We start from the raw sequence: 57671 nt of genomic DNA, 5'->3' as shown, positions 1-57671 counted from the left end.
TGATACTCCTTTGACATTAGGAAATTATGTTCCATGGACAGACTTATATCGAGTACTTGGATATATATATGCTCTTTTGTCCATAATTACAATATTGGTATCTTCCATAGTGTTTTCAGATGATAATTCTAAAAATATCAATCAGATTCTGTTAGTTACAAAATATGGAAGAAACAAAATGATATTTGCTAAATTGATTGCGACAAGTATTATTACAGTGAGTTTATTTATTATTTTTCAATTGGTCAACATAGGTGTTTTCTCTACAATGTATGATATGAGCGGATGGAATTCAGACATACAAACAAATTTGTCGTTGGGATTATTTGACTTCCCTTTGCAATATAACCATATTCAAATATACTTTTTAATTCTTGTCATGCAATTAGTTGGTATTGGATTTGTTGAGAGTGTAACATTGTTAATATCAGCTCTTATGCATTCATCTATGTCAGTATTAGCTGTTTCATTAGGGGTATATATATTACCATTATTGCTGGTGCAAATGATAAAAACAGGGGTAGGTAACAAAATTTTGTATTTGTTTCCAATAAATAATTTGAATGTACAAAATATATTAGGTATTCTATATTCAAAAGATGCTTTTTTCTTCCATTCCTTCTTCATTAATATAGGATTTATATTTATTTTTCAGCTCTTAATACGAGTAGGGATGCAACTATATTGCTTTATTTATATTAAACATTGGAAGTTTTAATGATTTTTTCAATGAAAATGCAATTGAAGAAAAAATATGATATCATGTGAGTAACAAATCGGGATTGACCGAGTTCTTTGAGTGAGATACACTTCTTGGACGAAGGGAAGGAAGAAGAAAAAAGTACTTTAGAGGTATTATGGAATGAGTAATAAATTGGTTAAGCACCAAGAACCAAAAGAAATATTAACTGGAAATCAAAAGAAAATTTTGTTTTGGATTTGTTTCATTATTTTAAGTATAGCTTTCATTACAGTCTGGATAAATATACTTTTGACATCTAAAGCATTTAATACACAAATGGAAGAGATGGTACTGGGAGAAGATTACTATATGGAGGATATTGTGATTACAGGTAAAAGGGCTGAAGCTGCTTCGGCTGATACGATATCTCGGAATTATTTCTTCTACTACAACAATGGAAAAGTGAATGATTATCACAAGCGAATGCAAGTACCGGGATTTGTATATTCGGAATATAATGTAGGAGATTCCATAGCTGCATATACCACAGACCATGTTAGTTATTCTTATTACAAGTATGGGATTCTTCCGGATACAGAGTATACAAACAATGAATTAATGAAAGTGGCTGGCGTATTGCTTGGAATTGGAATATTTTTATTGGCTTTGTTTGGGGTATTAAGTAAGAAAATGAATTACAAGAAGTAACCAACTTCCCGTTTATTGGGAAGTCGCAGAGAACGAAAAATCGGTATTTGTGGGGTGGTGAATATGAAAAAGAAAATTTTAAAAGCAGTTTTAGGTATTCTTATTTGTTGGGGGATTTTTGTTGCTATTGAGGGATTTCGTTTGATTGGAAGCACTGACCCAGGAAAATGTCCGCTTATAACACTTGGAAGCACACAAACTGCGGATGAAATTGCTGATTATGGAAGTTTAGGATTTTCACAAACATATCATCTGACAAACGGCGATGCATTTGTATATGGTGAATTTCGAGTTTGGGGAATCAGAATTGCAAGATGGGAGAGTTAAATTCTAGTTTGTTGAATTTAAAAATGAAATAAAGTTCCAGTAATCATAGAGTGTATGGATTCAATTCCATATGCTCTTTTTCTTTACTTAATTTCATGAAAAATGTAAAAATCTAATGTTACGAGTTGCATTAAAGAAAACTCGTAAGAAAAAAGTAAAAAAATTTGCTTTTGACCACTGTAAAACATGCTCTGAGCGTTTCGTTATATGAAGGGATAATTTTTCTTTCATATTTCAAAGAAAAGAGGATAAAGAAATGTCAGAAAAAAGATGTTATACAGTTCAAGAGTTACAGGAAATCTTAGGAGTCAGCAGACCTACTATTTATAACCTTTTAAAGAAAAAGGAATTCCGGTGGATCCAGTTGGATGGCGGAAAGTATCGCATCTCTAAGAAGAGTTTCGATGACTGGCTCGATAACTTGGAACAGTAAAAAACAGGGTGTTGATCAGGCAGATTTTGTCTGCAATCGACATCCTAAATTTTTATCTGGATTTGAGATATGATATAAGAAAAAACACTAACACTAAAAAAGACAGGAAGTGAAGAATAAATGGCAACAGCAATTATGAAACAAAAAGAAGTTCCGGAAACGGACGATGTTGAAGAAATCATTTCGAAGATATCAGAAGAAAGTCCTTATAAACGGCGTCCAACACAAAAGAGGACCTGGATGACCGTGCCGGAAATGGGAAAGCTACTGGGATTAAAAAAGACAGATCGATACTGGCTGGTGCATAAAAATGTTTTTGAATCAAAAGAGATTGCCGGAAAGATACGAATCAATATTGCCAGCTTTGAAAAATGGTACGCCAATCAGATTAAATACTATAAAGTTACCGGAGAAGAACCGGGGAAAGAATTGAAATCCTGGTCCTATTCTGTTAAGGAAGTCGAGGATCTGTTGGGTGTTGATGAATATCTTGTTTATGATTTACTCAAGAAAAATCAAATGGAAGCTGTTATTGTCGATTACTGGAAACGTATACCAAAAGAATCTTTTCAGAATTGGTATAAAAGCCAGTCCCGGTATCGGACAAAGGAAGACAGAGAAAAGGACGCTCTTCTGGAAGATGCAACTATTACGATGCCAGAGATGGCACAGCTGCTAGGAACAACCAGAAGCTCAGTATATACAATTCTTGATAATCCGAAGTATAGTCATTTTTTTGAATTCATTGTGATTGCAGAAAAGAAAAGGATCACAAAAGAGAGTTTTCAAAAATTCCTGAAAGGTCAGGATCGGTATAAGCTGGATCCATCGAATGATTATGAAGAACTTGCACAGGAACAAAATATTGCCCTGGCTAATTTCCGGCGGAAGAAATTATCACAAACCGGAATACGAGGAAGCAATGGAAATATAAAGTATCTTACTTTTGATGAAGCCTCCTATCTGGCAAAGGTCAGCAGAAGCATGATCAACAAGTGGGCAGATAAAGGAAAGTTCACAGTAATAAAAGTTGGCAGTCGAGTTAGGATACTTCGGGATGAATTTGAGGACTGGATGGAACAAAGAGATTTGGAAAGGAGCATGCAATAATATGGCATCAATAAGAGAACGAAACGGAAAATTTAATGTAATCTATTCTTATACGAATGAAAAAGGTGAGAGGAAACAGAAATGGGAAACCTATGAAACGAAAGCCGAAGCAAAGAGAAGAAAAAAAGAAATTGAATATAAAAAAGAGATGGGATCATTTGTCGTTCGTAAATGCAAAACACTGGATGAGCTTATTACAGAGTATGTTGCACTTTATGGAAAAGAAAACTGGGCGCTTTCTACATATGAAGGAAATGTCTCTCTTATCAATAACTATATTCTTCCAATTATTGGTGATACGAAACTTTCAGAGATCAATACCCGATTCATCGAAAGATATTATCAGAGTCTTTTGAAGAGACGTGCAGTTATCAATCCATTAAATAAAACCAGTCGAAATGAATTTGTATCGTCCAGTACGGTCAGGGATGTTAATAAGCTGCTCAGGAACTGTTTCGAACAGGCAGTGAAATGGGAGTTGATGGAGAAGAATCCTTGCACCCATGCGACTGTACCAAAACATAAATCACAAAAAAGAGACATCTGGACAGCGGATACATTGATGTATGCGCTCAGTGTCTGTGAAGATGAACGATTAAAGCTCGCAATTAATCTATCTTTCTCATGTTCTCTGCGACTTGGTGAGCTGCTTGGTCTTACCTGGGATTGTGTAGATATTTCTCATGAGGCAATTGAAGAAAACCGTGCATATGTCTTCATCAACAAAGAATCACAGCGTATAAGAAAAGAATCTTTAAATGCATTGGATGGAAAAGATGTGTTGTTGGTATTTTCGACAAATCATAAGAAGAATTCTACGGTCCGTATTCTGAAAACACCGAAGACAGAAAGCAGTGTGCGTAAAATATTCTTACCGAAGAGTGTTGCTAATATGCTGGTAGACTGGAAAGCTGAGCAAGATGAAATGAAAGAAATTCTTGGTGATGAATATATGGACTATAACCTGGTTATGGCAAGTACCTTTGGGCTTCCTCTCGGAGATGGAGCAATCCGTGGTCCTTTAAAGAAACTGATCGAGGATTATAATCTCCCACCGGTTGTATTTCACAGTTTCCGTCATAGCAGTGTTACTTATAAGCTGAAATTGAATGGTGGAGACATCAAAGCGGTACAGGGTGATTCCGGTCATGCTCAGGTCAATATGGTTACGGATGTGTACTCTCATATCCTGGATGATGACCGAAGGAAAAATGCAGAGCTTTTTGAAGAAGCATTTTATGAGAAGAAGAATCTGGATCCACAGATGCATGTACAGCAGGAAAATAATAATGCAACTGTTGCTGATGAAGTCGATCCTGAACTTTTGGCAAAAGTGTTGGCAAATCCAGAGATGCGGGCATTACTCAATTCGCTGGCGAAGACAATGAAGTAATGAAAAATAGTGAAAAAATAGTGTAATTTTAGTGGAAAAACAATTCATAAAACGATATAATATATGGATGAAATGGAGGTGGATCATGTGATTAAGGTTACGTTAACAAATGAAATTTTAAAAAAAATATCGGAAATAGACGAAAAGCGTTTTTCTCTTAGTACGATAGAAATGCCACCTGTTATAAAAAACAGACTTAGAAAAAACTCTAAGAAAAAAAGTTCCTATGCTTCTAATAAGATTGAAGGAAATCCATTAACTGAAAAACAGGCAAATGAGGCTATTGATAGTGATCCTCACAAACATTTTTTAAAGCCAGAACAGGAAGTTCGTAATTACTTTTTGGCTTTAAATTTTTTAGAAGAAAAACTGAAAAAGAAAGAAGCTTTTTCAAAAGAAATGATTTTAGAAGTGCAGGCAATGGTTGAAAAAGGTGCGTCAAAAGAAAAGATAGGCTTAAGAGGCCCTATGCCACCTGGAATGTTATTCGCAGTATATGATTCCGAAACAGGCGCAGCGGAATATATTCCACCAGAGTATATTGATATTCCAGACTTGTTGGATGAACTTGTTGAATATGTAAATACTACAGATGATCATCCGCTGATTATTGCTGCTGTAGTTCATTATCAATTGGTTACCATTCATCCTTTTGAAGATGGAAATGGAAGAACCGCCAGATTAATGTCAGGCTATATTCTTGATTATTATGGATATGGTTTTAATGGAATAGGTTCTCTGGAAGAATATTTTGCCTATGATCCAGATGAGTATTATGCATCACTGCAAATGGGGTTACCGGCGTTATATTATTCAGGAAGAGAAAACCCTCCTCATCCGGAAATTTGGATCAATTATTTTTTGCGGATGATGGAATTGTATTCTAAAAAGGTATATGAATTATCAAAAACATCCGAAAACGACGAGTTAGATGGAAGTCTATCTTATTTAAATGCAAAAGAAAAAGAATTCTTAGCATTTCTGTTAAAAAAGCGATTATATGAGTTTACACCAATTGAAGTCAGCAAAATGCTAGGTGTAACTAACAAAACGATTATTAATCGATGTGCAAAGCTGGTAAATAATGGTTTGTTAATTCCAATCATTGTAAAGACAAGAGTCCGATCTTATCGGTTAAGTGATTTTTCAAAGACAAATGCGAAAAAGATTTTGAAAAAAATATCGTAATAAAATATAAAATTTGCCAGTCAAAAACGCATGGACAAACCGTCTCGTATGCGTTATATTATTTATAGACAAGAAAATATCTTGTGCTTTCGATAGGAAGTTTAATTGAATACTGTTTACCATGATCGAACGTACGAAGCATGGTGGTCATATAACAGATGTCGATGGTAATATCAAGGCATTCCCCAATTATTAGCTGGAGCAAACAATCAGCTAACTTTCAGAGCTTTACAGAGCTTGACAGAGGGGGTATTCAGAATAACTCAAATTGAATCGGAAACAGTTTTTAATAGTGTCCCATATGGGTTTACCTTACCTCAGATTGACAGAGAGTGACAATAGGTTGGAGCTCTCCTAAGCGAGGGGTCGGAGGTTCAAATCCTCTTATGGACGGGCTTCAAAGCGTTCGAAAATGTTAGCTGGATTAGCTGACAACGAACGCTTTTCTTATTTTCTAATCACGTTCGTGACATGAAATTCCATTCAAAATGCTCCATTTCCAGCTAACACAATCCGATTTTTGTTAGCTGACAGCTAATCAAAATCACTGGTTTGCAAACATGGTCTTTCAAGAGTCCAGTTAACATTTGGGTTCCGCTCTGTTGTCACCCCTTATTTGGGGATGTAAATCAGAGAAAAGGCGGGAAAAGAAACAATCTCTCTGAAATCTGCAAACATTAATTAGCTGAAACAGTATACAATTCTATTAGCTACCATAAAAGGCACTAATGTCAGTGTGGAGGATGTAATCACACCAAGAGAAATCAAGTACAAATTTAATCTTATGCTTGAAGATCGCACAATCGAGGTATAGGCATATAATCTGGAAACGGTATTGGCTGAAAAACTGGAAACTGTTATTAGCCGAAACGTTACAAATACACGAATGAGAGATTTTTATGATATTTATATTTTACAAAAGTTGCATGGAGAACAACTCAAAAAGCAAGTTTTATGGAATGCACTTGTGGCAACTGCAAGAAAACGTGGAACATTGGAGCAGATAAACTCTGGGGATAGAAGAGAAATATTTGATGAAATAGAAATAAGTTCTGTTATGGAAAATTTATGGAAAACATATCAAAAAAATTATTCTTACGCTGCTGATATTTCATGGCATACAATTATGAAATCAATTTGTACATTATATGGAAGTATGTTAAAATGAAAGGAATTAAGTTAAAAGGGGAATAAGAAATATCCTTACAAGCGTATTCGGAATTTCTATAAAATATGAAGCAGTGAATCATCAGGATTCTTTGCCTGTTTATATTGCAAGGAGTTATGATTTTCACACAGCATATATTGGAAACAGACGCTGTATAATGCTTACTCCGACAGAAGAACTTGCCACACTTCCGGCATTGAAAAAGCAAAAGCATATTTGACGACTCCTTTCAGAGGATAACAGCGCTGACGATAGTTCCATTGTTTTATCTTTTGGAGATACAAACGATGAGAGAATTGAAGAAGCAGTACTCTGATATTAAATATATATAGTTAATAAAGAGAGGTGCATATGCTATGCCAGGTATACTCGTGGTTGAAGATGATGAAAATTTAAATCGTGGAATTACATTCTCACTGAAAAAATCCGGATATGAGGTTTTTTCAGCAGAATCAATGAAAAAAGCGAAAAGAATTGCAAGTGATAATAATGTGGATGTTACCATTTGTGATGTGAATCTTCCGGATGGGAATGGACTGGAATTTGTAAGGTGGATGAGATGCAATTATAATACATATATTATTTGTCTTACAGCACTAGATCAGGAGATGGATCAGGTCATGGGATATGAAGCAGGGGCAGATGATTATATTACAAAGCCGTTTAGTCTTTCGGTACTTCTTTTGAAAATAGAAGCACATTTCCGCCGCAGACAGGAGAAAACGGAAGCCGGAAAGATGATTTCGGGAGATATCGTATTTATTGCAGGAGAAATGAAAGTCCTGATAAAGAGTCGTGAAATCAGTCTGACAAAAACGGAGTTGAAAATGCTGACTTTTTTTCTTCAGAATCCGAAACAGATTCTTTCAAAAACACAAATATTGGAAAATGTGTTTGATCTGGAAGGGGATTTTGTGGATGAAAATACAATCGCTGTCAATATCAGAAGACTCCGTGAGAAAATCGAAGACAATCCGGCTGCACCGGTCTATATAAAGAATATCAGAGGTCTTGGGTATATATGGAATCAGGAGGTAAGGCAGTGACAAAGAGATATCGCAAGAAGATTACAGTAGTGCTCTCCTTGGTATTACCTGTCATATTATTGTTTGCAATATTAAATTGCTTTACCACGTATGTGTTTTATGAAGATTATAAATATAAAATGAATCTTATGACAGAAATTGCAGCAAAGGAAAAATTTTCCGGGCTGGATGCTGTTTCGGAATTGCTTAAGGATAAGGATATTGAAACCAACGAACAGGGAAGGCGATTATTGGAGCAATATGGATACTGGGGAAATAAAGGGAATGTGTTTTATTCGCAATTCCGGCATCAGGTTATGGTGACCGGTGCTGTAAGCACTGTGATATGCGTGCTTCTTTTGATTATTTTATTTTATTGGAAGAAGACAGAAGATGCGTGTCATCAGAAAATTTTAGACCAGTTAGAAGAAATTCTGATCAGATTCCGTGAAAATAAATTTGATGATTTACTGAAAACGGAAAATCTCGCTGAACTGGAAAAATTGAATGACCAGCTTGAAGCAATCGGACATCATATTCAGTTGCTAAAGGAAGAAGCACGGGAAGAAAAAGAGAGCACGAAAGAAATGGTTTCTGATATCTCTCACCAGTTAAAGACACCGGTTGCAGCTTTGGATACATGTTTTAGTGTGCTGATGCAGAATGACTTAAGTGCCACAGAACAGGAGGAGTTTCGTATTCGTTGTCGGAGTGCTCTGGATGGACTGGAGACATTATTGCAGTCGCTTCTTGAAATATCCAAGATGGAAACCGGACTGATTCAGATTAATAAGAAAAAACTTCCGCTTATGGATACTGTCATATCTGCTGTGAACCGTACTTATCCAAAAGCGGATGAGAAAGAAATTGAATTCGTTTTTGACTATGCAAAAGAGCTGGAAACATGCATGGTTGTGCAGGATAAAAGGTGGCTTGGTGAAGCTTTTATCAACGTTCTGGATAATGCGGTCAAGTACAGTCCGGGTGGTTCAAAAATATTTATCCGGTTACAAAAAAGAAACGATCTTGTAAGAATGGAAATTGAGGATCAGGGAATCGGTATTCCGCAGAATGAGTATCACAAAATTTTTCAACGATTTTACAGAGGAGGTTCCAGGGAGGTCAGGGAAGAGAGTGGCACGGGAATCGGACTTTTTTTATCGAGAGAAATTATCGAAAAACACGGAGGTATGATCACGGTAATCTCCGGCAAAAAGAAAAAAGGAAGCACGTTTGTGATTCAATTACCATATGTTGGTTAAATTTTAATTGGGCAGAAATCTTACAATTCTGTAAGATTTCTGCCCAATTTTTGAAAGTGAAATGAAAGATTATATTGCTACAATCAGCATGTAGGTTGAAAAATGATATATAAACAGGCAAAGAAAGTGTGCTGAAAAGGTACGCTTTACAGAATTGAAAAGGAGGCAACACATGAGTGTGATATTAGAAACCAGGCAGCTTTGTAAGTTTTATGGTGCAGGTGAGAATCAGGTCAAAGCGGTAAATCAGGTGGACATTCAGATTGAGCAGGGAGAATTTGTCGCAATTGTTGGAAAGTCAGGTTCCGGTAAAAGTACATTACTTCATATGCTTGGAGGGCTTGATACCCCGACAAAAGGCAGAGTTACTTTAGCGGGGAAAGATTTATACAGGATGAAGGAAGATGCCCTTGCTGTTTTCCGCAGAAGAAAAATCGGATTTGTTTTTCAGGCATTTAATCTGGTTTCATCTGTTAATGTCTGGGAAAATATTGTACTGCCACTGGGGCTGGATGGAAGAAAAGTGGATGAAGCGTATGTAAATGATATTATTGCAACTCTGGGGATTGAAAACCGGATTTATAATCTGCCAAATCAGTTATCCGGAGGACAGCAGCAGAGAGTAGCAATTGCAAGAGCACTGGTGAATCGTCCGGAAATTATATTTGCGGATGAGCCGACAGGCAATCTTGATTCTAAGACCAGTGATGAGGTAATCGCTCTGCTTAAGATGACAGCAAAAAAATATGGACAGACAATTGTAATGATTACCCATGATGACGAAATTGCACAGGTCGCTGACCGTATTCTGGTGATTGAGGACGGACAGGTGGTGGATTTCAGATGAAGACAATAAGCAGGATTGCATATAGCAATGACAAAAGGAACAGGACAAGAAGTATACTGATCATGATGGCAATCTGTCTGGCCACGATGCTGCTTGTTATCATCAGTACTGTGGGAAATGGGGTAATTCATTTACAGAAAAGTCAGGCGGCAGGATCATATGGAAGCAATTATGGTCTGTTTGTTTCCGCAGACGGATCGCAGTTAAAAGAAGTAAACCGCCGTGCGGAAATAGATGCTACAGGCACTATGTGCACCGAAGGTATCATAAAAGGCAATGAAAAAGGCGGGTTTGTCTGCATGGATGAGACTGCAAGAAAAATGCTTCCTTATAATAAAGAATATGAGTTGAAGGAAGGAAAGTATCCGGAAAAAATGCAGGAAATTGCCGCAGGAAGAGCATTTTTTCGTGCAATGGGGTATGGTGATGTAAAGATCGGAGATACGGTTACACTGGATTACCGCGCAGGGATGCAGTCAGAATATAAGCCGGAAGAATTTGTTGTTAGCGGAATCCTATATGATCGGGATGAGTATACCATCGAGGCATCTTATGTTGCTTTCGGGTCACAGGAGTTTTATGATGAGCACGTCGCAGAGAATGACAGGCAGTATAATATTTATTTTACTTTAAATGATTCTGCAAATGTATCTATGAATAATATTGATTCGGTTATAAAGCAGATTGCAGCAGCTTGTGGGATCGAAGAAAAAAACGTTATAGTCAATGATCTCTATTTGCAATGGGTCTTGCAGCCGAGTTATGAAACGATTGCGGTATGCGGGGTTTTGATTCTTGCAATTGTACTTTTCTCTGTTGTGGTCATTTATAATATTTTTCAGGTCGGTATTGCCAACAAGATACAGGAGTATGGAAAAATCAAGGCTCTGGGAGCGACAAAAAAGCAGATGAAACAACTGATCTTTAGAGAGGGCATTTTTTTGACAATTTTTTCAATACCGGTTGGATTGCTTTTTGGCTTTCTGATTGCAAAATGCGGTTTTAACTGGCTGGTAGAACAGGGGAATCTTGTATCAACCGGAACTGACTCTATGGGAGTTCAAAATCAGCAGGTGCCTCTGTTTTCCCTGCCTGTTATGCTTCTCTGTATTTTCGTATCATTTCTTACCGTTGCTTTGGCACTGCGTAAACCAATGAAAATTGTTTCACGGATTTCACCTATCGAGGCAACACGGTATTTAGAAAATGCAGAAACACAAAAAAAAGGAAAACGAAATGGCAGAAAAAATGTTACCGTGTTTTCTATGGCAATGGCAAATATAACGGGTAATCCAAAAAGAACCATTGGTACCATCCTCACACTGGGGCTTTCCTGCGCATTGTTTGTGATTATCTCTAATTATGTGGGAAATATTGACACGGAGCATGAAGCACGTCGTTACATAAATCATGGACAATTTGAACTGCAGCTTGACTATTCTGATGAGTATGATGAAAAATATCCGGAGAATAATCTGGATACGATTCTGACGGATAATCCATTGAATGATTCGCTGATTGAAGAAATCAAAAGCATTCCAGGAGTGACAGATGTCATGACGAGAGAGATTGTCTCTGTAAATCTGAACGGAACAAGATTTCCGGCTGATATCGTGAGTAAAAATGATTTTGATTTTATGCGCCAGGACGGGGATATTGGCTCTATGGACTATGATCAGGCGGTAAAGAATGGTGATATTTTCTTTGGCTGGTCAACGTGGATGGAACAAGATGGATATGCTCCGGGTGAATCCATTGCATTTGACTTTGAGAATGGAAGTGGAACCTATACCTATCAGGGAAAGATTGCAGGATCCTTTGCAAGTGCGGACACTTATCTTGTCATTCCGGAAGGTGTATACCGTTCCATGAATCCGAGAGGAACAGCCTATGGCTATCTGTGGGTGGACTGTGATAAAAAAGATGTGGCATCTGTAGAACAAAGTCTGAATACTTTGATTTCTAATACTTCGCATATAAAAATGGATACCTATCATGCGCAGTTACAATATGCAGAAGTCGCAGCCCGCATGATGAAGCTTGGCTGTTATCTGTTTATGGCGGTTGTAGGACTCATCGGTTTTATGAATATGGCAAACACCATGATTATGAATATTACGACAAAAAAGCAGGAATATGGTGTATTACAGGCTGTGGGTATGACAAATAAACAATTAAATTTATGTCTGCAGTTACAGGGACTGATTTTTACGGTTGGCACCATATGCGTAGCTTTGATCATTGGTCTGCCGCTCGGCTATGCACTTTTTTCCTATGCAAAACATAATGGAATATTTGGAATGAATGTCTATCATGTTCCGATTACACCAATTCTTGCTATGATTTTGCTGGTCGGTCTTTTGCAGATTGTGCTTTCCTGCGTTTTAAGCAGTAATCTGAAAAAGGAAACGCTGGTAGAAAGAATAAGGTATCAGGGATAGCAAGTATTGCTGGGATATCCTCAGTATCATAACAGGAATTAAAAGCACTTGGTTTCAAAAAGTTTTGTACTTTTGACAAAATGCAACCGATTTTTCATCAATTATAATAAATTTGATTAAGCAGCCTGTGTGTAATGAAGCATACAGGCTGCTTGCATTTTATAACTCTAATGAATCTTCTGTATCTACCCATATCTGTAAATTGCCCTCAAGATATAATCTCGCATATTCAAGTGGTTCATCGACTGCAAGTGAAGTCAATGCACAGTCTGATCCGGGTGTGGTTTTTAAAGCCTTTTCGGCTTCCCAGCAGTCAATGCGAAGCATATAGCCAACATTTGTATAAATGTCAATGCTGTTTCGTTGTGGATTGTATTCTGCAAATATTGTTCTCATCGTATCCCATCTCCTTATCATTTAATCAATCATTAGTAGCAAAAATTAAGAAGCATTTCAATCAGTCCACCATGTCACTTTTATTTTATGTTATACTGTTTTATATAATTTTTTTGCCCTTATCAGAGTTCATAAACACTGATGGGACGATATAACACAAGGGAAAAAATAAGGGAAAGCTCACCTGCGACAAATCCAGTGTTTTCAATGGTTTGCGGAGAATTTAATAACAAAATATAACAGTTATTAAATCTCTTAAAACAGGTGAAATCTCAATCGGAAGTTGTGAAGGTGCATTATGGACAAATATTTAAAAGAAACAAAAATGTTAGATTATTCCAACGAAAACATACAGCAGTTAATTCGGGAAAGAAGATGGAAAAATATAAATGAATTTGAACGCTTAAAATCGATTTATGATTTTGTTAGGGATGAAATATTGTTTGGATATAATATTGATGATAATGTTCCTGCATCAAAGGTTTTGGCAGATGGTTATGGACAATGTAATACAAAAGGAACATTGTTTATGGCAATACTAAGGGCATGCAATATTCCTTGCAGGGTACATGGATTCACCATTGATAAAAAATTACAAAAGGGAGCAATGACAGGGGTTGTCTATAAAAATGCACCACAAAATGTATTTCATAGTTGGGTTGAAGTTTACTTTGAGGATAGATGGTATGAGTTAGAGGCGTTTATTCTTGATAAAAAGTATTTACAAAAATTACAGAAAAAAATAGTGATTGTAAAGGTGCATTTTGTGGTTACGGTGTAGCCGTAAAAGACTTCAAAAATCCAATTATAGATTTTGATAGAAATAATACATATATTCAGAGTGAAGGAATTAATCAAGATTTTGGAGTCTATGATTCGCCTGATGACTTGCTAAAAGTACACCATCAAGAAATGTCTGCGATAAAAGCATTTTTATATAAACACTTTGGCAGGCATTTAATGAACCGAAACGTCAAAAAAATTAGAAATTGCTAAATTTCAGTTTAAGAAGTTTATGGGGAGAAAGTTTATGGGGCCTGTTTCCAAGACACGTCAATTTGAATTGTTTATTTTCATAAAATGTGTTACAATCGAGTTAGTCGAAACTAATTATATTGCAAAAAAGGTAAATGTATGAGTGAAAGAATAAAACCTACTATCAGTGGCAGTGCTGAGACAATGCTCCAGAGCTTTTATGCCAGAGCCCAATATTCCAAAAGTAAACATAATAAATTCTATGATGCAAAGGCGGTAGAATTAGTCGACAAAATTGATTATGATTTTTCTACAGCGGCTAGGGATTCTACGATGGGGAAAGGGGTAATTGCCAGAACGGTAGTTTTTGATGAATTAGTAAAGAATTTTATAGAGAAAAATCCTGATTGTACGGTGGTTAATATTGCCTGTGGTCTGGATACGAGATTTTATCGTATGGATAATGGTAAAATCACCTGGTACAATCTGGACCTGCCAGAAACGATAGCAATTCGCAATCAGATTTTCGAGGAATCAGGACGTGTTTCTACGATAGGAATTTCTGCACTTGACCCTGCATGGTCAAAAGAAGTAAAAGTGCGGGGGAAAATGCTTTTTATCATTGAAGGATTATCAATGTATCTGACAGCAGAAGAAAACGGTAAGATATTAAAAATAATAAAGGACAACTTTGATAATGCCTGTATTCTTATGGAATGTCTGGCAAAGGCATGGATAAAGAAAGAAGGAATAGAAAAATCCATACAGCAAACAGGCTCAAAATTTGTCTTTGGTGCAGATCATTTTGAAGACCTTGGGAATATGACAACAGGGTATCATAAAATAAAAGATGATAATATTCTTCGTGGCATGGAGTTATTTTCATCTGCATACAGACTTTTGGCGTTATTACCGATTGCAAAAAAGGTTACGCAGAAGATTCTGATATTTGAAAAGGACGAACAAAGCATGTGAAAGAGTCTTTATACGTTTTTTCTTGCATTTTTCAAATAAGAAGTATTGTCGCTGATTCGTCCAAGAAGAAAATATCCCTGATAGATAGAAAGCATGCGCTGAGAAAGATTTTTTGCATGATCTGGAGACAATCCGGAGTATAACAATACTTCCTGAAAAATCTGCTCAAATTTTTTCAGTCCTTCCATAAATACAGATGCAACTGCAGGCTTGCCAAGTGCTGTTTCCATGCCCATCACCGCATACGGGCAGCCTGCAAATGTTTGTCCATTTGTCCTTTCAGATAAAAAATCAAAGATTTCTTCAATAAAACTTTCCCAGTCATTTCCCTGAGAACTATTTTGAAATTGTTCCAGCAAGATTTGTTGATAGTATTCCGTTACCGCTGTTGCCAGGTCATCCTTGCTTTTGAAATAAAAATAAAAAGATCCTTTTGGAAGGTCTGTTTGTTTGAGAATTTCGCTGATTCCAGTAGCAGAATACCCATTTTTCCAAAAAAATTCAGCAGCACACTCGATCAGGCGTTGTCTGGATTCTTCACCCTTTTTCAATTCGCATTTCTTCCTTCAGTCTGGAAAACAGATGTGTAAGTGCAAACATAAGCGTTTCATAATGCATGTAATCTAAAGTATTCCTATCCGCAAGAATCTGAAGACTTGCCGGGAACTCGTCATCAGCCTCCCAGAAACGAATGATAATCGGCAAAAAAGGAAAAAGATTTAATTTAAAAGCAACATCTCCTTTTTCCAGTTCCCTTCCGGAAAGTGATATACAGGCATTACGCAATTCAACGGTTTTTCCGTTAAAAAAGTCAGCGGTATTCTGAAAAAATCCTCTGTTCGGTGAGAGATTTCCTGTTCGGACAGAGGAAAGGCTGTTTATATTTACAAATTCATGTGACAGATGGCAGCTATCCTTTGAATAACATAAAACATCATAAATAGTCATTGCTTCATTATGATTGGCTTCATGAACTGTTTCAAAATCATTATCTGACCACTGAACATTTCCCGTTTTTCGGTTAATACGATAGGTACGGTTGATAAAAGTGATATATAACCAGTCAGAATTGTAATCTAATGAATATTTATGTATCATTGTAGCCTGATCATATTGCAGGAAAACATGTGCTGTAGAAATTTTTGTTTTATCATAATTAGTGAGAGCTTTTGTCATATATCCCTCCAAGAATATTTTGTTGCAGTTATTTACAAAATAGACTAATCGGTCTATAAAGTCAATTCATTTTGCGTAACAAATAAAAATTAATGATCATGAAAAGTAAGTGTCTAAGACTTCCCATACCTTCTGATGGTAGATGACAAAATCCCGGCAGGTGCAAAGCTGTACTAAAATTAAATTATTGATATACATGACAACAAAAGCACTTCTTAGAGTTTTTTGATCTGAGAGGTGCTTTTTTTCGTGTTAAAAAATATATCCCAGCAGTCAACTACTGCAAAACAGTATATAACAGTTGACAACAGTATTATACTGTTATATACTGTTTACAACAGGAGGAAACATATGAAGATTATAATCAATAATACATCGATGGTACCAATTTATGAGCAGATCATGGAGCAGATCAAGGCGCAGATCATCTCCGGAGAGTTAAAAGAAAATGATATATTGCCGTCCGTGAGAACAATGGCAAAGGAACTGAAGATCAGTGCACTTACTGTGAAGAAAGCATATGACAATCTGGAAGCAGAGGGCATGACAGTCACAGTTCATGGAAAAGGAACATATGTAGCGGCTTCGAATACACAGCTGATGGAAGAAGAGCGCAGGAAAGAGGTTGAGGCGGATCTGGAAGCAGCAATTCAGAAGGGAAGGCGCTGCGGAATGAAAGAGGAAGAGATCCGTTCGTTGTTTGAACTCATCATGGAGGATGAATGATTATGTTGGAGATTAAAGGAGTAAAGAAAAGCTACGGTGAATTTCAGTTAGACTGTTCGTTAAATGTAGAAAAAGGAAGAATCACTGGTCTGGTTGGAGAGAACGGAGCCGGTAAGAGTACTTTGTTCAAGGCAGTGCTCGGACTCATTTCTTATGATGCCGGTGAGATAAAGATCCTGGGAAAAATACCGGAAGAGTTAAGTGAAAAAGAGAAAGAAGAGCTGGGAGTTGTCCTGGCAGAAACCGGATTCAGTGGATACTTGAAAGGGAAAGATGTTGAGGCAGTCCTTGCCAAATTGTATCCAAAGTTTGAAGCAGAAAAATTTCATCAGATGTGTGAAGAATATCAGATTCCGTTGGATAAATTTATAAAAGAGTACTCAACAGGAATGAAAGCAAAGCTGAATCTGATCATTGCATTGACACATCAGGCAGAATTCCTGATGCTGGATGAGCCGACAGCAGGGCTTGATGTCGGAGCGAGGGAAAGGATGCTGGATATTTTAAGAGAGTATATGGAAGAAGAACCGGAGAGAAGTATCCTGATCAGTTCACATATTTCTTCGGACTTAGAACATCTGTGTGATGACATTTATGTGATACATAAAGGAAAGATCATATTTCATGAAGCGATGGATACGATTCTTGAAAAATATGCAGTGTTGAAGGTCAGTGAGGAACAATATCAGGCAGTGGATAAAAGGTATCTTTTGAAAGAGAAAAAAGAGTTTTTTGGAGTTGCCTGTCTGACGAACGAGAAGCAGTATTATATAGAAAATTATCCGGAAATCGTAGTAGAGAGCGGATCACTCGATCAGGTGATCCTGATGTTGACAGGGGGCGAAAGATGATGAAAGGAATCAGAGGGCTTTTGGAAAAGGATTTTCGATTGTTTTTTCGACAGGGTGGTAATCTTTTTTTGGTGTTAGTGTTTGTAGCATTGTTTTTTATACTTACAGGAAAAACGGCAGCTGCTTTCATTGCAATGTATATCCCATCTGTTCTGGCAATATATTCAGGTAATACGATCAGTTATGATGAAAATGGCCATGGCTACACATATTTATTTTCTTTACCCGTAAATAAAAAAATATATGTCAGAGAAAAATATATTTTTTCCTTTATCATGACAGCATGTGGATGGTGCATTGGAATGATCTGTGCAGGAATTATGGTACTCATAAATCCTGAAGAGGTGTTTGATCTGGAAATGCTGGCAATGGAGTTGATCACATTTTTTGTGTTTCAGGCAATTGCGGGAATCATGATCGCGATCAGGATAAGGTTTGAAGGAGAGAAAGGGCGAATTGTGCTGCCAATCGCAATTTTAATTATTTTTGCGATTTGTTATACAATTAGATCTTTTGTGAAGACTAACTTGGGATTAAAAGAAAGTATTCTGCATATGATAGGGGGGATAGGGGATTTTGAAATCGGGATTGCCCTCATTGTGCTAAGTCTGCTTATATGGTTTGCTTCGTATAAGTATAGTATGAGTGCTATGAAGAAGAAAGAGTTTTAAGATAAGCGTGGTAAAAATGCTCCATTAAAAATAATGATTATATGGATGTAATAGCTACCAAAAATATTATAAAACTTTGTGAAAAAATAGGATTGTGTTTCGTAAGAGTCCCTTGTAAAATAGCGGATAAGGATGAAAAGAAAAGGAGATTCTTATGGGAACCAATGAAAAAGATATGACTGCCGGATCCCCCGGAAAACTGATCATAACTTTTGCCATACCAATGATGCTTGGAAATATTTTTCAGCAGTTTTATACAATGGCAGACACCATGATCGTCGGACAAGTGGTAGGAGTTGAAGCACTGGCGGCAGTAGGTGCCGGAGATTGGCTGGTATGGCTGGTGTTGGGGATCATGACAGGTATCACACAGGGTTTTTCTATTCTTGTATCTCAATATTATGGAGCAAGGGAAAAAGAAAATCTGAAATGCGCAGTGGCGAAAAGCTATATCATGACAGCATTACTGTCTGTGGTCGTACTCGCAGTAAGTGAAGGTACAGTTTATCATGTTCTTTTATTTTTACAGACACCGGATAATGTCATTGATCTGACAATGCTATATTTGCGGCTGATCTTTGCAGGAATCCCGATCATAGCTGCTTATAATATATTTGCAGCGATCCTTCGGGCACTTGGAAACAGCAGATCTCCGTTGATCGCAATGACAGTGGCAGCAGTGATCAATGTGGGACTGGATCTGTTATTTGTGGCGGTTTTTGGCTGGGGTATAGCCGGAGCAGCAGTGGCAACCGTTATCGCACAGGGATTTTCAGCCTTGTACTGTTTGATCGTATTACGTAAAATCCCGGATATCCGCCTGGAAAAGAAGGACTTTTACAGGCAGCCCTCTATGAGCCTGCGGCTTTTGGAACTGGGAGTTCCTCTTGCGATACAGAATGTGATCATCTCCGTGGGAGGACTTGTGGTACAGTATGTGATCAATGGATTTGGTTTTCTGTTTGTGGCGGGATTTACGGCATCGAACAAGCTGTATGGGGTTTTGGAGATGGCTGCCGTTTCATATGGATATGCTATTACAACCTATGTAGGCCAGAATCTTGGTGCAAAGAAATATCAGAGGATTCGAAAAGGTGTGCGCAGCGGCACTTATATGGCAGTGCTCACTTCGGCTTTCATTTCCGGTATGATGGTGTTGTTTGGACGTAATGTACTGTCCCTGTTTGTATCCGGTGAACCGGATCAGACCCGACAGGTATTGGATATAGCATATAAGTATTTGTTTATTATGGCTGTTTTTTTGTGGGTGCTGTATCTGCTGTATGTGTATCGTTCCGCTATCCAGGGCCTGGGTAATACTTTGATTCCGCTTGCCAGCGGCATTGCAGAATTTATAATGCGTGTCAGTGTTGCGCTGCTGCTGCCAAAAATGATCGGCGAAGATGGAATATACTATGCAGAGATCTGTGCATGGAGCAGCGCAGCTGTTTTATTATTCGTAAGTTATATGATCATTATACGGAAATATAAAGAAGTCACTGTTCATACATAATGTCATTTACTTGAGGAATCTATAATGATATATAGGCGGAAAATATCCGGGTTTTAATATGAAATGTTCAGATATTTCATATTTGACAGAAAAACTATTTATATAAAAAGAAAAGTATGATATTATAATACTTATTCGTTGCAACTATGAAAATTGAATAGTCAGAAGGGTGTACAAAGTACTTAATAAGGAATCTGGTGAAATGCCAGAACAGCCACCGCTACTGTGACAGGGACGAAAACCAAAATATCACTGGAGAGATCCGGGAAGATGGTAAGTAGGAAGAACTGGAGTCAGGAGACTTGCCTTTTTGACAGAAGAATTCTGATTCGGATGGGATACAGAAGGAATAAGCTCTGCCTGAGGTGGAGGTTTGTTTTTTGTGCTGATATGATGCTGGATCATATCAGCCTTTTTTATTTTAACCGAATAAACAGATGAAAAATGAGGAGAAATGAAAATGGGAAAAGTAATTGCAAAGCGTTTTATATTTATGATTCCGGTAGTTCTGGCGGTTACATTTATTATTTTTATGCTGAGTTTTATATCGGCAGGTGATGCGGCCAGAGTTCTGGCGGAGAAAAAATACGAGCACCCGTCACCGGAGCAGATAGAAGAAGTACGGCATGAGGAAGGACTGGATCAGCCGGTGCTGGTACAATACGGGAAATGGCTGGATCAGGCACTTCATGGCGATTTTGGAAAATCATATTCTACCAGAAAACCGGCTTTTGAGGAATTAAAAAGATATTTTCCACAGACATTTAAACTGGCAGTTACTTCGTTTTTATTGTTGATGATCGTATCAGTCCCTCTCGGAATTTTGTCGGCAATTTATGAAAACAGAGTTCTGGATAAAGTCATTCGCATTTTGTCGTCCCTCAGTGTATCTATGCCGTCTTTCTGGATCGGTCTGATGCTGCTATATATATTTGGAGTAAAGCTAAAAGTGATTTCCGTGATCGGAGGAGATGCCGGAGGCATCCCGATTCTTGCGGCATTTGCCATGGATATCAGTTTCTTTGGAATTATGACGAGATTGATCCGTACCAATATGATACAGGTGCTGAAGCAGGATTACATACGTGCCAGCAGAGCCAAGGGATTGTCATCTGTAAATGTAATTTTGCGTCATGGTCTGAAAAATATTCTGATTCCTGTGCTGACACGTCTGGTATCAATTGTGATCGGTTTTTTCTGTGGCTCAGCTGTGATAGAAAGTATTTTTTCAATTCAGGGAATCGGAAATCTGGCATTGAAATCCGTGATCTCAAAAGACACTCCGGTGCTGCAATGTTTTATCTTTATTCTGGCTGTTGGCATTGTAGTATTAAATTTTCTTGTGGATATCGCCTATTCTGCGATTGACCGGCGAATCCAGTTAAAGTAAAGGAGAGATCATAGAATGGGAAGCAGAAGAAAGCAGAAAACAGAAAAAAGCATGATCCAGAATCTGTACTGGAAACAGGTATTCCGGTCACCAAAAACAAAAATAGGATTGATGGTGGTCATAATTTTTGTATTGGCAGCTATTTTTGCACCTGTACTGGCGCCGCATGATCCACTGCTTGTGGATGTTTCGATAAAATTAAAGAATCCGTCGGCGGCATATCCTTTAGGTACTGATCAGCTGGGACGATGTATTTTATCAAGACTTCTCTGGGGCAGCCGGTATTCACTGAGCTATAGCTTTACGGTGCTTCTGATCACCGTATGTGTCGGGGTGCCGATCGGACTGTTTGCCGGATACGTAGGTGGAAAAATCGATTCGATAATTATGAGGATCATTGATGTATTTATGGCTATGCCGGTCTTTATTGTGGCACTTGCCATTGCAGGAACCGTAGGAGCCAGCGGCGCTCATCTGATCCTGTCCTTATCGGTCGTATCCTGGGCAGAATATGCAAGGCTTGCCCGTGCATTGACACTTCAGGAAAAAAATAAAAATTATATGACCGCACTAAAAGCCGGAGGCTGCGGCCACGCAAGGATCATATTCAGGCATGTATTGAGAAATATCCTGCCATCTGTGATCGCACTGGCAACAATGGAAATCGGTTCGATCATTCTGTCAATTGCCGGTTTTTCCTTTATCGGCCTTGGTGTGCAGGCACCGACACCGGAATGGGGGATCATGCTTAGTGACAGTAAAAGTTATATCCAGACTTATCCAAGACTGATGTTTTATCCGGGTATACTGATCATGATCATTGTTCTGGCATTTAATTATCTGGGGGAGGGAATACAAAATGGAACAGCCCAAAAATGATGTTCTAAAGGTAAAAAGATTACATGTGGAGTTTCAGACCTCTCACGGAATGGTTCATGCAGTAAAAGATGTTAGCCTGGAAGTAAAGCGCGGAAGGATCCATGCTCTGGTGGGAGAAAGCGGAAGCGGCAAGTCAGTTACCTCTCTGACGATCATGAATCTGCTTGCAGGAAATGGAAAGGTGATATCCGGAGATGTGACACTGAACGAAAAGAGTCTTCTGAAGTTATCAGGAAAAGAAAAACGACAGTTATACGGAGACAGGATCGGAATGATCTTTCAGGATCCGACCGCTGCTCTTGACCCGCTTTTTACAGTTGAACAACTGCTTCTGGAAGGACTGAGGAAACATCGCAGAATGAGCAAAAAACAGGCAAGGGAAGCTGCGTTGGAAAGTCTGCGGATGATGAATCTGCGTGATCCGGAAGAACTGATGAAGAAAAAACCTTACGAATTGTCTGGTGGTATGTGCCAACGTGTTATGATCGCCATTGCCATGTCCATGAAACCGGATTATCTGATTGCAGATGAGCCGACGACAGCATTGGATGTAACCGTACAGAAGCAGATCCTGGAAGAAATCTATCAGCTATCCAGGAAAGAAAATCTGGGTGTGTTATTTATTACGCATGATCTGGGTGTGGTGGCAGAGATCGCAGATGATGTTTCGATCATGAAAGACGGCGAAATAGTGGAAAACGGAACAGTTGAAGAGATCTTTTATCATCCGCAGCATTCATATACAAAAAAACTGTTGGATGCAGTTTTATAGGGGAAAAGTATGAGTACGTTACTAAAGACAGAACATTTAAAAAAATATTATGGCAAGAAAAAAATTGTGAAGGCAGTGGATGATGTAAGTCTGGAAATCCACGCAGGATCATCCATGGCCCTGATCGGTGAAAGTGGAAGTGGTAAAACTACATTCGGAAAGCTGATCGCCGGCCTGGAGAAACCTACAGATGGAAAATTCTGGTTTCAGGGACAGGAAATGCAGGATTTGTCTGAAAAGCAGTTTCGTCCATATCGCAAGAATCTTCAGATGGTCTTTCAAAGCAGCAGCGGGGTATTTGATCCCGGTTATACCATTGGAGAAAATATTCTGGAAATTTTGAAATTACATGAAAAATTGCAAGAGGGAGAGTATGAAGAACGGGTAAAAGAAGCTTTGATCCAGACGGGGCTTGATCCGGATATTCGCAACCGTTATGTTGGACAGATTTCAGGAGGTCAGTGTCAGAGAGCTAATATTGCGAGAGCATTGGTATTAAGACCGGAACTTGTGATCTGTGATGAACCGGTATCCAGTCTGGATTATTCCATACGAAAGCAGATCCTGCATCTGTTAAATGAACTGCAGGAAAAATATGAGATGACCTATTTACTGATCACTCACGATCTGTCCAATGTTCCATATCTCTGCAAAGAGGTGGCTATCATGTATCAGGGACGCGTGGTCGAGTTTATCGATCATACGGACAGCTTAAAGGAGACTGCCGTACATCCTTATACAAAAGATCTGTTTGATTCTATTCCGGTAAAAGAACCGAAAATGCGAAGAATCGGATCGCAGGAAAAGAAAATATTTTCAGATACCATTCCGGAACAGGGCTGCCCATATCAGAACCGGTGCAGAAGATGTACAAATATATGCAGAGAGCATATACCGGAATTGACAGAAATTGAAACAGGACATTTTGCGGCATGTCATATGCTGTAAAATATAAAACAAACAAAGGAGAGGAAGAAATGAAGAAAAGACGTGTAGCAAAATTGATAGCATTGAGCATGGTGGCGGCAACTTTACTGACAGGTGTCAATGTACAGGCAAAAGAGGAAAAAGTAGTTACGGCAATGACATCCATTGATCTGACGCCTGAACTTTGTGACCCTATAAAAAGTGGTCCAGACTTTCGTCTTTATGAAATGATCTATGATCCACTGGTGCGTTATGGAGAAAATGGAGAAATCAAACCGGCATTGGCAGAATCTTGGGATATCAGCGAAGATGGCACAACCTATACGTTCCATTTAAGAAAAGATGTGAAATTCTCGGACGGCACAGATTTTAATGCAGACAATGTGATGTGGAATTATAACAGATGGGTGGAACAGGATGTGATCGGTAACTTTTCAGCCAAACTGGAAAATGTTACAAAGGTAGATGATTATACTGTAGAATTTAAGTTCGCAGAACCATGCTATACACTGCTGATCGAATTCAGCTATCCAAGACCATTCCGTTTCACCTGTGAAAGTGCACTGGATGAAGACGGAGAATTTTGTCAGGAAGTGGGTACCGGAATGTGGATGATCGACAGTTATGAAAGCGGTCAGGAGGTTGTCCTGGTACCAAATCCTAATTATTACGGTGAGAAACCAAATATTGATAAAGTAGTTCTGAAACAGGTGGTAGACGGTGATGCCAGAGTGATGGCACTTCAGAGTGGAGAGGCAGATCTGAATCTTCAGGATATTCCATCCGAAAGCTTCAGTATTATCCAGGCAGATAAAAATTTATCGACAGAACAGCAGGTTTCCACACTTTCTTACTATCTGATCGAAAATTATGATACACCGGCGCTTCAGGATATAAACGTACGTCAGGCACTGAACTATGCAACAAATAAAGAAAGCATTGTAAATGATCTGCTGGATGGTTACGGCAATCCGGCAACCGGACTTATGTCTCCGACAGTTCCTTATGTAACAGAAGAAAACAGCAAGGGTTATCCATATGATCCGGATAAAGCAAAGGAACTATTAAAGGAAGCAGGATATGAGGATACAGACGGAGATGGTATTGTAGAAAAAGACGGAGAACCACTGAGCCTCAGACTGGTATTCCAGACTGAAGAATATGCTTCCTGGAAGTCACTGTGTGAATACCTGAAATCTGAATATGAGAAGGTTGGTGTGGGTATTGAACTGGTAGAAAAAGAATCTGCAGCTTACTATGATGAAATCTGGAACACCAGAGACTACGATCTGTGCATTTACCGCAGCTATGAAGACTCCTGGATGCCTCATGGTTTCCTGAAATCAATGTTCTATGCGGAAGATGGAGCAAAGGCAGTAAACTGGTACGATGAGGAACTGAACAAAGATCTCGGAGAAGTATTAAAAACACAGGACGAAGAAAAACGTACGGAATTATACGATAAGATCCTTACACGTATCAACGATCAGGCAGTAACAGTGCCGCTGTATTATCCGAACCGTGATTATATCTATAACAATACCAGACTGACCAATGTAGAGCTTGCACCGACTGCCTATGAAGGCATTAACTGGGCAACACTGGATGTAGTGGAGTAAAAAAAATGTTTGAAAAAATCGAGAATAAATGGACAGAAGATTCCGGTGATTATGATGATATGATCCAAAAACAATTGAGTAACAAAAGAACGGTATCTCACTGGACAAAAGAATTGAAAAGACTTCTTGGACCTGAGCCCCTTCGTATTTTAGAAGTGGGCTGCGGCCCGGGTTTTATGAGCATCATAGCAGCGCGTCTGGGACATGATGTAAAAGCGATCGATGGTTCATCAGGAATGGTAGAAAAAGCCAGAAGGAATATGCGACAGTATCATCAACAGGTGGAAATCTGTGAGGAAGATGGTGTAACTTTGCCATTGGAACAGGAACAAAGCTATGATGTGATACTTTCCAGAGATGCGGTGTGGACATTATATGATCCGGAAAAAGCTTTCAGACGCTGGAAGGCTGTATTAAAACCAGGTGGAAGGATCATTTATTTTGATGGGGACTATCGTACCATCGAACCCACATTAAAAAATAAGATCCATATGAAAATTGCTGATTTTCTTATTTATGTTACAGAAAGAAAAACATATGGATCTGACGTGAAGGAAAACAGCGGAATTTATGAAAAGCTGCCATTTACATCGCAGAAGCGTCCGGAAACGGACTTTCAGATATTAAAAAAGGTACGCTTTGCCAGGATCCAGATCAGAGAGAACCGCTGGCTAAACAGACCATGGACGATGGATTTCTGGAAATACGGATATCAGGGGAAAAAATTTATTGTAATAGCCACAAAGAAGGAGAAGTGACATGCAAAACGATAAGATCAAAGAGTACTGGGAAGGAGAAGCTGGCATTTACAGCGAAGGGATCAAGGCAGAACTGAAAAGTGAAACAGCAGAAAACTGGAAGAATCTGATTCTGGAGTATGCGCCGGAAAAAGAACATCTGGAAGTACTGGATGTAGGCTGCGGGCCGGGATTTTTTGAAATTATGCTGGGAAAAGAAGGACATCATGTGACCGGGATCGATATTACTGAAAATATGATCCATGAAGCAAAGGAAAATGTAAAGGCAGCAGGTTTATCCGCAGATCTGATGACTATGGACTGCCACAATCTGAATTTCCCGGATGAGACATTTGATATGGTTATCTGCAGAAATATCACATGGACGCTGGACGATCCACAGAAGGCTTACAAGGAGTGGCTGCGTGTACTGAAAAAAGGCGGACGTCTTTTGGTATCGGACGCCTGCTGGTATCTGCATCTTTATGATGAAGAAAAGAAAAAGATTTACGAGGCACATGATGCTGCTATGTGGGAAAAATATGGAAGAGGTATCCATGCTCATGAAGATGCGGAAACAGGGAAAGAGCTCAGCAGTAAGCTGTTTATGAGTGATAAAAAGCGTCCGGTATGGGATCTGGATCACATGATGGAGATCGGCTTTTCCAAAGTGTTTGCCCTGAAGGACATCAGTGATATTTCCAGAACTTCCATGGATCGTGAGCTGAATAAGCTGACACCTCAGTTTTTAGTGGGTGGAGAAAAATAAGCGGGCCGGCGTTAAATAAAACGCTGGACCCGTTCCATTGTAGTTTTTAGAATAAAGATATCCGTCAGTACATCACCGGTTTCCAGAGAATGGTTGGCGTTTTGGGTGAGAAAGAGAGGTACATCTTTCTGCGCTGCCAGTTCCCGGATGGAATTGGTTTCGGCCCAGGGATCTGCGGTGCCGTGGAAGGCGATGCTTCCGGCAAGTGGGAAGGAAAAGGTCTCTGCAAGAGGCGTGAACAGGATGCTTTTTACAGTCAGATCGTGTCGGGAAGCATAGGCTGAGGAGATGACTGTACCAATGCTTTTGGAAATAAACAGAATGCTGCCATAGGAATTCCAGTCGATGCTGCCTAAGGAGCGTTCTGTTTGTTCCAGGGCAAGGTCAAAGGCCTGTTTCATTTTTTCAGGATCTCCTTTGACATTTTCCGGGAGGGTGCCATAGGATACAGTGCGGATTTTGTAGCCGTGTTTGCTGGCAAGGCGGCTGGTATAGTACAGAAGCGGCTTGTCAGCAGTGTATCCGATGCCCGGAAAAACAACAGCTAATTTCGGGGCATTTTTATCTGCTCCGGCTGTATGAGCGGAAACTTTTGTATAGAGCATCTGCAGCTGAAGCTTTTCCTGAAGTTCCTTTAAGGTAATGGAGATCGTACAGGAATCGGATGGAAGATAATCATAATCGGTAACAATGTCGTCCTCTTCCATGGAATAAACAATGTGTGAGGAACCCATGAGTTCCATGTCTTCTTCAATATCTGAAAGTAATTCTTCGTATGATTTCATTTTAGTTCAAACCTTCTTATTCAAAAAATCTTTTATTTTTACAGATGCTTCTATTATACTGGATTCATTGAATGACAGCAAGAGCCGGCAGAGAGAAGTTAAACCTTGCTTTTATCCTGCCTGCACGATATACTAATATAATACATATCTGACTAATGGAGGGTTTTACAAATGAAAATTGCAGCAACATACGATAATGGAAACATTTTTCAGCACTTTGGAAAAACGGAGTTTTTCAAGGTATATGAGGTGGAGGATAACAAGGTTATTTCCAGTGAAGTGATCAGCTCCAATGGCACCGGACATGGTGCACTTGCAGGACTTCTTGCAGAGCAGGGAATCAGCGTTCTGATCTGTGGAGGAATCGGCGGCGGAGCACAGAGTGCACTTGCTGAGGCTGGCATTGAGTTATGTTCCGGAGCACAGGGAGATGCAGACACAGCTGTGGATGCTTATCTGAAGGGCGAGCTGGTATCCACAGGTGTGAATTGTGATCATCACCATCATGAGGATGGACATTCCTGCGGAAGCCATGAGGATGGACACTCCTGCGGCGGTCATGAAGACGGACATTCCTGCGGAGGCTGTGGCGGAGGATGTGGTTCTCAGCCATCTATCACAGGTCCTAATGTCGGAAAAACCTGCCGTACACATTACAGAGGAACCTTTAATGACGGAACACAGTTCGATTCTTCCTATGACCGTGGCGAGCCACTGGAATTCATCTGCGGAGCAGGACAGATGATCAAAGGATTTGATGCGGCAGTTGCAAACATGGAGGTTGGCCAGGTGATGGATGTTCATCTGATGCCTGAGGAAGCTTACGGTATGCCGAATCCGGATGCGATTTTTACACTTGAGATCGAACAGCTTCCGGGCGCTGAGGATCTTACTGTAGGACAGCAGGTATACCTCTCCAATCAGTATGGTCAGCCGTTCCCGGTTAAAGTTAACGCAAAAGATGAAAAAACCATTACTTTCGATGCCAATCATGAGATGGCAGGTAAAGAGCTGAATTTCAGAATTGAATTAGTAGAAGTGAAATAAGCAGGAACAGTGGGAGGTGCTGTATGGGAGCATATGGCATCTCCCTTTTTTACCTGAAGGGAGGAAGCTTTCCTGATGAGGATCTCTATGATACCATTTGGATTACTGTCCGGTTTTATGGACGGTAAAGAAATCCGGATCTCAGAGCTGGGTGAAGATGGATTTCGGTTTCGCCTGGCAGAGGAATGCCCGGAACCGGAGCAATTTCTGATCTGTTTCTACGATATGAAAAAAGCCGGGTACAGGAGAGTGGAGATCCGGAGGTTTGGGATGAGTGCAGCAGAGGAGCAATGCCTGCAGGATCAACAGCCAGTTGAAAAGAAAACCGAAAAATATTTTTACAGGGAATATTCTGTGAGAGTGGAACAGAAGGATTATGTACAGGAGGTTCGGCGGCTGGCCGGAGAGTACAACCGATATATCCGTCTGAAGCTGGAAGGAGACGATGGAGAGCTGGCGAAATCACTGACCGGTTATCCTGCGGAGCTGGATGAGATGCACTGCAGGAGTCTGGAGGAACAGAAGAAGCAGTGGTTTTTCAGAGAGGGTGAAAAGGCTTCCGATAATCCACAGGATACAATGGGTACAGAAGAAATAAGGCTTTTGGATAATGCAGAGTTTGCTCTGGAATTAAACTGCACTTCCCTGTATGAAGAATATCTGAGCCAGCCGCTGCAGGCTTTTCTGGCGTCTTACTGGCAGAAGAATTATCTCACTCACAGTTATTTTGCAGGCCGGATACCGGACAGATTTTATATTGGAAATCAGTTCTGCCATAATCTGTTTCCGACAGAAGAGCAGCTTCTTTCTATTATGGATAAAATGTATTCGGAGGGATCGGAGATCACACTGGTATTTTCTTATATCCGGGAATTTATGCTTTTGTCTGTGGGAAAGCTTCTGGAAAAGGTGGATAACTGGTGCTGTATTCATGGGGTGAATGTGGAAATCGTAGTCAATGACTGGGCTATGGCGGAAATGCTCTGTGGAAAAACATCCCGCCTGCGTCCTGTTCTGGGGACATTGCTCAATAAACGAAAAAAGGATCCGCGAATGAAATATAAATCCGGTGATACCTCATTATTTCAGCAAAACAGCCTGAATGCGGGGTTTTATCGGGATTTTCTGGCTGAAGAATTTCATATCCACAGATACGAATGGGAGTCCTGCGGATATCCACAGGAGCTTCCGCCGGGAAAAAACAGTCTGCATCTGCCTTTTTATCAGACAAACACTTCGCAGTACTGTCCATTGTATGCTTTGTGCACCACCGGAGATCGTGGTATACAGCAGCTTGCGGAGCACTGTCCGAAATTCTGTGAAAAATACGCACTGCTTTATCCGGAACATTTACACATGGCAGGGCGGTATAACTCCCTGTTTGGTGTGGATAAAACACTTCCGGAGTCAACGGAAATGTGGAAAAATATAAAAGGTACAAAGCCGGATCGCATTGTTGTCAATATATGACAGGTGATGGGCAGGCTGCGAAGGTGGATCGCGAATATCCGTTTGATAAAAATACATTGCGGAAAAAAGGAACAGGACATGGATAACAGTATGAAAATAACAGTCGGGTTAGGCTCCATAGATGAATATGAACGTTTCGTGCAGGCAGGAGCAGATGAATTTTTCTGTGGCTATGTACCCTTTTCCTGGGCGGAAAAATACGGCACAGTAATGCCGTTAAATCGCAGGGAGGTTCTCTGCTATAATGTTCAGCTTGGTGCATACAGTGAGCTGGAGATCCTTTCCCGGATGGTAAAAAAATATAAAAAGCCGGTGCATCTCACCTTCAATTCCCTGTATTATCTTCCGGAACAGTATCCGGAGATCGGAGATATCATAGAGAAGTGCATGGAAATTGGATTTCGAAGCTATATCATTGCAGATCCGGCACTTCTTGTTTATCTGAAAAACAGGGGACTTTCCTGCGAGATCCATCTCAGCGGAGAAACAGGGGAAGTGAACAGCGAAATGCTGAAAATGTTCCGGCGCTTTCCTCTGAAGAGATTGATCTTTCATCGGAAAAACACGTTCCGGGATATGCAGTCTGTTATTGCATCTCAGAGAGAGGTGGAGAAACAGGCCGGGACCCGACCGGAGGCGGGAATGGAGTTCGAGGCCTTTGTGCTGAATGAAATGTGCCAGTTTACGGGAGCATTCTGTAATTCTCTTCACTGTGATGAGATGGGATATCTTTGCAGGGTGTCCTATTGGCTTGGAACTGTACGGAATGGTGATGCTGTTCCGGAAAAAATAATGGCTCTTCAGGAGCAGACGTGGGATCAGGAAACGGATCTGAAAGCATACGATGAATCCGGATATCTCTGTGGTGAGACCGGCTGTGGACTGTGTGCACTGTATCAGCTGAAGCAGGCAGGGATCACGCACCTGAAGCTGGTTGGCCGGGGAAACTATGTGGATTACATGGAAAAAGATATCCGGAATTTGCGAAAAGCGTTGGAAATTCTGGACGCTGCAGAAGATGAAACAGCGTTTCAATGCATGATAAAGAGGATATTGTTTCCACATGGGTGCAGTGAAAAGTGTTATTATTGATGGAAGAATATAAATATTCACGAAAACCGGGATCCGGGCAGAATATACTTTCAGGAGAAATCCAGGACTGAAAGCTGTGAATATCAAATTGTTAAGATAGTAGTGGGAGAAAAGATATAAAATGAATTTCGAGCGTGTAAAAAGAGAAGAAGCTGATACAGTTCTGAAGCTGTACCGTTCATTGCTGGGGACGCCCTATTGTGTGTGGACAGAGGAGTATCCTTCAGAAAAAGAAGTGGAATTTGATCTTTCCAGAGATGCGCTGTTCTGTATGCGGGACGATGCGGGAAATATCGCAGGTGTGATCTCCATTGATGATGATCCAAATGTGGAATGTCTCACATGCTGGTCAGAAACCATGGTGCCGTCAGCGGAGGTCTCCCGGGTGGGAGTATGTCAGAAATTCCAGAATCAGGGGATTGCCGGGAAACTTCTTAAGGGTGTGATGGAAGAACTGAAGAAGCGGGGCTATAAAGCTGTACATCTTCTTGTTGCGAAGGACAATGTAAAAGCACTCCGTTCTTATGATAAGCTGAATTTTGAGAACGTGGGAGAGTGTGAACTCTGGGGACATATGTACTGGTGTTATGAGAAAGCATTATAAAAAATGAAAAACAGGTATCCTTTTGCCGGGCGGTAGATCGACCACCAATGTCAGATCGATAAGTGGTGGTCAATACACAGTCAGCAGAGAAGATACCTGTTTTTTGTTTGAAAGCAGATCAGATCCTCCGGCAGCTGTCCCTTTCGATCAGCTGGTGAGGGACAATGATCTTTGTGGCCGGAAGGCTCGGATTTTCGATATGACTGATCATCTGCGTGGCCGCTTCCATTCCAAGCTGCCCTGAATTAATATCAATGGAGGTCAGCTGAGGAGAAGTCAGTCTGGCAAAAAGTGAGTTGTTAAAGGAAAGAATGGATAGATCCTCCGGTATGGAGATATTTGCTTCCATACAGATCCGCTCCAGGGAAAGCGCCAGAATATCATCACTGACGAGCACAGCTGTAGGGCGCTCTTCACTTAAAAGCAGCTTTCGAAGCTCCTGAAACTCATTCTGGGAAGCTGCAGGAACTTCTATGCAGTATTCGGGCTGTACGGTTAATCCGTGGCTGATCAGCGCAGTCATGTAGCCGGTTTTACGGTCTGCGGAAAAGACCAGGGAATTATCTACGCCCAGATAAGCAATCTTCCGGTGGCCCAGAGCATAAAGATACTCCGTTGCCTCCTGTCCGGCAAGAAGGTTGTCATTATCGATATAGATCGTATTATTGGTGTACTGCGCCGGTTTTCCGATCAGGATATAGAGAAGTCTCTCACTGAAAAGAAAATCAATAACAGGATCATTCACACGGGAATAAAGAACGATAAATCCGTCAACCTTACCGCTTCTGGACATGGAACGTACTGCGTTAAGGATCTCTTCTTCATTCTGACCGGTAACAATGGTACTGATATACTGATGTGCGTTACAGTAGTGGCTGATTCCCCGGATCGTCTCAAGGTAAAAGGAATTCTCGTATGTCTCCTTTGGGGACGGAGGCAGGATGATACCGATGGAGCGGGAAATCTGTGCTGCCAGGTTGCTGGCCTGAAAATTCGGCTCATAGCCAAGCTCCGCCATGGCTCTGCGTACACGTTCCTTGGTTTCTTCACTGATAGATGGATTATTTTTGCAGGTTCTGGAAACGGTAGACGGGGACACCCCGGCCAGAGCTGCCACATCTTTGATGGTTACTGCCATAAATTTGCCTCCTCACGGATATGCCGGATCAAAGCTATGCATCTGATCCGGCTTTTTTTATCTCAGTCTGATAGAGATATTGTAGTTCATAACAAGGATACTGTCAAACATATTGCACGGAAAGTTGCATAAAATTGCGTGAAAGCAGGTGCGCAGAGAATCAAGTGGTGAGATGCAGACAGATTTCTGTTTGACACAATGAAAAACTGCACAAAATCAGGATGCAAAAATTGTAAGAAAGGTAGAAAAGACAAAAATGCATTGCACTTCATGCAAAATGAACGTATAATTTATGCAAACGGTTGCATGGATTGCATGAAGCTGCATCCGTGAGAGGATAATAAATAAGATGCCCTGAGATGCAGGGCTCAACATAAGGAGAGAAAAGATATGGATAAAAGAGCAGCTGGCATTTTGATGCCGATCACAAGTCTGCCGTCAGAGTACGGCATCGGATGTTTTTCAAAGAGTGCCTATGATTTTGTGGACTGGCTGAAGGAAGCGGGACAGAGCTACTGGCAGATCCTTCCGCTGGGACCTACCAGTTACGGAGATTCTCCGTACCAGTCCTTCTCCACTTTTGCGGGAAATCCGTATTTTATCAGCCTGAAGGCACTGGTGGAGGAAGGCGTCCTTACAAAGGAGGACTGTGATAAGGTCAGCTGGGGAAGAAGAGCAGACAGCGTAGACTATGAAAAAATCTACAAAGGCCGTTACAAGCTTCTCCGCAAAGCTTACGAAAACAGCAACATCAGCGAGAATCCGGATTATCAGAAATTTGTTGCAGAAAACAGCTGGTGGCTTTCCGACTATGCACTTTTTATGGCAGTAAAGGATCAGTTCGGCGGTGTTGAGTGGACAAAATGGGCAGAGGATATCCGCCTTCGCTGGGCAAATGCCATGGACTACTATCGCAGAGAATTATATTTTGATATTGAATTCCAGCAGTATATGCAGTTTAAATTCTATGAGCAGTGGATGAAACTGAAAAAATATGCCAATGAAAAAGGCATCCAGATCATCGGAGATATCCCGATCTATGTAGCTATGGACAGTGCAGATACCTGGGCTCATCCGGAGCTTTTCCAGCTGGATGAGGAGAATGTGCCGGTGGCTGTAGCCGGATGCCCGCCGGACGGATTTTCCGCAACAGGACAGCTCTGGGGAAATCCACTGTATCGCTGGGATTATCACAGAAATACAGGATATCAGTGGTGGATCTCCAGACTGAGCTACGTATTCCGCCTTTATGATGTGGTAAGAATTGATCATTTCCGTGGCTTTGACGAGTATTTTTCCATTCCATATGGTGCGGAAAATGCCATTGGCGGTCACTGGGAAAAAGGTCCCGGGATCGATCTGTTCCGCAAAGTGGAGCAGGCCCTTGGCTGGAAGCAGGTCATTGCGGAGGATCTTGGCTATGTGACAGATTCCGTACGTCAGCTTGTCCATGACAGTGGATTTCCGGGAATGAAGGTCCTGGAGTTTGCGTTTGATTCCAGAGATTCCGGCTGTGCCAACGATTATCTTCCGCACAATTATCCGGAGAACAGTGTGGCATATACAGGAACCCATGATAATGAGACCATCGCCGGATGGTGGAAGAGTATTATGGCAAAAGAGCGTAAGCTTGCCAGGGATTATCTCTGTGATAACTACACACCGGATAAGGAGCTGCATAAATGCTTTATCAGCCTGGTTATGAGAAGCAGTGCAAAGCTCTGTGTGATCCCTATGCAGGATTATATGGGCCTGGATAACAGCTGCAGAATGAACCAGCCTTCCACAGTAGGAAAGAACTGGAAGTGGAGGATCCGCAAAAGGGAGCTGACTGTGAAGCTTCAGAAAGAGATCCATGGTATTGCACTTCGCTATGGACGTATGAACTGGTCTGATTAACTGGTACGTTTGTGAGGTATATTCCAGTTAAACGGGACGTGTATAAGAGTAGGGAGAATTTTGATAGAATAGTGTTTTCTTGTGTGATATAATGCTGTTTCGTGGAGGCAGCTGTCAGTAAAGGGGAGGCTGACAGCTGCCTTATTGTATTTTCAGATCTGCAGTAAATGATAAAGTGATACATTTATATATGCAGAAGATCAGAAGGGAGTGTCTGATCTTCTGCAGTGGATAATCTTGAATAACGGAAGATTTTTTACAATAAGGGGAGAATTATGACAGGAAAAACACACGCAGCAGTCGGACTCGGAACAGTGCTGGCAGTTACACAGCCCTCTACGGTTTCCGGTCTGGTACTTGCGGCAGGAACAGGAATGCTTGGAGCATTGATCAGCGACATTGATGTAGGAACTTCCAAATCCCATAAGGATGCGGACCGGATCACGCTGATCGCGGTTCTGCTTGTGGCAGCAGAGATCGCATTGAATTATTTTTATGATTTTTCCATCTGGGAAAAGATTCGCAATAACCAGTCTATGGAGCCGGTTGCCATGGGAGTTATTATTTTTATTGCAGTCTGTGCCTTTGGAAAAAATCAGCCGCACCGTTCTTTTATGCATTCGATCATGGCTATGGCTATTTTGAGTGCAGCCATATCCATGGTGTCAGTGCAGCTGGTATTTTACTTTGTGGTTGGATTTGCATCACATCTGGTGCTGGACTGCTTTAACCGGAAACGGGTACGGATCCTGTATCCGCTGCCGGGAGGCATTGCGCTGGATTTCTGTAAGGCAGGAGGCTTTGTGGATTCCCTGCTTTTTAAGCTTGGATCCGTAGCTGTGATCTTTGAGATCGTATATCTGGCTGTGCAGATGGGAGAGAGCTGGAAGCTTTTTCGAATGTAGAGGATGATTTATTTACCGATTACGGATAATTTTATATGGGGCAGATATTGTAGGAACTGAGGGTTAGAGCGTGTTTGAAAAATCATTCCCGTAATCTGCACGCCCCACTTTGCGGTATATTTTACCCGAATTCAGTTGCCGTAGCCCGCTACGGCGCCCTCATCCGGACAAAATCTCCCACAAATTGTGACGCACATCTTGCAGAAAGCCTTTTTCAAACACGCTCTAAGACAAAAAAAGGAGCAGATTTTCCAAATACGGAAGATCTGCTCCTTTTAACTGAGTCAAGTAAGTCCCCTGCTTCAATTATGAATATCCGCCTGACGGTTTATAAGTGTGATCATTTATTCTTTCTGATCCTGCAGGCGCATGCTGTATAAAGTACGTCTGTGGAAGAGTTCAGTGCTGTTTCACAGGAATCCTGGATCACGCCTACGATGAAACCGACACCAACTACCTGCATGGCAACATCATTGGGGATTCCGAAAAGGCTGCAGGCCATCGGGATCAGAAGAAGAGAACCGCCGGCAACACCGGAAGCACCAGCCGCACTTGCAGCAGCCAGGATGCAGAGGATCAGAGCGGTCGGGAAGTCTACGCTGATACCAAGTGTATGTGCAGCAGCCAGAGCCATGATGGAAATAGTGATCGCTGCACCACCCATGTTGATGGTCGCACCAAGAGGGATGGAGATGGAGTAGGTATCCTCATCAAGTCCGAGATCCTTGCACAGCTCCATGTTTACCGGAATGTTGGCGGCAGAGCTTCTTGTGAAGAAGGCTGTGATACCACTGTCCTTCAGGCAGCGCAGAACCAGCGGATACGGATTCTGGCGTGTGCAGATGAAAGTAACGATCGGGTTGATCACCAGTGCAACAAAGAGCATGGTTCCCACCAGTACACAGATCAGACGGCCATAGCTTAACAGTACGCCAAGTCCCTGCTCGGAGATGGTTGTGAAGATCAGGCCCATGATACCAAATGGAGCAAGGCTGATGATCCATCTTACGGCCGTGGAGGTTGCATCGGAAATGTTTTCGATGACAGTCTTGGTAGTTTCGCTTGCGGCCTTCAGTGCGATACCGAAGATGATGGCCCATGCAAGGATACCGATATAGTTGGCGTTGACAAGTGCGTCAACCGGGTTGGAAACAATGTTCATCAGAAGGTTTTTGAGGACCTCTGCAACACCGCTTGGCGGAGTGACGTCGGAAGTATTTGTATTTTCGGAAAAAGTCAGCATGATCGGGAACAGGCGGCTGGAGATCACAGCTGCCAGTGCTGAGAGTACATTTCCCAGAAGATAAAGTACAACAACAAGTTTCATGTTTGTTTTCTGGCCTTTTCCCATGTGGCACAGAGAGCTCATTACCAGGAAGAACACCAGAAGCGGAGCAATTCCACGGAGAGCACCGACGAACAGATCACCGAGAATGGAGATCACAGATGCCTTGGGAATCGCAAGTCCGAGAATGATACCAACGATCAGACCACAGATGATACGCTTGATCAGGTTGATGCTGTTCCATTTTTGAATCAGGTTTTTCATAACTAGTTTCCTCTTTCCTATTGTGTGGGTGTGCTGAAAAATGCTGAGCCGCAAAGCAACGATCCGGTGTAAAGGGCTGATCGTTCTAAACTGCTACTACTGCATCATGTAAAAGCACAACAGGATAATTATATACAATCATGTCCGCCTTGTAAAGACAAATGTACATAAAACACGAAAAAGATATAAAAAAAGCGCCAGATCAATGCTTCGTCTGGCGCTATGTATTTGAAGTTTCAGGCCCGGATTTTTCGGAAGCTTACAGCAAAGAACAGAACCTCCGCAAAGCCTGTAATTCCCCATGAGAAAATATACAGGAGATAAAGCGAGGAAATGGTCTGGAAGTGTGCGAACACCGTATAGAACCAGATGACACGGAATACACAGGATCCCAGAATAATGATGATGGTCGGTGGGATACTTTTTCCGATGCCACGGGAAGCGGCGATACTGCAATCCATAAAACAGCTGAAAGCATAGCTGAAGCCCATGATCCGGATCCTTTCCATGCCGGCATCAATGACGGCCGGTTCTGTGGCGAACAGTGACAAAAACTGCGGACCGAAAACAAGAAGCAGTCCACCAAGGATCGCGCCTGCGATGAAGGCATATGTAAGGCTGATCCCATAAGTCTTCAGCATACGTTTTTTATTTCCGGCACCCCAGTTCTGACCGATGAAGCTTGCGCATGCAGTATAGAAGGCGAACATGACGTTGTAGATCAGGGAGTCTGCATTTGCAGCGGCAGCATTTCCGGAAACTGTGACTGCATCGAAGGAGTTGACGCCGGCCTGTACGAACAGATTTGCAATGGCAAAAATTCCGTTCTGCAGACCTGTGGGAATACCAAGAAGCAGTACTGCTTTACAGGCCTTTGGGTGAAGATGGAGTTTACGCAGGGATACCCTGCATTCGTCTTTTCTCCGGAGGAGGTGGATCATTACCAGAGCAGCGGATATATACAGGGCGATCGCGCTGGCAGTTGCCACACCTGCGGCGGCCATATGACAGACGATAACAAAAAACAGGTTCAGAAGAACGTTGATCACTCCGGCAATGGAAAGATAGATCAGTGGTCGCTTCGTATCGCCGCGGGCACTTAATACGCCGTTACCGAAATTGTATACAGCCATGGCCGGCATACCCAGAGCATAAATCTTCATATATAAAACAGCCTGGTCCATCAGCTCCGGTTTCGTATTCATCATGGACAGCATCTGTCCGGAAAACAGAAGACAGACGACACAGACCAGAAGTCCTGCAATGGCACAGAGAAGAAGAGATGTATGGATCGTTTCTTCGGTACCCTTTCTGTTTTCGGCACCAAGTTCGTGTGCTACACGAACATTGACTCCGGCGCCCATGCCGATCAGGATTCCGGTAAATAAAGTGACCAGCAGAGTTGTGGAACCGACAGCTCCAAGTGCCATATAATCTGCAAATCGCCCCACAACCGCAACATCACTTAAGTTAAAAAGAACCTCCAATACCTGTGACCCCATCAGGGGAAGGCTGAAAAGGAGGAGATTTTTCCAGAGAGAGCCGGAGGTCATCTCAATGGAATGCGTTTTCTTTTTTTCATTTTCACACATAGTTTACCTCATAAAAAATTATAAAAAATCCTTCATCCAAGGTATACAATACTATGTTGAAATAGGTTTGTAAAGAGGGGAAAATGGCTCTTTCACCAGGCGCAGAGGTTTGTTTTTATTTATAGATTCTGCATTGATTTCAGTACGAACAATGATATAATAAATGAGAGCAATAAGAAAGTATTTTCAAAAATATTGGAAAAATAAAATACAGCAGACTAAGGAGGAAACCAATACAATGAAAATCGGAAATGATATTTATTATGTAGGCGTAAACGATCATCAGGTAGACCTGTTCGAGGGACAGTATGTAGTACCAAATGGAATGTCCTACAACTCCTATGTGATCAAAGATGAGAAGATCGCAGTTATGGACACTGTAGATGCCGGCTTCACAGAAGAGTGGCTGGGAAAAGTTGCAGAAGTTCTGGATGGTGCGAAACCGGATTATCTTGTAGTTCAGCATATGGAGCCGGACCATGCAGCAAATATTGAGAATTTCATGAAAGCATACCCGGATACAACTGTTGTTGCCAACACAAAGACCTTTACCATGATGGAGAATTTCTTCCGTGGAATGAACCTGGAGGGAAAGAAGCTGGTGGTAGCCAACGGTGACACCCTGACACTTGGAAAACATGTCCTTACCTTCGTATTTGCACCGATGGTTCACTGGCCGGAGGTCATGGTTACATATGACAGCACAGACAAGGTGCTGTTTTCTGCTGATGGCTTCGGCAAATTCGGAGCTCTCGATGTAGAAGAGGACTGGGACCGCGAAGCACGTCGCTACTATATCGGAATCGTCGGAAAATACGGTCCGCAGGTACAGAAGCTTCTCAAGGCAGCAGCAACTCTTGATATCCAGACCATCTGCCCGCTTCACGGACCGATCCTTACCGAAAATCTTGGACATTATCTGGAGAAATATGATATCTGGTCTTCTTATAAAGTAGAGAGCGAAGGCGTAATGATCGCCTACACATCTGTATACGGACATACAAAGAAAGCAGCAGAGCTTCTTGCACAGAAGCTGGAAGAAAAGGGCTGCCCGAAGGTTGTTGTCTGCGATCTTGCAAGAGAAGACATGGCAGAGGCAGTGGAAGACGCTTTCCGCTACGGCAAGCTGGTACTGGCCAGCATTACATACAACGGAGAAGCCTTCCCGTTTATGCGTACATTCATCGAGAACCTGACAGAGCGTAATTACCAGAACCGAACCATCGGCCTCATTGAGAACGGAAGCTGGGCACCGACTGCAGCCAAAGTCATGAAAGGAATGTTCGAGAAGAGCAAAAATATCACATGGCTTGAGAACAATGTAAAGATCATGTCCTCCCTCAGCGATGAGAATGTGGCAGAGATCGATGCAATGGCAGAGGAGCTCTGCAAGTAATTTCTGAATGTCAGAACAGCTTATAAAAAATAAAGATATTACATAATAAAAAGGCGTGGACCCGGATTGACAGGTTCGTTCATTTACTGAGTTGTTAATGAACGAAACATATCGATCCATAAGGCCACGTCTTTTTTATTTACATGAATAGCAAATTAAAGGTAAGTCAGTGATTTCATGATCCTGGAAACTGCCACAAGACCATTATATCCTCTTACACCACATAAATCCATAAGCCGGAAGCTCCACGTCCTTAAGCTCCAGTGTCTGGTCAGTGATAAGATCGCGGAAGGTTCCTTCCTCCTGCATCCAGGCAGTTTTTTCGCTGTCACTGAAGTTGAAGATTCCGATGAAACGTTCGTTTCCTTTCTGGCGGAGGATGCAGAGAATGCTGTCATCATGAACATCGTATGTATACACGTCACAGTCCTTATCAAAAACAGATTCCTGGCTGCGGATCTGTTCCATGCGGTCCAGAGTCTGGAAGATCTGTCCCTCAACGGAGGCTTTGGATTTTCTTTTTCCGGCAAGCTCCCACTGGAAAGCACCACGGTGGATATAGCGGGAATCTGCTGCCTTATCAGGATCCTCTTTATAGGAATAATCATTGAGACGTCCGATTTCATCGGAGCTGTAAAGCATCGGGATCCCGGACTGGGTAAGCATATATGCGTGAAGCATCAGATCCTCACGGATACCCCTTTTCAGCTTCTCGTCATCTTTTTCAAAAAGGGCAGCCTCGATCCCGCACATGGAAGCAGTAGTTCCGCAGAAACGGGCATCCTGAGTTACAGGGTCATCATTATAGAGCTCTCCGCGGCTGTCGCTTCCCGGATGCTTTCCTGTAAAGAAATCATTCAGGTAACGCTTATGGGAGGGCTCATCCATGCCCCATTCTTTCAGGGTGGCGAAATCAAGTCCCCAGCCGATATCGTCATGACAGCGGAGATAATTCAGGAAGGTGTACTGCTTCGGAAGGCTGTTTACAATGTCCATCTGTTTTTTAAGAAGGCGGATATCACGGGTGGCAATACTGTTCCAGGTTGTAGCCATGGTTGTTACATTGTAAAGCATATGGCATTCCGGCTTCTCTACGGTTCCGAAATAAGGAACAACCTTTTCCGGCTCCATAACAACCTCACCCAGAAGTACAACACTTGGGCAGACGATCTCAGCGATCATACGCATCATACGAACAATCGTATGCACCTGCCTCAGGTTACGGCAGGGAGTTCCCAGCTCCTTCCAGATATACGGAACCGCATCGATACGAATCACATCCATTCCCTGATTTGCAAGGAAGAGGAAGTTGTACATCATCTCATTGAAAACACGGGGATTGCCGTAGTTCAGATCCCACTGGTACGGATAAAAGGTAGTCATGACATAGTGACCGATATCCGGAAGCCAGGTAAAGTTCCCCGGAGCAGTGGTTGGGAATACCTGTGGTACGGTCTTTTCGTACTCGTCCGGGATCTCACGGTTGTTGTAGAAGAAATAACGGCTCATATATTCGCCGTCACCCTGGCGTGCTTTTCTGGCCCACTCATGATCCTCGGAAGTGTGGTTCATAACAAAATCCATACACAGATTCATTCCGTTTTTGTGGCATTTATCTGCAAGGGCAGCCAGATCCTTCATGGTACCAAGGTCCGGGCGGACTTTGCGGAAGTCGGCTACTGCGTAACCACCGTCGGAGCGGCCCTTCGGGGTATCCAGGAACGGCATCAGATGCAGACAGTTCACGTTGCATTCCTTAAGATATGGAAGCTTGTCAGAAACTCCCTTGATGTTGCCGGCAAAATTGTCAATATAGAGCATCATGCCCAGCATATCCTTCTGGCGGAACCAGTCCGGATTTTTTTCTCTTTCGAGGTCCCGGTTTTTGAGAGCGCGGCGGCGTGCTGTAAAATACTGGTACATCTGGTCGCAGAGCTCTGCAAACATATCGTCATTGTGATAAAGCTCTGTGTACAGCCATCGAAGCTCGTCGTGATGATGGTTTAAACGTTTCTGGAAAATTTCCTGATCTTTTTTCATGATTTCCTCCCTGAATAGATATTTATGTAAGTATTTTCACTCTCCTGTTGTCTGTCGTCGTATCAGAACAGGAGTGATCTTTTTGTGAATCGGTTTTTGAAGCGGTGCCGGTTTTCTTTTTTTCATTTCGTTCATCTGTTCCACAAGCAGTTCCATGGTAGTCTGTGCGATCACATCAATCTGCTGTCCGATAGTAGTGATCGGGATGATGGACTCCGCAGCAATGGGCGAATTATCGAATCCGATGATCTGATATTCATCCGGCAGACAGTTGTATTTCTGGAAGATCAGATTGAGAAATATATTTGCGTAAGTATCATTGGATAAAAATATGCCTTTTTTCTGACCGGAATATTTACTGTCAATATCCTGAAAGATCACACGCATCTGTTCAAAAAGCTCCTGATAGGAATCGCCGGAAACAGTAAGGTTCAGTTCATAAGGAACATGATATTCCCGACATGTTTCCTCAAAGGCACGGATACGGTCATAAGCCGGAATATTCTCAGGTACATGGACATTGATGTGGATCAGTACATCACACTGATTACGTATCAGCAGAGAAGTAGCCTGCATGCCGCCCATGTAATTGTCTGTTGTAACGCTGCATATACGTTCCGCTTCCCGTTCAATGGCGATCACAGGAATATTATAGGAAGCCAGTTTTTCAGAGGAAAGAGTATGGCTGAGAACAATAAGTCCTTCAATCTTATAAGCCATCAGCTCGTCCAGATACTGCATTTCTTTCTCCGGGCCGCCATCACTGACAAAAACCAGAAATTTGTAATGATAGTCGGAGTAACTTCGAAGAAGCTGTGTCAGCATTTCGGAATAATAATGAAGATAAAGGTTCGGGACAATGATCCCTACAAATTCGCTTTTCCCATTGGCAAGAACCCTGGCAAGCTTGTTTTTTCTGTAGCCGAGCTCATCAAGGGCTTTTGCGATCTTTTCCTGATTTTCCAGAGTCAGAGAATTCGGATGATTGAAATATCTCGAGATCGTGGTCTTGGAAAAACCCGTGTATTCTGCAATATCGGCAAATGTTACCTGTTTTTTAGCCATAAAAAAATATTCTCCTTTTAACAGCAGAAAGTTATGATACGGAATGCAGATGCAATTATATAAGAGAAATCTGCAGACCGTACAGGATGATTGGATTGATATAATTAAGTATAACAATACAGACGTTAAATAGCAATAAAAAAATAACCAGTTAAGTTACCGGTTACTTTTTTTGAATAAATTAACAAAAAAGGTTGACAGAAGCTATGGCATATAGTAGTATCAAATTATAAAGTAACCGGTTACTTTACCGGTTACTAAACAAGGACGAAAGAACAAAAAAGGGAGGAAAAGAGAATGAAAAAAGGTTCTGCGAAAGCTGTTCCGGCAGGAAAAAGAACTGCCGCAGAAAAGCTTCAGTATGTGAAAAAGAACTGGCAGCTGTATGTGTTTTTTCTGCTGCCTGCACTTCTTCTGACGATCATCTTCAAATACGTGCCCATGGGTGGCGTACTGATCGCTTTTGAGGACTACAATGTCATTGATGGTGTATTTGGAAGCAAATGGGTAGGACTGGAATACTTCCGGAGATTTCTGGCATCACCGGATTTTATGAATTATCTTGTGAACACTCTGAAACTGAGTATTTACGGACTGCTGTGGGGATTTCCGATTCCGATCATCCTGGCACTTCTTCTGAATCAGATCCGGAGAGCCGGGATCAGGAAAAAAATTCAGCTTCTGATCTATGCGCCGAATTTTATTTCCGTTATCGTACTCTGTGGTATGGTTCGTATGTTTCTTTCACCGGTAGGTCCGCTGAATAAACTGATCGGTTCTGATGCCAACTGGATGACCATGCCGGCGGCGTTCCGCACGATCTACATAGCCAGCGGAATATGGCAGACAGCCGGATGGGCGTCCATTATGTATACAGCAGCACTTGCCAATGCAAGTAAGGATCTGGAAGAGGCAGCAGTGGTGGATGGAGCAAATATCCTGCAGCAGATCTGGTATGTACAGCTTCCGGCTATTAAAAACATCATTGTGATCCAGTTTATTCTTCAGGCCGGAAATATTATGAGCATTGGTTTTGAAAAAGCATATGCACTGCAGACAGATATGAACCTCCCTGCATCTGAGATTCTTTCTACTTATGTATACAGAATCGGTCTTCTGAATGGAGACTATGGATATTCTACAGCAGTGGGGCTGTTTAATTCAGTGATCAATGTAATTCTTTTGATCTTTGTAAACTGGGTAGTCAAGAAACTGAATGACGGAGAGGGATTATAGGAGGTGCTGTTATGGCAAAAGCAAAGAAAAAGAAATATTCGGCATCTGACAAAGCCATTTTAGGAATCGGATACGTACTTCTGGGTGCATTTGTACTTTCCATTCTGGTTCCGCTTTTATATGTTGTGATCGCATCTTTTATGGATCCGAATGTGCTGAACAGCCAGGGGATCAGCCTTGATGTGCGGAAGTGGACGATCGATGCGTACCGCAGAGTTCTTGAAAATAATATGATCTGGAGAGGCTTTGCAAACTCATTTTTTTATTCCCTGGTGTTTACCATTATTTCAGTTCTGGTAACTCTGCTGGCAGCATATCCCATGTCCAAGAAAGAATTTGTGGGAAGAAATTTCTTCAATGTTATTTTTCTCATCACTATGTTTTTCGGTGGAGGAATGATCCCGACTTTTATCCTGATCAATCAGCTGCATCTGGTAAATACAATCTGGGCAATCCTGCTTCCGGGTGCGTTTAATGTCTGGAACATGATCCTTGCCAGAACCTATTATCAGTCTATCCCCAAGGAACTCAGAGAGGCATCTGCCATTGACGGTGCCACGGAAATTGAGCATTTTTTCAAGATTATGATGCCGGTATGCAAACCGATCATTGCAGTGCTTGCACTGTGGTCCTTTGTAGGAATGTGGAACAGTTATTTTGACGCTATGATTTATTTGAATGATGCGAAACTGCAGCCATTGCAGCTGGTACTTCGTTCCATCCTTGTGCAGAATACACCGCAGCCCGGAATGATCGCAGATATCCAGAGTACTGCACAGATGGCAAAGGTAGCGGAACTTCTGAAATATGCTACGATCATTGTATCAAGTTTACCGCTTCTGATCATGTATCCATTCTTCCAGAAATATTTTGACCAGGGCATTATGGTTGGTTCTGTAAAAGGCTGATGACAGGAGGTTGATAATGATGAAAAAAAGAATGAAGGCATTATTGGCAATCGGGCTTTCTGCAATTATAATGGTATGCAGTGCCGGATGTGGAAACGGAAAAGAACACATGAAAGCAGAAACAGATCCGGATATCCCGGTGGAAGATGTGTCCTTTCCTCTGAAAGAAAAAGCAGAGCTGTCTTTTATTACCAGTGCACCTGCAACATCTACACAGGAACCTAATGAAAGAACGATCTTTGAAAGACTGGAAAAGCAGACCAATGTCCACATTGACTGGACCTGTTTTGTATCGGATCAGTTTGATGACAAAAAAAATCTGGCGCTGGCACAGTTCGGAAATCTTCCGGATGGACTTTTTAACGCAGGGATGAGTGATTATGATCTTCTTCGTTATGCCAAACAGGGAATCATTATTCCGGTAGAAAATCTCATTGATAAATACATGCCGAATCTTAAGGCTGTATTTGAAAAATACCCGGAATACAAAACAATGTGTACAGCACCGGACGGACATATTTATTCTTTCCCATGGATCGAGCAGCTTGGTGCGGGGAAAGAAGCCATTCAGGCAATTGGAGATATTCCCTACATTAATAAAAAATGGCTGGATTATCTGAAGCTGGACGTTCCGACTACAACTGAGGAACTGGAACAGGTTCTGATCGCTTTCCGCGACAATGCAGATAAACTGGAACAGGAATTTGATATTGAGGGTGATGTAATCCCGATGTCCTTTATTATCAATAACGGTGATCAGGATCCGGCAATTCTGCTCAACGGATTTGGAGAAGGATATGGTGACACCGGTGATCATTTTGCAGTGAAAGATGATGGAACTGTTATTTATACAACTGTACAGGAAGGTTATAAAGAAGGCATCCAGTGGCTTCATCAGCTGGTAGAAGAAAATCTGGTGGATCCGGAGGCTTTTACCCAGGAATGGTCAACTTATGTTGCAAAAGGTAAGAACCACAGATATGGTCTGTGTTTTACCTGGGATATTGCAAATATTGATAACAATGAAGATTATGTAATGCTCCCGGCGCTGGCCGGTCCGGATGGCCTTGTAAATATCACAAGACAGAATAACAGTGAAACCAGTGGCTTTGACAGAGGACGCTGCGTTCTGACTACAAGCTGTCGGAATACGGCGCTGGCAGCAGCCTGGATCGATCAGATGTATGCACCGATCCAGTCTCCGCAGAATAACTGGGGTACTTACGGGGAAAAAGATTCATTTAATATCTTTGAGATGTCCGAGAATGCAGAAGGTGGTCAGATGCTGAAGCATATGGATCTGGGAGATGCATCTCCGGTAGAGGTTCGTGAAGCACAGTCTGTAAACGGACCGTTGGCAATACTTAACGAGTATTACGATGTATATGTAACAGAGCCGGCAGATGCAAAATGGCGTCTCGACAATATGCACGAAACATATCTTAAGGATATGAACAGTGAATATGTGTATCCGAATGTATTTATGAGTATTGATGATACCAATAAGGTATCTCAGTACGACACAGATATCAAGAAGTATGCGGAACAGAAAAAAGCAGACTGGATCCTGAATGGCGGCATCGAAAAAGAATGGGATTCCTATCTGAAAAAGATGGAGAAGTATGGACTGTCTGATTATCTGGCGATCAAACAGAAATATTTTGACCAGTATCAGAAGTCTCTTAGTGAGACAGAGAAATAAAAACAGAAAAAGATACCGGTCAGAAACATAAAAAAGAAAGAGAGAGCAGAGTATGAGTGAAAAACTTGAAAAAGCACGTCTTTATGAAATAGAGGAAGCAAAAAATATCCCGCAGGAAGAGAAACCGGCCTTTCATGTATCTGCACCGGTTGGCTGGATCAATGATCCCAATGGATTTTCTGTTTTTAAAGGAAAGGTACATCTTTTTTACCAGTATCATCCTTACAGCCGTGACTGGGGCCCTATGCACTGGGGCCACAGTGTGACGGAGGATATGATCAGATGGGAGCAGCTTCCTGCAGCGCTTGCACCGGATCAGGAATATGATCGAGAGGGATGCTTTTCCGGAAGTGCTATTGAAGCGGATGGAAAACAGGCTTTGATCTACACAGGAGTTACAACAGAAAAGCTGCCGGATGGAAAAGAAGAAGTCCGGCAGAATCAGTGCCTTGCCTGGGGTGACGGAAAAGATTATGTAAAAGCAGAGAAAAATCCGGTAGTCACCGGGGATATGCTTCCGGAGAAATGCAGCAGAGTTGATTTCCGTGATCCGAAGGTATGGGAAGATAACGGAACATACCATATGCTCGTAGGATGCCGCAGCGAAGAAATTCCTGGACAGGTAGTTCTGTTTTCCAGTAAAGATCTGAAAGAATGGAAATTTGAAACAATTCTTGCGGAGAACTCCACAGGAGAAATCGGTGTTATGTGGGAATGCCCCGATTTCTTTCCGATCGGGGATAAACATGTGCTGATCTGTTCTCCGCAGCATATGCGGGCAAAAGGGTATGAGTTTCATAATGGACATAATTCTCTATATTTTACGGGAGATTATGACAGCGAAAAACATACATTTGAAAAAGACGCACCGGTAAGTCTGGACTACGGACTTGATTTTTATGCGCCGCAGACAACCCTTCTTCCGGATGGAAGAAGAGTGATGATCGCCTGGATGAAATCCTGGGATAGCTGTGTGATCAAGGAAAAGCAGAGATGGCAGGGAATGATGACTCTTCCGAGAGAGCTGGAATATCGTGACGGAAAGATCTGGCAGAAGCCGGTCCGGGAAATTGAGAATTATCGGAAAAACCGTTGCTGCTATGAGAATGTAAAAGTGGGTGAGAGCTTAAGCCTTGAAGGCGTCCGTGGCCGAATGATCGATCTGACTGTGGAACTGCAGAACGCAGATGGCATCATGGATGGAAGCAGGAACTCCGGAAATCAAAATCAGGAAGCATTGGATGTGTACAATGAGTTCCGGATCGAGCTTGCACGCAATGAAGAATATACAACGGTCTTTACCTATGATCGAAAAAGACAGATACTGGAGATCGACAGAACCTGGAGCGGGGTGCAGCGTGATGTTGTATGTACAAGAAAGCTCCAGATCACAGATGACAGACAAAATCTGAAGCTGCGTTTTATCCTGGATCGAAGCTCCATAGAGCTTTTTATCAATGATGGAAGCAAAACTGCGACTACCGTGATCCCAACACCAGTGGAAGCAGATGAGATTCTGTTTCACAGTGACGGAAATGCTGTGATCCAGGTTGAGAAATATGATATTGTGTTGTAGAAGCCTCTCAAATATTGACAATTTCCCTGTTTTTGTATAACATAGGGGAAGTTGCTTACGCCGGGTCAGGAGCTGTGTATGTCTCCTGATCCGGTATATATTTACAGGAGAGGAACACAGGAATGTTTTATCAGTTAAAAATCACAAGAAAAGGAACGAAACCGCCGGTATGGAGACGTTGTACTGTTGCGGCTGACGTTACATTTGCAAATATGGCAGCCATGCTTGAAAAACTGGTTCAGTATCCGTCAGGCAGCCTATATGAGATTGAATTTTTTCAGAAAAAAGTACAGATCCGTGAGAATGGTGACGGAGAAGCAAAGAATAATTTCACATTATTAAATGCAGGCGAGACAGAGACTGCAGAGCTTATGGATTCCGAGAAATGGTTTACTTTCCGTCAGTATGGTGCGGATAAGGAAGCCCCGGAATACAGAGTTGACATTGAGAAGAAAGACGAGGGAACAGCAGAAGCTCCTTCTATTGTAAAAGAAGTAAAGGGTGAGGATGATCCGTACTGGACAGAGGCACCGGAGCTGGAATGCACTGCAGCAGTTGAGACAGAGGCGGAAACAGTCAAAGCATCTGAGGACATTGCTGCAACAGTAGCAGCAGTAGAGGCAGCTGCCAGAGCTGCAAAAGCAGATGAGGCAGCCACAGGCAGCAGAAGAAATCCTACAGTAAAAGATTTCCTCATGTCCTATCGTAAAGAAGACCTTCTCAGCATTGCAGGTGAGCTTGGACTTCACTGCAAGGGAATGGAACAGGAAGAGATCGCCGCAAAGGTTGCCGCAGAGGTTCTTAAACCGGAAGTTATGAAAGCAAGCTTCCTCGTAGCAGACGATCAGGAAGTACTGGCTTTTGAGGCAGCTATTCAGAGAAAATGCTTCCATGTTGCAGAGCATGAGTGGAGTACTTTGGAGTGGCTGAACGATATGGGCTATCTTGTTTCCTACAGTGATGATTACGCAGAAGTTCCGGCAGAGGTTGCAGCTGTTTACGACCAGATCAACACACCGGAGTTCCGGACACTTCGCAGCCAGGTAAACTGGCTGAAGGATTGTCTTGTCATGGTAAGCTATCTGTATGTATCTGCACCGGCAAAGACTGTATATGAGATGTTCAGGCAGAGAAAAGGCTTTGACATCGGATATGACAGGTTCATCGAGCTGTATCATACCATTCCGGAGAAGGCCTGCATCTGTGAGCTTGCGGAGGATCAGCTGATCCTGAAATCCGCACTGGTTAATAACATCTACAAGGATATCGAGAGACGTCAGGGTGGACGGAAATTCTATATTCCGTCTGTAGATGAGATCCTGGATTATTCCGAAAATGGTTATCCGACAAAATCTGCTTCTTACCAGAGACTGGGCAGATTCCTGCTGGACGAGATGAAGGTTTCTGATGCGGTGAAGGATCAGGTACTGTTCTTTATTTACAAAGAATGCTCCATGGATGGCAGAATGTCAGCGATCATGGAAAACCTGAACCAGAAGGGGATCCAGTTTAACGATGACCAGCTTGAGAAATTTACAAAGCTGATCATGGAGGCAAATAATAACACAAGAATGCTGGAATTCCGCGGTTACACACCGAATGAGATCTCAGGAGCAGTATGGCCGTTTGCCACAGGCAAGCCGCACACTGCAATGCCGAACAGCTTTGTGCCGACAGCAATGCCGATGCAGCCGGCATCTGCAAGAAAAATCTATCCGAACGATCCGTGTCCGTGCGGAAGTGGCAAGAAATATAAGAAGTGCTGCGGAAGAAGATAATCCCGCAGGAAATTTACAGTGGTTCCGGAGCTGAAAGTTCCCATAGATCGTTGCGGAGCGACTGCGCTCATGAGTGAGCAGCGAACGCGGATGATCTAGTACAGCGTTTTCGAAATAACTATACCACTCACTTGTCTGTGAATCCGATTGCACAGGTATAAAAGCCTCGGCGTAGCCCGCTACGCCTGCGTTTTTATACCTGCACACTCGAATCCACATCCTACGCGATTGGTATAGTTATTTACGAAACGCTGTACTGGTTCGATTTATCGTTTGATGCAGTATCTCCGGAAATACCATACAAATTAAATATAAGACAGTTCGTTTGTACCATCCTGTCTATAAATAAAACCAGGGCTGAAGAAGATGTGAGAATCAAGGCAGACTCGTGGTGGGTCTGCCTTTTTTTACTTTAACCGAATCAAGCAGTTATTCGGTTTAAAACTGCGCAGCGAATGCGGATCGCGAATATCCGCCCGACATGCAGATCACAGAAGAATCACGGCCGGGAATCCTGCAAGCAGGATTCTTTCTTATTTATGGAAATATCCGGGTGGTGTGACAGATCCAGAAGGAGGAAAAATTTATGTATCAGTTAAAAACAGAAGCAGATTTCGATTCCGCACATTTTTTGTCCGGTTACACCGGGAAGTGTTCCAACATCCATGGCCATCGCTGGCATGTGGAGATTGAGATAGAAAGTCGTGAACTGGAGAAAAACGGTCAGGAGCGCGGTATGCTGGTAGATTTCGGAGATCTGAAAAAGGATCTGAAGGAGCTGGCAGATTCCATGGATCACACGCTGATCTATGAAGAAAATACATTACGTCCAAAAACCCTGGAAGCACTGAACGAAGAAGGATTTCATCTGGTGAAGGTTCCCTTTCGCCCTACAGCAGAGAATTTTTCAGAGTATTTTTTCAGAAAAATGAAAGAAAAAGGTTATTCTGTGAAAAGAGCAGTTGTTTACGAAACACCAAATAACTGTGCGGCTTACCGGGAATCGGAAGAAGAAAGGGAGGCAGCAGGGTTATGAGTACGTATCAGGTTGTAGAGAAATTTGTCAGTATCAACGGAGAGGGCAGACGGGCCGGGGAGCTGGCCGCTTTTATAAGATTTAAAGGCTGTAACCTTCAGTGCAGCTATTGTGATACCAGCTGGGCAAATGAGCCGGGATGTGAGAGTGAAAGGCTGACAAAAGAAGAGATTCTTTCCTGGATCCGTGAGACAGGTGTAAAAAACGTGACACTTACAGGCGGGGAACCACTTTTACGGAAAGGCATGGAAGAGCTGATCGAGGCAATCCTGGAGGATCCATCGCAGCGTGTGGAGATTGAAACCAATGGAAGTGTGGATCTGAAGCCTTATCATATATTAAAAAAACGTCCATCCTTTACCATGGATTATAAAACACCGGACAGCGGTATGGAAAAAGAGATGCTCCTTTCCAATCTGGAGCTTCTGGGCAGTGAGGATACGCTGAAATTTGTGGTCAGCAGCCGCAGAGATATGGAAAAAGCCCTGGAAATCCTGGAAAAGTACAGACTGGTCGAAAAAACGGCAGTTTATTTCAGCCCTGTTTTCGGCAGGATCCAGCCGGTGGAGATCGTGGATTTCCTTATGGAAAAAAAGCTCAACGATGTAAAGCTTCAGATCCAGCTTCATAAGGTGATCTGGGATCCGCAGAAACGGGGAGTATGACAGGAAAACATATCACAATATAACAAGAAATACCGCAGAAAAGGAGAACGCTATGAAAGCACTTGTACTTGCAAGCGGCGGTGTGGATTCCACCACCTGCCTGGGGCTTGCCGTAAACAAATATGGAAAAGAGAATGTAATTGCATTAACAGTAGCTTACGGACAGAAGCACACAAAAGAAATCGAGGCTGCCAGAAAAACAGCAGAATATTACGGAGTGGAGCATCTTTATCTGGATCTGGAGCCGATCTTCCGGTACAGTGACTGTTCGCTTCTGAAGCATTCAGACAAAGAGATCCCGCACGAAAGCTATGCAGAGCAGCTGAAGGAAACTGATGGCTCACCGGTTTCAACCTATGTGCCGTTCCGGAACGGATTGTTTCTTTCCTCGGCAGCAAGTATTGCGCTGTCAAAAAACTGCAGTGTGATCTATTACGGAGCACATGCGGATGATGCAGCCGGAAATGCATATCCGGACTGCAGCAGTGCGTTTCACAATGCGATCAACGAGGCGATCTATCAGGGAAGCGGCGGTCAGCTGAAGGTTGAGGCGCCTTTTGTCAGCTGCACAAAGGCAGAGGTCGTAAAAACCGGCCTGGAGCTGAATGTTCCTTATGAACTGACCTGGAGCTGTTACGAAGGCGGCGAAAAGCCCTGCGGTGTGTGCGGAACCTGTATTGACAGAGCAGAGGCATTCCGTCTCAATGGAGTGAAGGACCCGGCACTTGACAGATAGATCGGATCATAAATATCCGCCCGACCATAGAAAGGAAAAAAATATGAGCAGAGAAAACCTGGAAAAAGAAGGGATCACCCTTCTCGGAAATCAGAAAGTAAAATATCCGGACAATTATGCTCCGGAGGTACTGGAAACATTTTTGAACAAGCACCCGGACAACGATTACTTTGTAAAATTTAACTGCCCGGAATTTACAAGCCTTTGTCCCATTACCGGACAGCCGGATTTCGCAACGATCACGATATCCTACGTACCCGGTGAAAAAATGGTGGAGAGCAAATCTCTGAAGCTGTATCTTTTCAGCTTCCGCAATCACGGAGATTTTCATGAAGATTGCGTGAACATCATTATGAAGGATCTGATCCGTCTTATGGATCCGAAATACATTGAGGTCTGGGGAAAATTTACTCCGAGAGGCGGCATTTCCATTGATCCCTACTGCAATTACGGAAAAGTCGGGACCAGATGGGAGGAGATTGCCTGGAAACGCCTGACAGAGCATGACATGTATCCGGAAAAGATCGATAACCGGTAGAAAAACAGAAGTCCCTGTTTTCACTGCGAAAAGCAATGAAAGCAGGGGCTTTTTGTGTAGTGCGCCTGACAGCGCAGGTTTATCTTTATGACAGTCAGATGCATTCTGGCTTTGTGCCAAACAGATCAGCGATCACATCGTGCACGGTTTCGATCTTATCTGCCATATAAGCCTTTGCTCCGCAGAACAGCAGACCGTTTTCCACGTCACCCTTTACGGCGGCGATCAGCTTGTCAGTAATGCAGTAAGGGATCTCGCCGGGGGAACATTTGGCAAGGCAGCGGTGGCAGGGACTGTGCGGGATTTTTTTACCGGCCATGACGTGCTGCATGAAGGAGTTCATAATGGCACGTCCCGGCATACCTACCGGACTTTTTACAATGGCAATGTCGTCCTTTGCGGCGTGAATCAGGGATTCTTTCAGCCGGATGTCTGCGTCACATTCTTCCGTTGGGATAAAACGGGTGGCAACCTGAACGCCGTCCACACCAAGATCAAGGACATGCTTTACATCCTCGTGCGTGGCGATGCCGCCGGCAGCTACTACAGGGATTTCCGTGCCGAATTTTGCGGCATAGCTTTTTACAGTCTGGACGATCTTTCGGATCTCATTGTCGTAGGCTTCCGGTGTATAGGAATCCAGCTCTTCCTTGTGGAAGCCCAGATGACCGCCTGCCTGGGGACCTTCGATCACCACAAGGTCTGCAGTGCGCTTGTACTTTCTTTCCCAGTATTTCAGGATAACCTTTGCAGATTTGTCCGTTGATACAATGGGGGCGATCTTTGTTTTGCTTCCGCTGACAAGAGCAGGGAGCTCTGTAGGAAGTCCTGCACCGGAGATGATCAGGTCAGCGCCGGCATGGACAGCGGCTTTTACATGAGATGCGTACTCCTTCAGTGCAACCATGATGTTGTAGCCGATGATACCGTCAGGAGAAATCCTGCGTGCTTTTTTCATCTCGGACAGGATAGCCCGCTGGTTGGCTTCTTCGGTATTCCGGTCGAAATCTTTTTCCCGGTAGCCGATCTGAGCGGTGGAAATGATTCCGATCCCGCCTTCCTTTGCAACGGTGCCTGCCAGACGGCCAAGGCTGATACCAACGCCCATTCCACCCTGGATCAGGGGAAATCTCGTAAGTTTATCACCGATTTTTAAATTCTTCATAATGATCAGATCCTCACATTCATTTGCTTTCGTTAAATAATTTTAGTGTAAAATAGTTTTATTATCAAAGTATACCATAACAGGGGGATTTGTCAATGTAAATGTCGGTGAATCAGGGAAGTCCCCTGCTTCAATTGCGAACATCCATCGGACCAGATTTTGTTAAAATCCACTTTGTTGACAGAACAGAAAATATCAGGCAAATTCAGAGTGATATCAGCTTTACAGAAAACTGTAAAGTGAATTAGAGGAAAAGGGAGGAACAGGTATGCGAAAAAAGACGAGTACCATCATGGCTTGGCTGCTTGCGGCGTCCGTGACAGTCACATTTCTGTCAGCGGAACCGTGACGGCCTATGCACAGGAGGAAATGCCGCTGGCGGAAGCCGGAACCGTGACAGAGAGTGCGGAAGAGTTTGGCGACAGCAGTGACAGCATTGCAGATGTTGCGGAAGAGGGCAATATTGAAGCTAAAGAAAAGGGTGAGCTGACAGCATTATGCTGTGTAGTTTCACCCTTTTTATGTGTGATGAAATTTTTAAACTGTAAAGCAGTAGACTGTGTCCGGAATCCCTCTGGCAAAATCAGAATTTAAACAGATTCAGACCGATCTCCTGACTGAACTCACGGCCGATCTCTCCGTCGATCACCTGGATCTGGATCTCGGCAGTAGCGCTGATGATGGCACGGTTCAGATGACCGCCGTGTACATGGCCTTCCTCGTCACCGGCTGCGATATGGAGATGAAGATAAACGTCACCGTCTTTGCGGGTAACGGTACCGGTAAGTGATACGATCTCAAACGCTCCCTGGAACTGAATAGAGTGGTATTCCTTTGTCACTGTGTTGTATACGCCTGCAGTGAAATCATTGATGGCGCCAAGGCCTGTGACCTGTGCAAGGCGGATATTCTCTTTTTTTGCAACCTTGCCGATCTCCTCCAGGATCTCTTCCTTCGGATCAAGACGAAGATAGATCGTGTTTCCAAAACGTCTGTATTCCATGATAAAAACCTCCCTTTGTGTGATATTTGCCATAAACAGCGGCGGATATTTTTATCCGCTTGTCAATAAGTATAATACATTTTAATTTTTTACGGAAGGCCAGGGAAAGAGAATGCCGGAGTCTCATGTCTGTGCGAGAGATTTTTTTTGACGTCTGCTCTTAGCATTGGAGGTAGGCGGGGATACGTTTGAGGTTTCGTTAGGGGGATGTGGTTGAGGGACGCCAGAGGAAGGAGGCATCGCTCCGGGAGTGGATGCAGTCGGGGGTGTTTTTGAGGTTTTGAGAGGGGGATGTGGTTGAGGAACGCCAGAGGAAGGTGGCATCGCTCCGGGCAGGGACTCCGTCGGGGGATACTACTAGGGCTCCGTGAGACGGCTAAAAGCATTGCGGCAGGGCCAGAACTCGCCTGCGGCTCAGACAGCAGCCCCTGCCGCAATAACGCCGTCTCCCGCAGCCCAAGTAGTAATCCCCCCTCCTCCGCAGCAGCCCGGCCCGATGCCCCCTTCCTCTGGCTGACGCTTCCAGCCGACAGGAAAAAACATGCGGGGGATGGAAGCGGACTGGGCGTCCTGCCCTGAAATGTCAGACCGGTACAGAATATTCCTATAAGTATCGAAGAATACAGAAACGGGATCGGCCCAGCGTATCACCATAAATATCGAAGAATACAGGGACCAGATCGGCCCAGCGCATCACCATAAATATCGAAGAATACAGGGACCAGATCGGCCCAGCGTACCACCATAAGTACCGAAGAATCCCAGAACCAGATCGCAGATCGGCACAGCATACCACCATAAGTACTGAAGAATACAGGAACCAGATCGGCACAACGTTCCACATCCAATACCGAAGCATACAGACAAAAGTCAACAACGCAGTACATACAACAACGCAGAACTCCTTCCGTGCCCAACGGGGTGGGAGCGCGAGGGAGGGCGTTCGGGCTACGGAACTCTGAGATCGCCTTCCCTCGCACTTACCGCATTGAAAATGCGACCGGCATAGCGCCATCCAGCGAAGAGACTTATTATTAAAAAACAGCACGATAAACAACAATAAAGATAATCTTAAAATTACAAATAAGAATAAAAAATTGTCCTATAAAAATAAACTTCCAGGAAAATCTAAAAAAAATGAAAATTATGGTTGACAAGCATAACTCCCAGTGGTATTATAACTGAGCTGTCGCAAATAATTGTTTTCAAAAAATAAACAATTAAAAAGAATTTCAGAAAAATGAAATTCATAGTTGACAAAAGACAGAAGATATGATAAAGTATCCAAGTCGTCAACGAAACGACAACAATTATGGTTGACAAGCATAAAACCCTATGGTAATATAACTGAGCTGTCGCAAATAATTGTTTTTGAAAAACAAACAATTAAAAAGAATTTCAGAAAAAAGAAATTCCTTATTGACAAAAGACAGAAGATATGATAAAGTATCCAAGTCGTCAACGAAGCGACAACAAAATCTTAACTCAAAAATGTTTGAAAAAAACTTAAAAAAGTGCTTGACAAACAAAAAGAGATGAGATAAAATAAACGAGCTGTCTGAGAGACAGACACAACAAACCTTGATAACTAAACAGTGAAACACATACGATTCTCGAAAATTTCTTTACATTTTTAAGAACGGTTCTAACGAACCAAAAGCAGTAAAAACGAGAGATAGCCAAACGGTTGTCTTGAGTAAATGAATCAAACATTTTATCAGAGAGTTTGATCCTGGCTCAGGATGAACGCTGGCGGCGTGCTTAACACATGCAAGTCGAACGGGAA

The 57671-nt window shown here is 42.3% G+C and carries 53 protein-coding genes, 1 rRNA gene, 2 pseudogenes and 1 riboswitch (1 of these 57 running past the window's edge); of the genes and pseudogenes, 44 read left to right on the top strand and 12 right to left on the bottom strand.

The features are described 5' to 3' along the window. From DWX61_RS16790 to DWX61_RS16730, 12 genes are all read left to right on the top strand, one after another. Positions 1 to 718: the 3' portion of an ABC transporter permease subunit gene (locus tag DWX61_RS16790; protein WP_092073365.1), read on the top strand. It extends 449 nt beyond the left edge of the window; the window shows 718 of its 1167 coding nt (coding positions 450–1167); its start codon lies off the left edge, out of view; it ends in the stop codon at positions 716 to 718. 144 nt (positions 719 to 862) lie between these two features. After that, positions 863 to 1390 carry a hypothetical protein gene (locus DWX61_RS16785; RefSeq protein ID WP_029471585.1) on the top strand — a complete coding sequence of 176 codons (528 nt, stop codon included), beginning with the start codon at positions 863 to 865 and terminating at the stop codon, positions 1388 to 1390. 63 nt (positions 1391 to 1453) lie between these two features. Beyond that, entirely contained in the window at positions 1454 to 1717 is a 264-nt protein-coding gene (locus DWX61_RS16780; RefSeq protein WP_029471584.1) for a hypothetical protein, read from the top strand. A gap of 256 nt (positions 1718 to 1973) precedes the next feature. Beyond that, on the top strand, positions 1974 to 2150 hold the full coding sequence (locus DWX61_RS16775) for a helix-turn-helix domain-containing protein (RefSeq protein WP_003864535.1): 177 nt from the start codon (positions 1974 to 1976) through the stop codon (positions 2148 to 2150). A 120-nt stretch (positions 2151 to 2270) separates the two neighbouring features. Next, a complete protein-coding gene (locus DWX61_RS16770; protein ID WP_118626477.1) occupies positions 2271 to 3260 on the top strand; it encodes a helix-turn-helix domain-containing protein in 990 nt (329 codons plus the stop codon). A gap of 1 nt (position 3261) precedes the next feature. After that, the gene (locus DWX61_RS16765; protein ID WP_182434038.1) at positions 3262 to 4653 is read left to right on the top strand and encodes a site-specific integrase; all 1392 of its coding nucleotides are present in this window, start codon (positions 3262 to 3264) and stop codon (positions 4651 to 4653) included. Positions 4654 to 4740: 87 nt separating this feature from the next. Further along, the gene (locus DWX61_RS16760) at positions 4741 to 5841 is read left to right on the top strand and encodes a Fic family protein (RefSeq protein WP_195588334.1); all 1101 of its coding nucleotides are present in this window, start codon (positions 4741 to 4743) and stop codon (positions 5839 to 5841) included. A gap of 823 nt (positions 5842 to 6664) precedes the next feature. Then, the gene (locus DWX61_RS16755; protein ID WP_270427778.1) at positions 6665 to 7009 is read left to right on the top strand and encodes a nucleotidyl transferase AbiEii/AbiGii toxin family protein; all 345 of its coding nucleotides are present in this window, start codon (positions 6665 to 6667) and stop codon (positions 7007 to 7009) included. A gap of 356 nt (positions 7010 to 7365) precedes the next feature. After that, on the top strand, positions 7366 to 8055 hold the full coding sequence (locus DWX61_RS16745; RefSeq protein ID WP_005427500.1) for a response regulator transcription factor: 690 nt from the start codon (positions 7366 to 7368) through the stop codon (positions 8053 to 8055). Continuing rightward, positions 8031 to 9296, top strand: coding sequence for a sensor histidine kinase (locus tag DWX61_RS16740; RefSeq protein ID WP_118516084.1), 1266 nt, complete (start codon positions 8031 to 8033; stop codon positions 9294 to 9296). Before DWX61_RS16745 ends, DWX61_RS16740 begins: the two co-directional genes overlap by 25 nt. A gap of 172 nt (positions 9297 to 9468) precedes the next feature. Next, positions 9469 to 10143, top strand: a complete 675-nt coding sequence (locus DWX61_RS16735) for an ABC transporter ATP-binding protein (protein WP_117557928.1) — start codon at positions 9469 to 9471, stop codon at positions 10141 to 10143. Continuing rightward, positions 10140 to 12584, top strand: a complete 2445-nt coding sequence (locus DWX61_RS16730; RefSeq protein WP_118516082.1) for an ABC transporter permease — start codon at positions 10140 to 10142, stop codon at positions 12582 to 12584. The genes DWX61_RS16735 and DWX61_RS16730 overlap by 4 nt, the downstream gene beginning before the upstream one ends. 159 nt (positions 12585 to 12743) lie before the next feature. Here DWX61_RS16730 and DWX61_RS16725 read toward each other — a convergent pair whose 3' ends face one another. Next, positions 12744 to 13001, bottom strand: coding sequence for a DUF6061 family protein (locus DWX61_RS16725; RefSeq protein WP_502696308.1), 258 nt, complete (start codon positions 12999 to 13001; stop codon positions 12744 to 12746). Positions 13002 to 13278: 277 nt separating this feature from the next. Here DWX61_RS16725 and DWX61_RS16720 point away from each other — a divergent pair, with 277 nt between their 5' ends. Then, the gene (locus DWX61_RS16720) at positions 13279 to 13761 is read left to right on the top strand and encodes a transglutaminase domain-containing protein (RefSeq protein ID WP_330674931.1); all 483 of its coding nucleotides are present in this window, start codon (positions 13279 to 13281) and stop codon (positions 13759 to 13761) included. A 353-nt stretch (positions 13762 to 14114) separates the two neighbouring features. Continuing rightward, positions 14115 to 14930, top strand: a complete 816-nt coding sequence (locus DWX61_RS16715) for a class I SAM-dependent methyltransferase (RefSeq protein ID WP_118516081.1) — start codon at positions 14115 to 14117, stop codon at positions 14928 to 14930. Positions 14931 to 14938: 8 nt separating this feature from the next. Here DWX61_RS16715 and DWX61_RS16710 read toward each other — a convergent pair whose 3' ends face one another. Both DWX61_RS16710 and DWX61_RS16705 read right to left on the bottom strand, forming a co-directional pair. Next, the gene (locus DWX61_RS16710; RefSeq protein WP_118626473.1) at positions 14939 to 15481 is read right to left on the bottom strand and encodes a TetR/AcrR family transcriptional regulator; all 543 of its coding nucleotides are present in this window, start codon (positions 15479 to 15481) and stop codon (positions 14939 to 14941) included. Further along, positions 15468 to 16106, bottom strand: coding sequence for a DUF3786 domain-containing protein (locus DWX61_RS16705; protein ID WP_118626471.1), 639 nt, complete (start codon positions 16104 to 16106; stop codon positions 15468 to 15470). Before DWX61_RS16705 ends, DWX61_RS16710 begins: the two co-directional genes overlap by 14 nt. 351 nt (positions 16107 to 16457) lie before the next feature. Between DWX61_RS16705 and DWX61_RS16700 the strand changes: the two genes are divergently transcribed. The 11 genes from DWX61_RS16700 (at position 16458) to DWX61_RS16650 (ending at position 26960) form a co-directional block, all read left to right on the top strand. Beyond that, positions 16458 to 16832, top strand: coding sequence for a GntR family transcriptional regulator (locus tag DWX61_RS16700; protein WP_015526677.1), 375 nt, complete (start codon positions 16458 to 16460; stop codon positions 16830 to 16832). Positions 16833 to 16834: 2 nt separating this feature from the next. Then, positions 16835 to 17683 carry an ABC transporter ATP-binding protein gene (locus DWX61_RS16695; RefSeq protein ID WP_118626469.1) on the top strand — a complete coding sequence of 283 codons (849 nt, stop codon included), beginning with the start codon at positions 16835 to 16837 and terminating at the stop codon, positions 17681 to 17683. After that, positions 17680 to 18354, top strand: coding sequence for an ABC-2 transporter permease (locus tag DWX61_RS16690; protein WP_092071575.1), 675 nt, complete (start codon positions 17680 to 17682; stop codon positions 18352 to 18354). Before DWX61_RS16695 ends, DWX61_RS16690 begins: the two co-directional genes overlap by 4 nt. A gap of 154 nt (positions 18355 to 18508) precedes the next feature. Then, the gene (locus DWX61_RS16685; protein WP_118626467.1) at positions 18509 to 19867 is read left to right on the top strand and encodes an MATE family efflux transporter; all 1359 of its coding nucleotides are present in this window, start codon (positions 18509 to 18511) and stop codon (positions 19865 to 19867) included. 150 nt (positions 19868 to 20017) lie between these two features. After that, positions 20018 to 20191: riboswitch (cobalamin riboswitch) on the top strand. 136 nt (positions 20192 to 20327) lie between these two features. After that, complete coding sequence (locus DWX61_RS16680; RefSeq protein WP_118626465.1) at positions 20328 to 21257, top strand: ABC transporter permease; 930 nt, start codon at positions 20328 to 20330, stop codon at positions 21255 to 21257. Between the two features lie 15 nt (positions 21258 to 21272). Continuing rightward, positions 21273 to 22136, top strand: coding sequence for a nickel transporter permease (gene nikC, locus DWX61_RS16675; RefSeq protein ID WP_244791312.1), 864 nt, complete (start codon positions 21273 to 21275; stop codon positions 22134 to 22136). Continuing rightward, complete coding sequence (locus DWX61_RS16670) at positions 22117 to 22908, top strand: ABC transporter ATP-binding protein (protein ID WP_021650927.1); 792 nt, start codon at positions 22117 to 22119, stop codon at positions 22906 to 22908. The genes nikC and DWX61_RS16670 overlap by 20 nt, the downstream gene beginning before the upstream one ends. A gap of 9 nt (positions 22909 to 22917) precedes the next feature. Further along, a complete protein-coding gene (locus DWX61_RS16665) occupies positions 22918 to 23856 on the top strand; it encodes an oligopeptide/dipeptide ABC transporter ATP-binding protein (RefSeq protein ID WP_059086421.1) in 939 nt (312 codons plus the stop codon). A 29-nt stretch (positions 23857 to 23885) separates the two neighbouring features. Continuing rightward, the gene (locus tag DWX61_RS16660; protein WP_270427757.1) at positions 23886 to 25454 is read left to right on the top strand and encodes a nickel ABC transporter substrate-binding protein; all 1569 of its coding nucleotides are present in this window, start codon (positions 23886 to 23888) and stop codon (positions 25452 to 25454) included. Positions 25455 to 25459: 5 nt separating this feature from the next. Further along, a complete protein-coding gene (locus DWX61_RS16655; RefSeq protein WP_118626461.1) occupies positions 25460 to 26212 on the top strand; it encodes a class I SAM-dependent methyltransferase in 753 nt (250 codons plus the stop codon). A gap of 1 nt (position 26213) precedes the next feature. Next, positions 26214 to 26960: a class I SAM-dependent methyltransferase gene (locus DWX61_RS16650; RefSeq protein WP_118626459.1), complete on the top strand. Its 747-nt coding sequence runs from the start codon at positions 26214 to 26216 to the stop codon at positions 26958 to 26960. 11 nt (positions 26961 to 26971) lie between these two features. Here DWX61_RS16650 and DWX61_RS16645 read toward each other — a convergent pair whose 3' ends face one another. Next, a complete protein-coding gene (locus DWX61_RS16645; RefSeq protein ID WP_118626457.1) occupies positions 26972 to 27745 on the bottom strand; it encodes an alpha/beta hydrolase in 774 nt (257 codons plus the stop codon). A gap of 171 nt (positions 27746 to 27916) precedes the next feature. On the opposite strand from DWX61_RS16645, the gene DWX61_RS16640 reads away from it, so the two are divergent. From DWX61_RS16640 to DWX61_RS16625, 4 genes are all read left to right on the top strand, one after another. Continuing rightward, positions 27917 to 28792, top strand: a complete 876-nt coding sequence (locus DWX61_RS16640) for an FKBP-type peptidyl-prolyl cis-trans isomerase (protein WP_118626455.1) — start codon at positions 27917 to 27919, stop codon at positions 28790 to 28792. Between the two features lie 87 nt (positions 28793 to 28879). Then, positions 28880 to 30262, top strand: coding sequence for a hypothetical protein (locus DWX61_RS16635; RefSeq protein ID WP_147419639.1), 1383 nt, complete (start codon positions 28880 to 28882; stop codon positions 30260 to 30262). 78 nt (positions 30263 to 30340) lie between these two features. Continuing rightward, the gene (locus DWX61_RS16630; RefSeq protein ID WP_353652882.1) at positions 30341 to 31354 is read left to right on the top strand and encodes a U32 family peptidase; all 1014 of its coding nucleotides are present in this window, start codon (positions 30341 to 30343) and stop codon (positions 31352 to 31354) included. 121 nt (positions 31355 to 31475) lie between these two features. Beyond that, positions 31476 to 31958: a GNAT family N-acetyltransferase gene (locus DWX61_RS16625; RefSeq protein ID WP_118626451.1), complete on the top strand. Its 483-nt coding sequence runs from the start codon at positions 31476 to 31478 to the stop codon at positions 31956 to 31958. Between the two features lie 118 nt (positions 31959 to 32076). Here the strand turns inward: DWX61_RS16625 and DWX61_RS16620 are convergent, their stop codons facing one another. Continuing rightward, positions 32077 to 33096, bottom strand: coding sequence for a LacI family DNA-binding transcriptional regulator (locus DWX61_RS16620; RefSeq protein ID WP_118626449.1), 1020 nt, complete (start codon positions 33094 to 33096; stop codon positions 32077 to 32079). 390 nt (positions 33097 to 33486) lie between these two features. Here DWX61_RS16620 and malQ point away from each other — a divergent pair, with 390 nt between their 5' ends. Continuing rightward, the gene (malQ, locus tag DWX61_RS16615) at positions 33487 to 34995 is read left to right on the top strand and encodes a 4-alpha-glucanotransferase (protein ID WP_118626447.1); all 1509 of its coding nucleotides are present in this window, start codon (positions 33487 to 33489) and stop codon (positions 34993 to 34995) included. A 275-nt stretch (positions 34996 to 35270) separates the two neighbouring features. Next, the gene (locus tag DWX61_RS16610) at positions 35271 to 35900 is read left to right on the top strand and encodes a metal-dependent hydrolase (RefSeq protein WP_118626445.1); all 630 of its coding nucleotides are present in this window, start codon (positions 35271 to 35273) and stop codon (positions 35898 to 35900) included. 8 nt (positions 35901 to 35908) lie between these two features. Here the strand turns inward: DWX61_RS16610 and DWX61_RS19605 are convergent. Next, a pseudogene (locus DWX61_RS19605) lies at positions 35909 to 36097 on the bottom strand (DUF6783 domain-containing protein). Between DWX61_RS19605 and DWX61_RS19600 the strand changes: the two are divergent. Continuing rightward, positions 36035 to 36280 (top strand): annotated as a pseudogene (locus DWX61_RS19600) (DUF6783 domain-containing protein); the annotation flags it as partial. The pseudogenes DWX61_RS19605 and DWX61_RS19600 overlap by 63 nt on opposite strands. Here the strand turns inward: DWX61_RS19600 and sstT are convergent. Beyond that, a complete protein-coding gene (sstT, locus tag DWX61_RS16600; RefSeq protein ID WP_118626443.1) occupies positions 36241 to 37449 on the bottom strand; it encodes a serine/threonine transporter SstT in 1209 nt (402 codons plus the stop codon). The pseudogene DWX61_RS19600 and the gene sstT sit on opposite strands and share 40 nt — an antisense overlap. A 236-nt stretch (positions 37450 to 37685) precedes the next feature. Then, a complete protein-coding gene (locus tag DWX61_RS16595; protein WP_118626441.1) occupies positions 37686 to 39041 on the bottom strand; it encodes an MATE family efflux transporter in 1356 nt (451 codons plus the stop codon). Between the two features lie 238 nt (positions 39042 to 39279). Here DWX61_RS16595 and DWX61_RS16590 point away from each other — a divergent pair, with 238 nt between their 5' ends. After that, positions 39280 to 40437 carry an FprA family A-type flavoprotein gene (locus DWX61_RS16590; RefSeq protein ID WP_118516062.1) on the top strand — a complete coding sequence of 386 codons (1158 nt, stop codon included), beginning with the start codon at positions 39280 to 39282 and terminating at the stop codon, positions 40435 to 40437. A gap of 204 nt (positions 40438 to 40641) precedes the next feature. On the opposite strand, the gene DWX61_RS16585 is transcribed toward DWX61_RS16590, so the two are convergent. Beyond that, on the bottom strand, positions 40642 to 42477 hold the full coding sequence (locus DWX61_RS16585) for an amylosucrase (protein ID WP_118626439.1): 1836 nt from the start codon (positions 42475 to 42477) through the stop codon (positions 40642 to 40644). Positions 42478 to 42513: 36 nt separating this feature from the next. Continuing rightward, complete coding sequence (locus tag DWX61_RS16580; RefSeq protein WP_118626437.1) at positions 42514 to 43542, bottom strand: LacI family DNA-binding transcriptional regulator; 1029 nt, start codon at positions 43540 to 43542, stop codon at positions 42514 to 42516. Positions 43543 to 43839: 297 nt separating this feature from the next. Here DWX61_RS16580 and DWX61_RS16575 point away from each other — a divergent pair, with 297 nt between their 5' ends. The 9 genes from DWX61_RS16575 (at position 43840) to queF (ending at position 53717) form a co-directional block, all read left to right on the top strand. Further along, the gene (locus DWX61_RS16575) at positions 43840 to 44778 is read left to right on the top strand and encodes an ABC transporter permease (protein WP_015526649.1); all 939 of its coding nucleotides are present in this window, start codon (positions 43840 to 43842) and stop codon (positions 44776 to 44778) included. An 11-nt stretch (positions 44779 to 44789) separates the two neighbouring features. Continuing rightward, positions 44790 to 45686 (top strand): carbohydrate ABC transporter permease, encoded by an 897-nt coding sequence (locus tag DWX61_RS16570; RefSeq protein ID WP_118626435.1) that lies wholly within the window; start codon positions 44790 to 44792, stop codon positions 45684 to 45686. Between the two features lie 16 nt (positions 45687 to 45702). Then, complete coding sequence (locus tag DWX61_RS16565; RefSeq protein ID WP_330612685.1) at positions 45703 to 47388, top strand: type 2 periplasmic-binding domain-containing protein; 1686 nt, start codon at positions 45703 to 45705, stop codon at positions 47386 to 47388. Between the two features lie 52 nt (positions 47389 to 47440). Beyond that, complete coding sequence (locus tag DWX61_RS16560) at positions 47441 to 48964, top strand: glycoside hydrolase family 32 protein (protein ID WP_118626433.1); 1524 nt, start codon at positions 47441 to 47443, stop codon at positions 48962 to 48964. A gap of 122 nt (positions 48965 to 49086) precedes the next feature. Next, entirely contained in the window at positions 49087 to 50742 is a 1656-nt protein-coding gene (locus DWX61_RS16555; protein ID WP_118626483.1) for a YecA family protein, read from the top strand. A 586-nt stretch (positions 50743 to 51328) separates the two neighbouring features. Further along, entirely contained in the window at positions 51329 to 51778 is a 450-nt protein-coding gene (queD, locus tag DWX61_RS16550) for a 6-carboxytetrahydropterin synthase QueD (RefSeq protein ID WP_118626431.1), read from the top strand. Continuing rightward, positions 51775 to 52443 carry a putative 7-carboxy-7-deazaguanine synthase QueE gene (gene queE, locus DWX61_RS16545; protein WP_118626429.1) on the top strand — a complete coding sequence of 223 codons (669 nt, stop codon included), beginning with the start codon at positions 51775 to 51777 and terminating at the stop codon, positions 52441 to 52443. The genes queD and queE overlap by 4 nt, the downstream gene beginning before the upstream one ends. A 19-nt stretch (positions 52444 to 52462) precedes the next feature. Beyond that, positions 52463 to 53179 (top strand): 7-cyano-7-deazaguanine synthase QueC, encoded by a 717-nt coding sequence (gene queC / locus DWX61_RS16540; protein WP_270391407.1) that lies wholly within the window; start codon positions 52463 to 52465, stop codon positions 53177 to 53179. A gap of 43 nt (positions 53180 to 53222) precedes the next feature. Next, entirely contained in the window at positions 53223 to 53717 is a 495-nt protein-coding gene (gene queF, locus DWX61_RS16535; RefSeq protein WP_118626427.1) for a preQ(1) synthase, read from the top strand. Positions 53718 to 53811: 94 nt separating this feature from the next. Here queF and DWX61_RS16530 read toward each other — a convergent pair whose 3' ends face one another. Then, positions 53812 to 54882, bottom strand: coding sequence for an NAD(P)H-dependent flavin oxidoreductase (locus tag DWX61_RS16530; RefSeq protein WP_118626425.1), 1071 nt, complete (start codon positions 54880 to 54882; stop codon positions 53812 to 53814). A gap of 297 nt (positions 54883 to 55179) precedes the next feature. Here DWX61_RS16530 and DWX61_RS16525 point away from each other — a divergent pair, with 297 nt between their 5' ends. Continuing rightward, complete coding sequence (locus tag DWX61_RS16525) at positions 55180 to 55476, top strand: hypothetical protein (protein ID WP_138276747.1); 297 nt, start codon at positions 55180 to 55182, stop codon at positions 55474 to 55476. Here the strand turns inward: DWX61_RS16525 and DWX61_RS16520 are convergent. Further along, entirely contained in the window at positions 55466 to 55885 is a 420-nt protein-coding gene (locus tag DWX61_RS16520; RefSeq protein ID WP_044962367.1) for a PPC domain-containing DNA-binding protein, read from the bottom strand. The two genes, DWX61_RS16525 and DWX61_RS16520, sit on opposite strands and share 11 nt — an antisense overlap. A 1714-nt stretch (positions 55886 to 57599) precedes the next feature. Here DWX61_RS16520 and DWX61_RS16510 point away from each other — a divergent pair. Beyond that, positions 57600 to 57671, top strand: a 16S ribosomal RNA gene (locus DWX61_RS16510); the annotation flags it as partial.

This window comes from Ruminococcus sp. AF20-12LB (genome assembly GCF_003478985.1).
In the GTDB taxonomy this organism is placed as follows: domain Bacteria; phylum Bacillota; class Clostridia; order Lachnospirales; family Lachnospiraceae; genus Blautia_A.
This window is presented reverse-complemented; position numbering and strand designations above follow the sequence as displayed.

Coding starts and splice junctions, on each gene's coding strand:
- DWX61_RS16785 (WP_029471585.1), top strand. CDS start 863: ATGAGTAATAAATTGGTTAAGCACCAAGAACCAAAAGAAATATTAACT.
- DWX61_RS16780 (WP_029471584.1), top strand. CDS start 1,454: ATGAAAAAGAAAATTTTAAAAGCAGTTTTAGGTATTCTTATTTGTTGG.
- DWX61_RS16775 (WP_003864535.1), top strand. CDS start 1,974: ATGTCAGAAAAAAGATGTTATACAGTTCAAGAGTTACAGGAAATCTTA.
- DWX61_RS16770 (WP_118626477.1), top strand. CDS start 2,271: ATGGCAACAGCAATTATGAAACAAAAAGAAGTTCCGGAAACGGACGAT.
- DWX61_RS16765 (WP_182434038.1), top strand. CDS start 3,262: ATGGCATCAATAAGAGAACGAAACGGAAAATTTAATGTAATCTATTCT.
- DWX61_RS16745 (WP_005427500.1), top strand. CDS start 7,366: ATGCCAGGTATACTCGTGGTTGAAGATGATGAAAATTTAAATCGTGGA.
- DWX61_RS16740 (WP_118516084.1), top strand. CDS start 8,031: ATGGAATCAGGAGGTAAGGCAGTGACAAAGAGATATCGCAAGAAGATT.
- DWX61_RS16735 (WP_117557928.1), top strand. CDS start 9,469: ATGAGTGTGATATTAGAAACCAGGCAGCTTTGTAAGTTTTATGGTGCA.
- DWX61_RS16730 (WP_118516082.1), top strand. CDS start 10,140: ATGAAGACAATAAGCAGGATTGCATATAGCAATGACAAAAGGAACAGG.
- DWX61_RS16725 (WP_502696308.1), bottom strand. CDS start 13,001: ATGATAAGGAGATGGGATACGATGAGAACAATATTTGCAGAATACAAT.
- DWX61_RS16720 (WP_330674931.1), top strand. CDS start 13,279: ATGGACAAATATTTAAAAGAAACAAAAATGTTAGATTATTCCAACGAA.
- DWX61_RS16715 (WP_118516081.1), top strand. CDS start 14,115: ATGAGTGAAAGAATAAAACCTACTATCAGTGGCAGTGCTGAGACAATG.
- DWX61_RS16705 (WP_118626471.1), bottom strand. CDS start 16,106: ATGACAAAAGCTCTCACTAATTATGATAAAACAAAAATTTCTACAGCA.
- DWX61_RS16700 (WP_015526677.1), top strand. CDS start 16,458: ATGAAGATTATAATCAATAATACATCGATGGTACCAATTTATGAGCAG.
- DWX61_RS16695 (WP_118626469.1), top strand. CDS start 16,835: ATGTTGGAGATTAAAGGAGTAAAGAAAAGCTACGGTGAATTTCAGTTA.
- DWX61_RS16690 (WP_092071575.1), top strand. CDS start 17,680: ATGATGAAAGGAATCAGAGGGCTTTTGGAAAAGGATTTTCGATTGTTT.
- DWX61_RS16685 (WP_118626467.1), top strand. CDS start 18,509: ATGGGAACCAATGAAAAAGATATGACTGCCGGATCCCCCGGAAAACTG.
- DWX61_RS16680 (WP_118626465.1), top strand. CDS start 20,328: ATGGGAAAAGTAATTGCAAAGCGTTTTATATTTATGATTCCGGTAGTT.
- nikC (WP_244791312.1), top strand. CDS start 21,273: ATGGGAAGCAGAAGAAAGCAGAAAACAGAAAAAAGCATGATCCAGAAT.
- DWX61_RS16670 (WP_021650927.1), top strand. CDS start 22,117: ATGGAACAGCCCAAAAATGATGTTCTAAAGGTAAAAAGATTACATGTG.
- DWX61_RS16665 (WP_059086421.1), top strand. CDS start 22,918: ATGAGTACGTTACTAAAGACAGAACATTTAAAAAAATATTATGGCAAG.
- DWX61_RS16660 (WP_270427757.1), top strand. CDS start 23,886: ATGAAGAAAAGACGTGTAGCAAAATTGATAGCATTGAGCATGGTGGCG.
- DWX61_RS16655 (WP_118626461.1), top strand. CDS start 25,460: ATGTTTGAAAAAATCGAGAATAAATGGACAGAAGATTCCGGTGATTAT.
- DWX61_RS16650 (WP_118626459.1), top strand. CDS start 26,214: ATGCAAAACGATAAGATCAAAGAGTACTGGGAAGGAGAAGCTGGCATT.
- DWX61_RS16645 (WP_118626457.1), bottom strand. CDS start 27,745: ATGAAATCATACGAAGAATTACTTTCAGATATTGAAGAAGACATGGAA.
- DWX61_RS16640 (WP_118626455.1), top strand. CDS start 27,917: ATGAAAATTGCAGCAACATACGATAATGGAAACATTTTTCAGCACTTT.
- DWX61_RS16635 (WP_147419639.1), top strand. CDS start 28,880: ATGATACCATTTGGATTACTGTCCGGTTTTATGGACGGTAAAGAAATC.
- DWX61_RS16630 (WP_353652882.1), top strand. CDS start 30,341: ATGGATAACAGTATGAAAATAACAGTCGGGTTAGGCTCCATAGATGAA.
- DWX61_RS16625 (WP_118626451.1), top strand. CDS start 31,476: ATGAATTTCGAGCGTGTAAAAAGAGAAGAAGCTGATACAGTTCTGAAG.
- DWX61_RS16620 (WP_118626449.1), bottom strand. CDS start 33,096: ATGGCAGTAACCATCAAAGATGTGGCAGCTCTGGCCGGGGTGTCCCCG.
- malQ (WP_118626447.1), top strand. CDS start 33,487: ATGGATAAAAGAGCAGCTGGCATTTTGATGCCGATCACAAGTCTGCCG.
- DWX61_RS16610 (WP_118626445.1), top strand. CDS start 35,271: ATGACAGGAAAAACACACGCAGCAGTCGGACTCGGAACAGTGCTGGCA.
- sstT (WP_118626443.1), bottom strand. CDS start 37,449: ATGAAAAACCTGATTCAAAAATGGAACAGCATCAACCTGATCAAGCGT.
- DWX61_RS16595 (WP_118626441.1), bottom strand. CDS start 39,041: ATGTGTGAAAATGAAAAAAAGAAAACGCATTCCATTGAGATGACCTCC.
- DWX61_RS16590 (WP_118516062.1), top strand. CDS start 39,280: ATGAAAATCGGAAATGATATTTATTATGTAGGCGTAAACGATCATCAG.
- DWX61_RS16585 (WP_118626439.1), bottom strand. CDS start 42,477: ATGAAAAAAGATCAGGAAATTTTCCAGAAACGTTTAAACCATCATCAC.
- DWX61_RS16580 (WP_118626437.1), bottom strand. CDS start 43,542: ATGGCTAAAAAACAGGTAACATTTGCCGATATTGCAGAATACACGGGT.
- DWX61_RS16575 (WP_015526649.1), top strand. CDS start 43,840: ATGAAAAAAGGTTCTGCGAAAGCTGTTCCGGCAGGAAAAAGAACTGCC.
- DWX61_RS16570 (WP_118626435.1), top strand. CDS start 44,790: ATGGCAAAAGCAAAGAAAAAGAAATATTCGGCATCTGACAAAGCCATT.
- DWX61_RS16565 (WP_330612685.1), top strand. CDS start 45,703: ATGATGAAAAAAAGAATGAAGGCATTATTGGCAATCGGGCTTTCTGCA.
- DWX61_RS16560 (WP_118626433.1), top strand. CDS start 47,441: ATGAGTGAAAAACTTGAAAAAGCACGTCTTTATGAAATAGAGGAAGCA.
- DWX61_RS16555 (WP_118626483.1), top strand. CDS start 49,087: ATGTTTTATCAGTTAAAAATCACAAGAAAAGGAACGAAACCGCCGGTA.
- queD (WP_118626431.1), top strand. CDS start 51,329: ATGTATCAGTTAAAAACAGAAGCAGATTTCGATTCCGCACATTTTTTG.
- queE (WP_118626429.1), top strand. CDS start 51,775: ATGAGTACGTATCAGGTTGTAGAGAAATTTGTCAGTATCAACGGAGAG.
- queF (WP_118626427.1), top strand. CDS start 53,223: ATGAGCAGAGAAAACCTGGAAAAAGAAGGGATCACCCTTCTCGGAAAT.
- DWX61_RS16530 (WP_118626425.1), bottom strand. CDS start 54,882: ATGAAGAATTTAAAAATCGGTGATAAACTTACGAGATTTCCCCTGATC.
- DWX61_RS16520 (WP_044962367.1), bottom strand. CDS start 55,885: ATGGAATACAGACGTTTTGGAAACACGATCTATCTTCGTCTTGATCCG.